Source organism: Flavobacterium sp. TC780, assembly GCF_056783245.1.
In genome coordinates, this window is record NZ_JBXBAV010000160.1 from 1 (window position 1) to 42,210 (window position 42,210).

Below are 42,210 nucleotides of genomic sequence, written 5' to 3' on the forward strand. Positions count from 1 at the left end.
TCACGTATTGCTAAGGTTAATACATGCTCCTGTTGTTAGGGAGGCAGCACCTGTTGAAGAATTACCATATCCTGTAAACAGTGATGGATTTTCATCTGGACATCCTGCTTTAAGTCCAGATGATAAAGAATTATATTTTGTATCAGACAGGAATAACGAAATGGGCAATTCAGATTTATATGTAGGGAGCATAACAGAAGCGGATGGTGTAAGTGATATAAGATCATTAGGTAATGAAATTAATACATTAGGAAGGGAAACATATCCTTTTATAGATGCTTCAGGGATATTATACTTTTCATCAGATGGACATCCAGGATTAGGAGGACTAGATGTTTTTGCCGCAGTAAAAGATGAGGCAGGTATTTATAAAGTTGTTAATTTGGGAGACGGAGTAAACTCAGCTTATGATGATTTTGCATACGGAATAGACAAGGAAACCAAAAAAGGATATTTTTCGTCAAATCGTGAAGGAAATGATAACTTATACGGTTTTACAGAAAACCGACCAGTAGATTTTTCATTTAATATAAAACCAACTATTTCAGGTACAATAAAAGATAGTATTACTAAAGCACCTATTGCAAATGTTACTATCGAAGTTTATGATGCTGATTTTAACAAAACAGCAACCTATTATACTGATACTGAAGGAAAATATTCTATTTTGCTTGAGCCATTTCAAAATCATACATTAGTATATAAGAAAGTAGGACTAATAGAAGAAACAGTGTCAATCCCTATGTTACAACAGTTAGAAAAAAGAGTGATATCTCCAGATTTGTATAATGATATGGAAGTTATTGTCGCTAATAAGAGAGTGATACTGAAAGAAGGAGACGATCTAACCAAAAAGTTAGAGCTTAATCCTATTTATTTTGACTATGAAGGTTTCCAAATAAGAGAATCGTCTAAAGCAGAGTTGGATAAAATAGTAGCGCTATTATTAGCCAGACCAAATATTTCATTACGAATAAATTCACATACAGATAGTAGGGGTAGAGATGAATTTAATCTGCGTTTATCAAAACAGAGAGCAACTGCTACAGTAGAGTATATTGTAAAAGCAGGTGTAGCAAAAGAAAGAGTTACGGGTGAAGGTTATGGAGAAACCAAATTGATTAATAAGTGTACTAATGGAGTGAAGTGTTCAGAAAAAGAGCATGAATTAAACAGACGCTCTGAATTTATTATAGTATTAAATAAATAGAATAGTTTTTTATATTTTTTGGTTTGTAGTAGAGGCTGTAAACGGACAAGCAAAATGTTCGTTTATGGCTACTGCTGTTTTTTTAGTATTATGGACCGGATTAAGATGTGTAAAAAACTATTAAAACAGATAGCTAAACTTTGCGTCTTAGTGAAAGATGTATTCGGTATAGAGTTATAAGTTTTTGATAATAAAGGAATTACGTTTGCGTGTGCATGAGAATTAAATAATTTCACTCAAAGCTGTGAAGTTGTAAAAAGTATGTCAAAACTTTGCGATTCTGCGCCTTAGCGAGAGATGTCTTACGTACGAGTTAGTAAAAAAAAATGGGATTTAAATATTATATTTATATGATAATATAATATTGTAAGTAATCAGTATATCAGAGTGTTGAAGTGATGGTTTGTTGACGTTAATTGAAAATAAAAATAATATATATGAAAGAAAGGTTGCAAAATAGAAAATCAGATAATTCAAATTTTATAGTACTATTGTTTATTATTGGTTATTTATTAATGGATTATTTACCTTCATTTGAAACAATTGAAAGATATAGTCCGCAATATTTATATCTGGCACTAGTAAATATAGCTATTGGTGTTTATTGTTATTTCAACCCAAAATTAGTATCTAAAAATCTGATTTCGATATATAGAAACAGTATCGTATTAAAAATATACGGTACGTTCTTATTACTTTGTGGAGTATCAATATTTACAGCCATCAATGTTTCGTTGGCAGTAGTTGCTTTTAGCAAGTTGCTAATTATTTTTTGTGTGTTTCTAAATTTAACGGTACTACTTTACAATCGACTTGATTTACTTTTTAAAATTGCTTTTATTGTTGGAATCAGTATGTTTATACAATCGTCTTTAATCTTCTTTGATTTTTCAAAAACATTAGATTTATCTACAATTAAAGGTAATTCGGGAAATGTCAATATACTTGCAGCCAGTTTTAATATAAAGATTCCTTTTTTAATTTTAGGAATTATACATTTTTCGAATTGGAAAAGAGCAATGTTAGTCTTAACATTATTACTGAGTATTACGATAATATTCTTAACGGGTTCACGAGCTACTTTTTTGGGTTTAGCCTTGCAGCTTGTTGTTTTTTTAGTTTTTTATTGCAAAATAAACACGATAAAAAAGGGCGAGCTTATAAAAATAGCTTGTATTATTTTACCTGCAATTATATCGTTTGTTATTTCGAATCTAATTTTTGCGAAAGTTGGAGATTCAGAGCGCTATAAGTCAGTAGGAAGTAGAATAGGACAAATAGAACTAACCAATAATCCAACAGACTTGTCGGCTAAATTGCGATTAGATTTTTGGAAAAATGCAGGCGAAATCATTTCAGAAAACCCGCTGTTGGGAGTGGGTATAGGAAATTGGAAAATTAAAAGCTTACCTTATGAAAAGACACTTGTAGATGATTCAAATGTTTCTAGTAATGCACACAATGATTTTCTAGAATTAACGGTAGAAACAGGAATCGTTAACGGACTAGTATATTTATCTCTATTTGTTTTTATTTTATGGATTTCAGTAAAGAAAATTTTGCAAGCTAAAGAAAGTGAAGTACAGCTGGTGGCCATATTTTCTTTAATGCTGCTTTCTGCTTATGGACTTGATGCATTATTGAATTTCCCGTTATATATACCAGCAGTGCAATTAGGATTTTGCTTTTTATTGGCATTAACATTGGTAAATGGAAAAGAAGTGCCGACAGTTTCAGAGTCAGAAATTAAACTTGCACCAATAGCAATTACTATTATCAGTCTTGGATGTCTTTATTTTGCGTTTTCACAATTTAAAGCATCGCAATTAGAATATAAATTTAAAGTTTATCAGACAGCTTACAGAGTAAATGATATGTTGTCAGAAACGGGACGTTTATTAGAATCTAATGATATTATTGCCAACCTGCCAACGTATCCATCGTTGAGTTTCTACTCTGAGCCTTTTGTAGAGTACGCGGGAGTATCTTTGTTTTATGAAAAGAAATATGACGAAGCATTACATTATTTTGAATTAGCACAAAAACTGAATCCATATTTAGGTAATTCAGATTGGTATATTCAAAAGATTGCTTTTAATAACGGAGATATTGATAAAGCCTTTAAATATGCCAAAATTGCTTTTTATAAAAGACCAAGAAATAAAGATTTTTATCTGTCAGCTCTTTTTATAGCCAATGAAAAAAAAGATACTTTGGAGATGCTAAAAATTCACAATCAATTTTCTAAATATCGCAAAATGCCTGAGAATTGGGTTAATACATCAAAAGCATTACAATTGTCAGGATTTAGTCATCAAAAATTACTTTCTTTTTTAGATGAAGGATTGACAGCCTTTCCAAAAGATAGCCTTTTATTAGAAAGGAAATCAAATGTATTATATGCTTTAAGAGATGATTATTTAGTTAAAGCACTGCAATTTGGAAAAGAGCAAAAATTTGATTTAGCAATCACATACTACCAAAAAGCATTAAATGAAGATCCTAAAAATGAGTCAATAATACAGAATATAGGTATTTGTTATTTTAAATTAAATGAATACAAGAAAGCCATAGAGTATTTACTAAAAATTAAAAATATAGATACTTTGAAAGATGGAAAAACAGAATATGTTTTAGGAACTTGCTACATAGCAATTCAAGATAAAGCAAAAGGATGCAAGTATTTGGGAATGTCAAAAAACAAAAATTTCCCAGCAGCTGAACAATTACTGGAACGATTTTGTAAGTAGCAGATTTAGAATAAGTTGTTGTTTCATTTTTAGTTGTAGTATTAAGTATATCAGAAAGAAAGTTGGTGTGAATTTTGTGGCTTAGCATCTTAATAAGCGTTTTATTCGAGGATAAGATTTTGGTTAAAGCCAATCAATAATTCCTCTTTTATCTTTAATTAAAGTAAAAGCCAATTCAATCTTTTCTAGCTCAGTTTTAAAAAAATACGTATTTTGCGAAAATCATTGCAAACTTTACAGTTTTTGCTTTAATTCCGGATCAAAAAACTTTTAATTTTTGTAAATCAGTCCTGATAGCTATCGGTGTAGAATCTTCTTTTTAATACAAATACAAGATATCATTCGCATAGTTGTATCACTATTATCTGTTTTTTGAATATTACAAATTCCCAAGCATTATAAGCACAGAAATGGAAAATTATTATCAAGCCTTTCTTGAGGAAAGTCAATACTAAAATCAATAGGAGATGCTTTACAGGAGTTTTTCAATTAATAATACTTAATAATTATAAACACAAGAATGAGGTTACATACTATTTTTAAACTTAAATGCCCCAAATGCTACAAAGGCAATTTATTTACAAATCAAGGACTTTTTGTAGTGAAAGAGATTCGTAAAATGAATAAAAATTGCACACATTGTAATCAGGATTTTAAAATAGAACCGAACTTTTATTCCGCAGCATCATGGATTAAATATCCAATAATACTAATAATTGTTATTCACTTAATACTTTCAGTCATAGGATTAAATACAGTATATGGATTATCGTTAAAAATTCTGATACCAATATTTATGGTTATTTGCCTTGCAATACAAGTTCCGATAATACGAATTTCCAAAGCAGTATTGATAAATTTAACTCTGAATTTTATAGGAGATAATAAAAAATCTTAATTTTTTTTAAGGTTCTAAGTTACTAAGGTACAAAGGTTCAAAGGCTGTTTAGTCTATGTGTAACTCTTTGCGATAATACTTTCGGAACTTTGTGGTTAATTTTCTAGGTAAAACAATCCCAATCTTGTCACCCTGACGTAGGAAGGACCTCATTAAGCAACTGGAGATAGTTTATAGAGCTACTTGCTCTGGTTTTGGGCGCGGATTGAAAAGATTAAAGGTACTATGTTGCAAAGAGACAAAGTTCTAATAGTTATCCGAAACTTAACATCTTTGTACCTTCTCACTACCAACTTCCTTTAAAGCCTTCTTTCAGTGCGTTATTGTATTCTTCTAAATTAAAACTATATAAGTCAGGAGCTTTATGTGCACCGCCTTTACGAGATTCATCTAATTTGGTTAAAATATCGTAACGTAATATTTTTCTATAAAAGTTACCGCGATTAAGCTTTTTATTCAAAATGATCTCGTATAATTTTTGAAGCTCGGGCATGGTGAATTTTTCAGGAAGAAGATTATAACCAATCGGATGATTGCTTAATTGCTCACGTAGAGTAACAAGAGCTTTATCTAAAATTTCTCTGTGATCCATCATAAATGGAGGTAAATCTTCGATAGATTTCCATTCGCAGGCAGTAGAGATATCATCTATATTTAGATTTACCTTAGAGTGTTCAGCAAGAGCATAATAGCCTATAGAAATAAATCGTTGTTTATTCCATAAATTATCATCGTAATCTTTAAAAACACCCTCAGAACGGTTTAAATTACCAAAGGTGTAAAATTGCTGTAGATAGATATTTTCGGTACCCGTTCTGTTTTTTAGAATTCGAATGGCGGCATCGTCAATATTTTCATCTTTTTGCACATAACCACCAGGAAGACCAAAAGCATCCTGACCTTTCATTTTGATGGTCAGTACCTGAAGAGAAGAATCTTTAAAACTGAAAATAGCACAATCAATAGAGAGTGTAGGAACATATTTTCCCCATGAAATTTCAGAATCTCTTTCTAGTATTTTTTTTAACTCCATAGATTATAATTTACGTCCAAATTTACTCTTTTGATATCTATATGTCAACTTTTAAAAAGTTTTTTGGATTATTTCTTTTTAATTAAAAAAAAAATTAAGCTCTTAAAACTTGTTATCTAACTCAGAATTCAACATTGATAAAAATTGCTACTTGAAGATTTTTCTCATTGTTTACGGGGCTTTGCGCAAACGTGATAGTTCTTTTTTTGTCTAATTTTAAAATGTAGTAATTCAACTTTTTTGTTACTTATATATGATTTATATATGCTTAAAAATCCGATTTATATAATTTTTCTTTTAATTATTTGCTAATATTAAAAAATCTAATTAATATTGCTTCTTAATGAAGCAATGAAATTTAATCCTTTATTCAATTAACTAAATAACTTATGAAAAGAATAATTATTTCAGCGATTTGTATGACAATTTTTCCAGCTTTTGAAGGATTTTCACAAGAGGAAAAAAAGATGCGAAAAGCTACAGATACCACAAAAACAAAAATTGTAGAAACCGACACTAAAGAAGAAAAAAACAGGAATGTGATGTTAAATGCGGCAAATAATACAGGGCCGCGTGATGTTAATATAGGATTACCAACAACAGTAGGAGGAATCACTATTCAGGAAAATGATTTACCAGTAGTTTATTATTTCTGGCCAGAGTTACCAAACAGAACATGGAGACAAAGCAATAGTTTAGGACGAACAGGTTTGCTAAAAATTGGAGAAGCAGCAATTACAACAGGCGATTTAGGATTTACTGTTAATTCCTATACGAGATTAGGAACAGATAAATTAGAAATAAGCGGTAACTTTTCGGGATCAAGTTTCGGATGGAAGAAAGGAGACTTAAATGTTGCAGGACCATTAAGTAAAGGTTGGTCGTATACAATGGGAGCCTATGCTAATTTTGATCCGAATTCATTTGATTTGAAATTTGCTAACTATTCAGATAGGACTCAAATTTACCGAGCAGGAATAACTAAGAAATTTAACAATGGAAAAGGTGAAATCAGCTTTTTGTATAAATATGCCAACTCAGCATCTTTAAGTAATTATGCTGTTTTTGAATATAAAGAAGGAGGAAAAGTAGAGGAGTATAATGGCTTTAGAATAGGAAGAGATTCCTATATCGTAAACGATGGAACTTTCATGTTTAAAGATATACTTACAGGAGAGTCAAAAAAAGCAGATATGGGAGGAAGTGATGCTGCATCAACCTCACATACATTTGATTTACTAGGGAATTATGACTTAGCTAATGATTGGAAGTTTAATTTCTCGACTCGTTTTCGTTATGCAAAAGCATCACAATTAGTAACAATACCATTAAGTATTTTTGAAGCTACAGCAGCAGATAATTTTACCTATCAGGCTACAGGGCAGCCATACGTAGGTAATGTGAACTCAATGCTTGCAATGTACACAGATGGAACACCAACAACTACTTTTTTATCACGATTTGAAATAAAAAAGAATGTTGATAATCACAAATGGAGATTTGGGTTAATGGAATACTATTATAATGTAGATGAGTTTACATCAAGCCGTTCGTTTTTTAATCAGACAGTAAGTGCAAACCCAGATAAATTAGTGCGTAATACTCCAGGAGGAACAGCAAATACAGATGCAAGTGGATTTTACAACTATAATGTAGGAGGAGAGTATCATAATGGTTTTGAGAATAAACTTTCAGCTTATTTTTCAGATAACTGGACAATATCAGATCGTTTAACAGTAGCATATGGTGTAAATTTGAGATATCACAAATTAAAAGGAGATTATTATCAAACACCAAGAACACCAAATCTTGTATTTGATCCAAGTCAGAAAACATATTTTGATAATAACTGGTTTCATTTAGGAGGATCGATAAATACAGTTTATAAAGTAATAAAAAGTGCTGGAATCTTAGCTGATTTTACTTATACCGAAAACAATGGACAATTAGAAAGTTATTCAGGAGCGGCAGAGCCTAATTTGGCAAAAACCAAAAGTCCATTAGGAGCATTTGGAGTATATTTTAATCAGGATAAGTTTAGTATTGTTTCACAGGCAACTTATCTAACAAGGAATAATTATCAAGCAAGACTAAATTTAGTAAATCCAACAAACTCAAGCCAGTCAGAAGTGGCAACAGTTTTTTATGACATACAAACCTTGGGTTGGACTACAGATATTGTGGCAACACCATTTGAAGGATTTAATCTTCATTAACTTGATCACGTTCCAGGATTCAGTTTATAAAAATTATAATTTTTCAGCTTTTGGAAACAACTATTGATATAATGACAAAAATGTATTAGAAATATCAAAAGTATTGATGGAAATTGATCCAAGTTATACGTATAAAGATTTTAAAGTATGGGCAAGCTTCCGTTATTTCAGCAAGCAATATGCAAATCAAACAAATGCATTATACTTTGCACCAAGATGGGAAACATTTGGAGGAGAAACTATAAAATCAATAACCATTTCGATATCGGACTTACGGCAGTAAACTTCTTAAATCAAACGGGAGCGAAAGGAACAATAAACGGAGCTGAATTAATTACAGATGCTTCACCATATTACGACAAATTATTGGTAGGATCATACATTCGACCATTTACATTAGAAGCGTCATTAAATTTCAGATTTTAAAAAGTATAGTAAATAAAAAAACAGTCATAACGATAAGTTTAGCTTTCTTTTTAAGCGTAACGATACATGCTCAGCAGGAAAATTTCACAATTGTTAAAAATAATAAAGGAGGGAGATTTAGGATATTCTCCTGAATCTGGAATAAAAATTTTAACAATAAATGGAAAAAAATTCAAGGATTTAAATAAAAACGGAAAATTAGATAAATACGAAGATTGGCGACTTTCGGCAGATGAGCGTGCCAAAGATTTAGCATCTAAAATGACCGTAGAACAAATTGCAGGACTGATGTTGTATAGCCGTCATCAATCATTGCCAGCAGGAGTTTCGGGATATAATTTAGGTACTTATAACGGAAAAATTTTTCCAGAAAGTAATGCCAAAGCTTATGATTTGACAGACCAGCAAAAAGCATTTTTACAAGAAGATAATCTGCGACATGTTTTAATTACCAATGTAGAAAGCCCAGAAGTAGCTGCTTTATGGAACAATAAGATGCAGGCATTTGTAGAAGGAATAGGATTAGGAATTCCGAGTAATACCAGTACCGATCCGCGACATTTAGCAACTGTAACTTCAGAGTTTAATGCAGGAGCAGGTGGAACAATCTCGATATGGCCAGATGGTTTAGGAATGGCAGCAACCTTTGATCCAAAAATTGTAGAACAGTTTGGTCAAATAGCAGCCAAAGAATATCGTGCATTAGGAATTGCAACAGCCTTGTCTCCACAAATAGATTTAGGAACAGAACCAAGGTGGTATAGAATTTCAATGACATTTGGCGAAAGCCCATCATTAACAAGAGATATGGGGCGAGCCTATATTGATGGATTTCAAACATCTTATGGGAAAGATGAAATAAAAGATGGTTGGGGATATAAGAGTGTGAATGCCATGGTAAAACACTGGCCGAGCGGTGGAGCCGAAGAAGGTGGACGTGATGGCCACTGGGCTTATGGGAAATTTGCAGTATATCCAGGGAATAATTTGCAACAACACATAGATCCTTTTGTAAATGGAGCATTTAAATTAAAAGGGAAAACCAGCAAAGCATCAGCTGTAATGCCATATTACACTATTACTTTTGATCAGGATAAAAAATACAACGAAAATGTAGCCAATGGATATAGCAAATATATCATTACCGATTTATTAAGAGATAAATACGGTTACGATGGAGTAGTTTGTACTGATTGGTTAATTACTGGAGATGAAGGAAAAACACCAAATGTTTTTGCAGGAAAACCTTGGGGAGTAGAAAATCTTTCGATTGTAGACAGACATTACAAAGCGATCATAGCAGGTGTAGATCAATTTGGAGGGAATAATGACAAAAAACCTGTCATAGCAGCTTATGAAATAGGAATCAAAGAATATGGAGAACCATTTATGAGAGCCCGTTTTGAAAGATCAGCAGTTCGATTATTAAAGAATATTTTTAGAGTAGGACTTTTTGAAAATCCATATTTGAATATAGCCGAAACAAAAGAAGTTGTTGGAAATTCAAAGTTTATGGAAGCAGGATATGATGCACAATTAAAATCGATTGTATTATTGAAAAATAAGTCATCAATTCTTCCATTAAAAGTAAAGAAAACAGTTTTTATTCCTAAAATCTATACCGCTTCTAAGAAAGACTGGTGGGGAGTAGGAAGCATGCCAAAATTAGAATACCCAGTAAATTTAGAATTAGTAAAAAAATACTATAATGTTACAGACGAACCTTCAAAAGCAGATTTCGCAATTGTTTTTGTAACAAGTCCACAAAGTTTAGAAGATGGGTATGATTTAAATGACAGAATTAATGGAAGCAATGGTTATGTTCCAATTTCTTTGCAATACGGAACGTATACTGCAACAACAGCAAGAGCTAAAAGTATAGCAGCAGGAGATCAGGTTATTGATCCAACTATTACAGATAGAACTTATAAAAATAAAACGGTTACTGTAGCCAATACAATGGATTTGAGAACCATCTTGGATACAAAAGATATGATGGGGGGTAAACCTGTTATAGTTTCAGTAACAGCTTCTAAACCGATGATTTTTAATGAGTTTGAAAATCAAGTTGACGGAATTGTTTTGAATTTTGGAGTATCAGCACAAGCTGTTTTAGATATAATATCTGGAAAAACAGAGCCATCAGGTTTATTGCCAGTTCAGATGCCAGCTAATATGGAAACTGTTGAAAAACAATTTGAAGATGTCCCATTTGATATGGTTTCGCATAAAGACAGTGAAGGAAATGTTTATGATTTTGCTTATGGGTTAAACTGGAGAGGAGTTATAAAAGACGCTAGAACCAGCACATATAAGAAAGAGTAGCATGTATTAAAATAGCTTATATTAAGAGCATAAAGTAAAGTTAGTTGTAAAAAAACCAGTGAAGTTAAGTTCACTGGTTTTTTTATGCATTATAAAAAATGCAATTCAATTTTAAAATGATTCATTATTTGATTCTAATTCAAATAATTGCACTTGATTTTTAAGCCTTTCAATTACCAAATTCATCATTCTTTTATTCAGGCTGGAAGAATTTAGAATATAAGATTGATATTCATCCAATGTAAAAAGAGCGATTACCATACCTTTTAATGAATTTCGGAATTTAATGTCTTTTTGAATGGCATTTTCAATTACCGAAAGTTTCTTTTCAACGGTATAAGAATAAAAATCAGTTTTGTTTTTATTGACATAATTTATAAAAACGGCAACTAATAAATCATTTTGGAGTTTTAAAATCGGCCGAAGTACTTCATTTTGAAATAATTCATCTGCAGAAGATTGAGCGTTTACAGTGCCTAAAGTTGGTCCTCGGAATTCTTGTAAAAAAGTATCTCGCTGGCTCATGTTTTTATTCTAAAATTAAAAAAAATAATGATACTAAAATGTTATTTTTGTTACTAATAAATTAACAATTATGAGATTTCATACTCGAAAATGGGTTAAACCCGAAGATCTAAATCCAAACGGAACGTTATTTGGAGGGCAATTACTGGCATGGATAGATGAAGAGTTGGCTTTATATACAATTATTCAGTTAGAAAATTATAGAGTAGTAACCAAACATATGTCGGAAATTAATTTTAAAAGTTCGGCTAGACAAGGGGATATCGTAGAAATTGGAATAGATGTAGTTAAATTTGGACATACTTCGTTAGTATTGAAAAGTGAAGTAAGAAACATGATGACTAGAGAAACTATTATTACAATAGATACTATTACAATGGTTAATTTAGGAGAAGATGGGAAACCGAAGGCACACGGAAAAACGAAGATAGAATATGTAAAAGACCGTTTGTAGCTATTAAATTAAATAAAGAAGAACCATATAAGTTATGTAAGTTCATTTAAGCAAGGCTTATTTTTCTTATATAACTTATATGGTTTAAGAATTGCATTTTGAGTATTTACTCTAAATGACCAATCTTTGATGGTAATTCGAATATTTCAAGATCAAAATAGGCTACAGAAGCTATAACATGATCAAAGATATCGGCCATTATGTATTCGTAATTTGCCCAACGTTTATCACTCGAAAAAGTATAAATTTCTAAAGGAACTCCATGAGCAGTCGATTGTAATTGGCGGCACATCATATGCATATCTTTATTTAATCCAGGATGGTTTATCATATATTGGATGATATATTTTCTGAACAAACCAAGATTAGTCATATTGCGACCATTTAAAGCCAAAAATTTATCTACGCCATGTATTGCGTTAAACTTATCTATTTCTGCCTGACGAGATTCAATGTAAGGAGTAATGAGTTGAATTTTTTTCATCAGAGCCAAATCTTCATCAGTTAAAAAACGGATTGTACTCGTTTTAATTAAAATATGTCGTTTGATACGGCGTCCATTTGATTTTTGCATACCTCGCCAGTTTTGGAACGAGTCTGAACTCAATGCATAAGTTGGAATGGTAGTAATCGTATTGTCAAAATTTCTAACTTTTACAGTAGTAAGATTAATTTCGATAACATCACCGTCAGCACCAAATTTCTCCATTGTAATCCAGTCGCCAATACGAACCATATCGTTTATAGCAACCTGAACACTAGATACGAAACCAAGGATAGTATCTCTGAAAATTAAAATAATAATTGCCGAAAGAGTTCCTAAAATGGTTAATAATTCACCTTGCTTGATTCCGAACAATTTAGAAATAATAATAACTACTCCAAATATCCAGAGAACCATCATAACAACCTGGATAAAACTATCGATAGGCTTATCGCTGTATTCAGGTTTTTGTTTTAAGTAATCTTTAAGTGAATTAAAAACAGTTCGGATAATCCATAACAATAATAAAACGATATAAACACCAACAATTTTACCGAAAATCAATTCCCAATATTCGTATTTATCCAAAATTATCGGAACAGCTTTATAGATAAAGAAAAACGGAATTAAATAAGCAGTATATTTAGTAGTTTTATTATTGATTAAAAAATCATCAAACTTGGTTTTTGTCTTTTGAGCAAAAATTGCAGTAAGAGTAACTAAAACAAATTTAGCTATATAATATACAGCATAAGCCATTATAATTAATATAGCAATATTTAAAATAAGACTGAGATAAGCAGCAATATTGCGGCTCATGCCCCAGTCTCTAAAAAGAGGGTATAAGAAGTTAAATATTTTCTCCAAAAACTTAAGCATTTTTTAGGTATTTATACTCAACGTAAAAAGTACCAAACGGAATTACAGAAGCAATTAAGATTAACATGAAAGTTTTAAAATCCCATTTTTGAGCACTTTTTAATAAAATAGCTAATAAAACATATGCCACAAATAGTAAACCATGACTCATTCCGATAGGGAATAATAAAGTTTTATATAAAGGAAAGTTTGTAGGCTTAATAAAAAGCATGTTAGAGAATAAAACCAAGTATGAAATTCCTTCTAAAATCGCGGTAATCTTAAAAATCTTGAGCATTTAATTATTTTTTTAAATTATTAACGGTAAAATTAATGATTCTGCTTGATTTTTAGGGTATCGAAAGAGAAAGTAATTTACTTTTACAATCTTAAACTTTGATAATGAGTAAACGCGATTTAAAAAAATATTTAAACGATCTTACTAATGAACAATTAGAAGAGCAGTTAATCGAATTGTACGAGAAATTTGCCCCAGTAAAAGTCTATTACGATTTTGTGTTCAATCCAAAAGAAGAGACACTGTTGCAGGAATGCAAATTAAAAATTTCGAATGAATATTTTCCAATTAAAGCAAAAGCATCAAGACGACGTACAAAACCAAAAATGCGCCGCTCAGTAGCTCAAAAATATATCAAGCATTTTATACTTCTAGGTGTTGACCCGTTTGTTATTGCCGATGTTATGCTTTATAATATCGAAATCGCGCAAACCTACTCATCAGAAAACCCCATAAAGCAAGAACTTTTTTACAAAAGCATGTTTAATTCATTTGAACAAGCAGTAAATTTTATAATTTCTAACGGAATTTTAGCGGATTTTAAATCTAGAATAAATCAAATTTATGAGGAAACTATTACCCAAAAATGGAAAAATGAGCCTGATTTTGAAGTAATTTTGAATAAAATGACTTTTTAGAACCCACCCCATAATTAAATAATCGAGAACTTTTCCTTTTATTTTAAGATAAAAAAGACAATATAACTGTTTTTTAGGTGTATTTTTGCAAAAACCAATAAAATACAATGTCTCAAAACACTTTAGAAATAGAAAGAGAAGAAAAAAAAGAACTTTATGCATATCAAAAAGGCGATATTGATGCCATTTTTGATCGTTTAGATAATGGTTCAGCACAACATCATTTGTTGTATCAACTGCCTACTGGTGGGGGGAAAACAGTGGTTTTCTCTGAAATCGTACGCCGTTACTTATCGCAACATGAGAAAAAAGTAGTAGTCTTAACACACAGAATTGAACTTTGTAAGCAAACTTCAAAAATGTTAAAAGGTTTTGGTGTTAAAAATAAGATTATCAATAGTAAGGTAAAAGAATTATTGGATCAGAACGAGTATTCTTGTTTTGTAGCCATGGTTGAAACATTAAAAAACCGTATTAATGACGAAAAATTACATTTAGATAATATTGGTTTAGTAATTATCGATGAAGCACATTACAATTCATTTCGAAAATTATTAAGCTCGTTCAAAAATGCATTTATATTAGGAGTAACAGCAACACCGTTAAGTTCGAATATTAAATTGCCAATGCATGAAAGTTATGATGAATTAATTGTAGGAGACACAATTGGTTCATTAATCGAAAAAGGCTTTTTGGCAAGAGCAACAACTTATAGTTATGATGTAGGTTTAACATCATTAAAAGTAGGTATCAATGGAGATTACACTGTAAAATCTTCAGATGATTTATATACAAATACAATCATGCAAGAAAAATTATTGCATGCCTATACCGAAAGATCACTCGGTAAGAAAACCCTAATTTTCAATAATGGTATTCATACATCATTATATGTATACGAAACATTTAGAGAAGCAGGATATGATATTCGCCACCTAGATAATACAAGTAGTAACGAAGAACGAAAAGATATCTTACAATGGTTCAAGAAAACCCCAGATGCTATTTTAACATCAGTAGGTATCTTAACTACAGGTTTTGATGAGCCTACGGTAGAAACTATTATATTAAACAGAGCGACAAAATCATTGACATTATATTACCAAATGATTGGTCGTGGTTCAAGAAAATTACCTAATAAAGACGAATTTACAGTTATTGATCTAGGAAATAATGCAGCTCGTTTTGGATTATGGAGTGAGCCAGTAAACTGGCAGCATATTTTTAAATCACCAGAATTTTATTTAGAGAATTTACGTGATGATACTGAAATCGAATTGTATTTTAAATACAGTATGCCACCTGAGTTGCGTGCGAAATTCAGTAAAACAGCCGATGTAACTTTTGATGTTGATGAAGAACATAAGCTTGTTATTGCCCAAAATTTACGTTCAAAAGTAGTTTTGGATAAATCATTAGAGCAACATGCAGCAATGTGTGTAGATAATTCAGAAACACTACAAGAAGCTAAAGCATTAGGAAAAGAACTAGAAGATGATATTGATTGTCGTATTAAACGATATTCAAAATGTTTAAGTCAATGTAGCAAGAATTACCGCGAATGGCTTATAGACGATTATAAATTGAAGCTGGTGTTATTAACAGGTAAAAAATACCGTGAAAAAATAATGAACGAACCAGATTGATATTCTTTTGAGTCTTAAAGCCGAAAGTCTTAAACTCAAAAGTATCACTTTGAATAAAAGTTATAATAGTTTGTCACTCTGAGCGGAGTCGAAGAGTAAGGAGCTATCCCGATAGCTATCGGGACCTGCTGTACACTATATCTTTTATTTTTTTAAAGAAAAAAAATAAAAGGATGCCGTTACCATCAGGGCTAGGAGTTTCGTAGTTATAAAAAAAATAAACCATTAAGAGATTAAGAAAAATTAAGCCAAGTCTAAATGAAACTTAATCCCTTAATGGTAAAATAAAAAATTCAGTGCAAACTGATTCAACGCCAGATTTGAGAAAAGAATCCTTTTAATCTGTGGCAAGAAAACAAAAGAATAAACTATATAAGAGATAAAGCTTAATTTTTCTTAATCTCTTAATGGTAAATTAAAGTATAGTTAGAAATTTTTAAATCTTTAAATTTTTCAATTTTAAATAAATTAAGACAATGTCAAAACAATTTTCAGATTTAGGAATTTCAGCACCAATACTAAAAGCGCTAAGCGAATTAAATATTAGTACTCCAACCGAAATTCAGCAGAAAGCTATTCCGCTAATTTTAGCTAATAATACTGATGTAGTAGGTTTGGCCAAAACAGGAACAGGAAAAACAGCAGCCTTTGGATTACCATTGCTACAGTTAATAAATCCTGAAATACCTACAGTTCAAGCAGTGATTTTAGTTCCAACAAGAGAATTAGGACATCAGATATTTAAAAATTTAGAAGATTTTTCAAAATACCTGCCACAAGTTTCTATAGCAGCAACTTGCGGAGGAATTCCAATAAAACCACAAATAGAGCGCCTTACACAACCTACACATATAGTAGTTGCAACACCAGGACGTTTAATCGATTTAATTCAGCGTAAAGCAATCAATCTAAAAGAGACACAGTATCTTATATTGGATGAAGCCGACGAAATGGTTTCAATCTTAAAAGAAAGTCTAGATGAAATTGTAGCCGAATTACCAAAAAAACATACAACACTTTTATTCTCAGCAACATTACCAGGAACAATCAAGCAATTGATTCAGAATTACTTATCTAAAAATGTAATTCAGGTAAGTGCCGACATGGAAACAGTAGGGAATCAAGGAATTGACCATGAATATATAGTCGTTGACCCGATTGAAAAACTAGATGTTTTAATGCATTTTTTGAATTCAAGAGATGGAGAACGCGGAATCATTTTTTGTAAAACAAAAGCCGCTGTAAACAAGCTAGCCAAAAATTTAGCGATTAATCGTTTTTCGTCAGGAGCATTGCACGGTAGCTTGTCGCAAGGAATCCGTGATAGAATCATGGAGCAATTTCGTGAAGGACATATAAATATCTTAGTTGCTACAGATTTGGCAGCTAGAGGAATAGATGTTAAAGAAATTTCATATGTAGTAAATTATCATTTGCCAGATGCTTACGAAGCTTATGTACACCGTAGCGGAAGAACAGCCAGAGCAGGAGCAAAGGGATTGTCACTTACTGTTTTACAACCAGAAGAAGTAGTTGAAATAGCTGATTTCGAAAAAGAATTAGGAATTAAATTCACAGAGTTTAAAAAACCATCAGTTGCAAGCTTAGAAGAGAATAATACACTTTTGTGGGCAAAACAAATTTTTAAAACTAAACCTAATCATGACGTTTCAACAGATTTAAAAACAAAAGTAAAGACAGTTTTTCATCATTTAACGAAAGATGAACTGATCGAAAAGTTGTTGGCCAATTATATCTTGCAAAACAAACCAGAGGCAGTTGAAAAACCTGTTAAAAAATTCAAAAAGTAACTATTGATGAGTGTGTAACTGTTAATATATGTTGTACTTTTATATGGTATTTTTTATAAAACCTATTTAATAGACAGCATATATGAAGATAGTAATCATAGGAGGCGGTTTTGCAGGAATAAATCTAGCGAAAGAGCTTGTAAATCAGCCACAAATACAAGTAACACTTGTAGATAAAAATAACTATAACTTTTTCCCACCACTTATATATCAGGTAGCGACTGCTTTTCTAGAACCATCAAGTATTAGCTATCCATTTAGGAAATTTTTTGCAGGCAAAAAAAACCTGCAATTTAGATTGGGAGAGCTGCAACAAGTAGTTCCATCCGAAAATAAAGTAATCCTTAATAACGGAGAATTGCCATACGATTATTTGGTGTTTGCAACAGGTGCTGAAACCAGTTATTTTGGAATGGAGAATGTAATGAAAAACGCCATTCCGATGAAAACGCTAAACGACGCCATCGTAATGCGTAACACGTTGCTTAAGAATCTTGAGAAAGCTACTATTACCAAAGATATTCGTAAACGTCGTAAACTATTAACGATTGTTGTAGCCGGAGGTGGGCCAACAGGAGTAGAAGTTTCGGGAATGTTTGCCGAAATGCGTAAAAACATTTTATTAAAAGAATATCCAGAATTAGATACTTCAGCAAGTAATGTTTACTTAGTTGATGGGGGAGATGCGTTATTGGCACCAATGAGCAAAGCTTCACAGGAAGATACACTCAAAGCACTTACTGATTTAGGAGTAGTAGTAAAGCTAAATAATCGCGTTACCGATTATGTAGATGATATAGTACATTTTTCAAACGGAGAAACCATTCATACCAAAAACCTAATTTGGGCAGCGGGAGTTTCGGCAAAAGCTTTTGATGGTATTCCGATGGAAAGTTATGGACGTGGCAAACGTATGGCGACCGATGCTTATAATAAAGTAAATGGTATGCAGAATATTTATGCTATCGGCGATACATCTATCATGGATACCGATCCTGCTTTTCCAAATGGACACCCACAAGTAGCACAAGTAGCAATTCAGCAGGGAGTAAACTTAGCTAAAAACTTTAAAGCAATTGTTCAAAATAAACCGATTAAGCCTTTTATATATCTAGACAAAGGATCTATGGCAATTATTGGTAAAAATAAGGCAGTCGTAGATTTGCCAAAACCAAAATGGCATTTTAATGGATTCTTAGCTTGGGCAATTTGGTTATTTATACATCTTGTTTCTTTAATAACCTATCGCAATCGCTTAAGTACATTTTATAACTGGATGGTAGCCTATTTTGCAAAAGATCAATCACTGCGCATGATTATCAGACCAGATAAAAAACAGGCAATAAATTAAATTGCGCTTTCAATAAAGATTACGATTAAGTAGTTTATACATAAAAAGGTTTTTCTTAGAGTGATCTATAGAAAAACCTTTTATTTTTTTAGCTTTTTACAAGTCATACATAATACAACAGTTTTGAATATCTAATAAAACCTCAGAATATTTGGTTTTATTACCTCAGAGTATCAGCTCCTCAAGAAAGCTAAGTATAACCTTAGTAACTTAGAACTTCAAAAAGAACTAATGAATCATTCCAGCTTCGTCATTGTTAGAAATAGTAACTTTTTCTTTTATAAAGCGCTTACCAATATTTAAAATAATAAAAGCAGTAATTGTAGTAGTTGTCATAATAGCCACCATCGGAATGATAGAATTTTTCACAAAAACACCAACGGCAAAAGAGGCTATTGCACCTAAACCAAGCTGAATTGCACCCATTAATGCTGATGCGCTTCCTGCATTTTTGGCAAAAGGAGCCATAGTAAGGCCAGCAGTATTAGGGTTTGAAATTCCTAGGCAAGCCAAATAAATAAACAACATACCAATTGTTTCATACAAACCAAGAAGGTTGTTTATTGCCAGAATCAAAAAAACAATACTAATTACAGATTGAGTAATCAAAGCACCAAAAATCATTTGTTCACTAGAAAATTTTCTTAATAAAAAAGAATTCAGTTGACTAGCACCAATAAAACTCAAAGACATAAAGGCAAAAATCCAACCATATATTTTAGCATCAACTTCAAAAATATCCATAAAAACGATAGGAGAGGAGGCAACATAAGTAAATAAACCAGAAAAAGAGACAGCACCAGTAAAGGCATAAGTAAAAAACTGAGGTTCTTTTACAACTTTAAGGAAGTTTGTAATGATAGGTTTAGGTTTTAACGAAATAGATGTATCAGGTTTATGTGTGTTGGGTAAACCAATTTGTGAAGCTATTAAAATCACGATTCCCATGCACATTAATATAAAGAAAACAGTATGCCAGCCGTAATCAGAAGTTACGTAGCCACCAATAGTTGGAGCAAGCATTGGCGAAAGACCAACAACAAGCATAAGCATAGAAAAGACTTTAGGAATATCTTTTACAGGAAAAAGATCACGAACCATTGCAACAGAAGCAACAGTTGCTGCACAGCTACCAACGGCTTGTAAAAAACGCAAACCAATAAAAGCATCAATATCAGTAACAAAAACACAACCTAAAGAAGCTAAAATGTAAACCATTAGACCTACAAACAAAGGCTTTTTTCTTCCAAATCGATCTAGTAAAGGCCCGTAAAGCAATTGTCCAGCCGAAATACCTATAAAATAACTAGATAAACTCATCGAAACTTTTGCAACAGTAGTATTTAAATCTCTAGCAATTCCAGAGAAGCCAGGTAGGTACATATCGATAGAAAAAGGACCAAGAGCAGTTAAAGAGCCTAAAATAAGGATTAATTTGATATATTTTTTTGTAGTCATTTATTTAAAAAATATTATTTTTATTTCAATGCAAAGATAAATATTTCGTACCTTGTTAATTCATTAAAGAAATTTTTAGTGAAAAATCTAATTTTTTAACAAGTTAGCTTTGTAAAGGGCTATAATTACTAATTTAAAATTATTCAATTATGAAAAGATGTGCCTTATTATTACTTTTAGTTACTACAGTTTCTTTTTCTCAAACAGTTACTTCCAAGATTGAGCCGGTAAGTATTGAACAGTATGAATTTATTAAAAAAGTTAACGAATTTTATCCTGACATTCCACTTACTAAACAAATTACTAATTTTTACAGCGATGATAAAATCATTGACTCAAGACAAGAATTTGATTTAAGAGGAACACCATTCTCAGCATATAGCTTAGCAGTTGGTCCTTATAACAAAACAATCAAGTTTGATTACACTACAAAAACTGATGGAAGAACTCATGGTGGTATTTCTCTTTTTAAAGGAGATGTCATAAAAACAGTATATTACGAGGACAAAAATCAATACGAAGTTTTTATAAATGGTAAATCAGTTTACTTAAAGAAATATTAATGCTACAAGCGAGTATATTTAAAGCCATCTTAGAAATAGGATGGCTTTTTTTGTTTTGTAGAGTTTATAATTATTAAATATAGTGCGAATAATTTTACTTTGTCTATTGCCATAAAAGAATAAATAATTGTACCTTAAAATTTTGCTTTGCTTATTTCAGTAAATTTGATACTTAGAAAATCTATAACGATGGAAAGATCAAACAATGCTCAAATCTCTTTATATAAAGAATTTGAGGAACTTATGCAAATTGCAAAATTTATTACTGGATATGATTGTGAAATAGGGAATTCAAATAGGGATTTATCTATTGAAGAATTTATTGAAAGAGAAAATTTGCAGAAAGATAAAGTTTTTTACTTTATAAGGATTGATACTTATAATATTACTGATAGTAAAGAAGAGAAGAGTTTAGATGCATTTAATGAGTTTTTTAAACGAAATTATAGTTTGTTCAGTGACAGGTTATACTTTGAAAGTCCTTATGATGCACTAGAAAAGCTTAAAATAGCATGGGATAATTGGAACAACCATTATTCAACTGACCTTAAAAATAAATTATTAGAAGAATATAAGATATATTAAAAAAAAATAAGCCTTTGTAAATCAATACAAAGGCTTATCTATTATATAGTCATTAAAATATTGTTGAAAAATATGAATTCTTAAGATTTTATTTGTTTTCAATCAATTTTTCTAGTTGTCAACATCATTTCATCTTTTTCTTTAAGCATACGCTCATAAAGGACGATTTTTTCGTCGTAAGCTGAATAATTTTATCAATGGGATTGAATGCACAATCTACATAATTTGCATTGTTGTTTAAAGTTCCATTACCATGTTAGCGCCTTCATAATTGTTTTGCAATATTTACAATAGCTTGCTCCTCATCAAAGTTTTCGATAGCTTCTACAGGAATTCTCGAGTAATTGCGATACTTGTTCTAGAAATATTGATTTCTATAGTTTCCTTTTGTTCTAGTAGTGATATTTTTTGTTGGTTCCAGTCGTCTCCAAGTTCAAATGCAAGTGCTTCTTGCTTTATGCCTAGCATTTCACGGAAACGTTTTAGATTGCGACCTTGATGTTTTTTGCGGTTTGGAGTTGTAGTATCTGTCATGTGGCGAATATAATTCTTTTTAGGAAGGTAAATTACGGAAATTTCTGTTATTAACAGATAAGTTGATATAATAAGTTGTGTATAATACATTTTTGAGTGTAGGTTACAATTTATCGATGAAGGTACTTTGTTCAAAATAAACATATTATGAGCACTAAAAAAGTCCTTTTAAAAAGACAAATGACCTTTTGCAGTAAGACTTTCTATCGTGAAAATGGCAAAATAGTACGGTTTCCAACCTTAACATTAACGGGTAAATGGCTGAAAGAAAGCGGTTTTACGATCGGTCAAGTTGTTGATATTCAATATGAAAAAACGCAACTCATAATTACAGTAGCCGAAAACCAGAGATTCGAGCTAAAAGATTAATATATTATGTCAAATAGAAATATAGTAAAATGATATTATGATTGAAAAAATAAAAAATATAAACTTAATTTAAACGGCTGATTTCTTTGTGGTTTTGCGCTTAGCAAGACTAATTAGATGTAGAAAATTTACTCAAAAATATTCCATTAAGACTATATAGTTTTAAGGGAATTTCAAGAGATTTAATTTTTCATTAAATGAAATTACAAGTTTAGTTTTTCTGTATAATCAAGTATTCGCTAATTATAATTTGTTTATTGAAAGCTTATGAATCAATTTTTATAAACGCCAGCCAATTATTTTTTGAGATGTTTTAATTCATCTTTTTGGTTTCTTTTACAAAGATTCTAATTGCACGAGGTTTAATTATATCAAACTTTTTTAAATAAGATTTAGAATATCGTAAATACGGACAGCTTACAGCTGTATTTTGTATTATATTATTTTGACCTATAATTTATACTATGAAACGCAGAACGTCCAAGAAGATGTTAACAACTTTATTAACAACACATTTAACCCCTATTTTGTAGAAATCGAAAGATACAAAAAAAATAAGGACATAAAAAAACCCCGTTTTATTGGGGCTTATTTATTGATTTCCTTTAAATCTATTCAACCGAAGCTACTGAATAAGTAAGTATCTGAGAAAGAGCTAATGAATAAGCTGACAATATAGGAGCATCCCAAACCGACAATTGTTCTTTATATTTTTTCTCTAAATCACCATTTCCAATTGGCATACACAAATAATATTTATTGCCCCAAACACGAGAGTGAGCAATAACCATTATACAAGATGTTTTTTTAGTTTTATCATTAGTTAGAGACTGAAAAAGAAAATCATAATTAGTATCTGTATAATGGTAAACCTCGTTTAAAGAATAACCCTTTTTAAAATCCAATCCCTTAGCAATTGTTTCCGCATAACCTTTAGTAACATAATTATATTCCTCTAAAGTAGTTTGAGAATACGAGAAAGAAAAAGTTAAAAGCAATAATAAAGTAATTTTTTTCATTTAGTTTAATTTGTGAGTTTATAGTTATTAAATATTTTCAAATATAATGCCAATAATTTTAATTTCACTTTGTCAATTGCTATAAAAGAATAAATAATTATACCTTAATTTTTTTTTTAAGTATATTCGTTAATAATTAACAAAAAAAAAATATGAAAGAAATTACATTCGGTTCAGTAAGGATTAGAGGAACACAGGAAGAAATAAAAATGACTTTTTTTTTAAACCACGTAACAGCAGTATTACCTGCGGGTAACACTTCAGAAGATACAAGTCATTCTTTAGTTAGATTAAGCTGTGGGTTAGAGATTATCATAGGTGTCAATAACGAGGAAGTACTTAAAGCTTTTGAAAGCGTCTACTAGAGTTAACTAAACAAGCCTTTGTATTAATACAAAGGCTTATCTATTATATAGACATTAGAGTACTGTCTAGCAATATAATTACCTGTTTTTCGATTGTAAATATTAATGTAGTGATAATCAAATCCGACATTTTTACACCAGTTATGCAGATAATATATTGATTTACAAAACTCAACTTTTATAGGTCTTATACTTTTATCTTTATTAAAGATTGTACAGCTGTAAGGCGTTGGTGTAGTATTAGCCATAAATAGTACTGACTTGTATCTCTATTTCATGCATGATATTTTTGATTTTAAAACCTCCATTAACACAAACAAATGTCGAAATGTCAAACTCCGCTTTTTTGATAACACTTGTACTTACATCAATGTAATCAATATAAAGCCAAAATTCATTCGTTCTTATATCTGTAAATATAAAAACATTAAGACCGTAAGGGTAGGAGGTTTTAGTCGTTGTCATTTTTACATAGAAATCTCCAAACTGGACAATATTACCGTTATTCTGAACAGGAAAAGCACTAACTAAATCATAACCATTTCGGATATAATTAGGAGTATCTCCCTGAAATGCAATAGTATCAATATGAGTTGCATTTTTGTACGTATTATGAATAGATGTATAAAACTTATTATCGGATTGAATCGTTGCAAGCTTGAGCATAGAATATACTCTACCATCGTATGCATAACCCGAACCTTGTGTAAATCGACCATCTAATCGAAATTGAGGTAATTTATATTCTTTTAAATAATGTAGTGGTTTTTTCTGAAAATCACTAAAATTTGAAATTTGAATACCAGTACCTTGAGTAAAAGGAATGTCAAGAATTATCTCCGTGTAAGGTGTAGCAAAATAATTTTCAGGAATTACATTTAAATCGACATTGCCTATGTCATTAATAACTGATAACATAGGTAAACTATCGTAGTTTTTTAGCAAAACACCATTTACACGTTTACTTTGAACATACAAGGACAGAACAAAAAAAGGTGTTTCAATGCCGTTTAAAATAAACCCACCTCCTTCACTATCATAATAAACTTCTTTAACCTTGACAGCGTAAGCATCATCAATATATTGTATAAAATTCATATTGTTTTAATTAAATAAAGGAACTTTCTTTAAGTCCGAGGTTGATAAATATTTTTTTAAATCTGCTTTTAAATTGCGCCTTGTAATAACATAATAACAACCAATAACCAAAGGAACAGTAGACGCCTGTTTAACTTTTAACAACTCGTTTATAGTCTCTTTTTCATTTTCGAAATTCGACATAGGTTCAGTAACCCAAGTGTACCAAGGAGCATCTTTTGTTTGTTTATTTGTACCTAACCACACAGCCAAAGACTCTGCTATATTATGAACCTCTTTACGAGGTGTAATCTTGGTTAGCTCAATTTCTTTAGTAACTGGATTAGCCATTGCAATTTTTAAATCATTTTCCGCCATTTCAAGCTGTCTTTCCTGAGCATCCTGTGTAAATTTTTCATACCATTTTTTTAATAATGGATAACACAGAATTATACCAGTTATAATAATCCAGTACTTTTGCAGAAAATCAAAGAGCCAAACTGTATTGGCTTGACTCTTTGTTCTATTTGTTATCTCTCTTTGAGCCATCGCTTATTTTTTCTTGAATAATTTATAAGCTAAAAATCCCGCTAAAGCGACTATTACAACATTTGCAACAGTTTTATTGTTTGCGTAAAAAAGTTTGATTTTATCTAACATCTTGTTTAATTTTTGAATTAATAATTTTTATCTTTTTGAACGTTTGTTTAGACTGTAACGCTGTAAACAGTATAGAAAAAAAGTAGTACAGGAATAATCAAATAATTAAATCTAAATTTTCTTTTAGCTACTACGGTAACACCTGAAAGGTTATAATCCCCCATGATGTCTATAGCGTCTTGGATATCCGAATCAAGAATTAAATTATGATTAGGACTACATTCATGTTTAATAATTGCCCTTGCAATAACTAAGTAAAATTCAGCATCAATAATTTTAATAGTCTGGTCAGGAGCTAATCCGACAGCCTTAGCAACAACATCTATATACTTTTGAGTGTCGTTTTCTGATGGAGGAGCATACGCAGAAATTAACTTTCTGATAGTATTCTTGCCTTTATCAATATCATTTGTCAAATCCCTTAACATAGCACGAATACCATATTTGACCTCAGTAAACTGGTCAAATTCTTTTTTATAATCAGTATTTTGATTAACTGGAATTTTACCCTGCCACGGAATATTGAAATTCCTTAAGTTACCCGGATTATTATTTCGAATACCTCGAGTTAAATCCTTTCTACCTAAAAAGCTACTCATTTTCCTCTGTAATTAATGGCTTAGGCGAGGTTTGAGATTCGTCTTTTCCAAAATCAAGTTTACCCAATTCATCAGATACAACCTGAATACCTTTTAAAATAGCAGTAACAACTGCACCGTATTTTACGATAATTCCAATTATCGAAACAATTCCTTTCAAATTTTTCATAACCTATTTTGTTTTTAATTGTTTTCTTCTTCTAAATACTCTTTAAGTAAATCAACACCCTCATGAAGTATCAGAGGAAGGAATTTTAATAATACCCTAAACATTAGTTCGAGCGTAAAAATGTACCCGCATAACCTCCGTTTTTCGCACGTGGATTAATAACAAATGCCATTCCGTCAACTACTACTTTACCACCGTTTTTTTGCATCATTCCCCAATGAAATGACTGAACACCAGTTTTTGTGTTAGTGAACGTACAAGCAACTGAACCGAACCAACCTTTTTCTGAAAGATTAGATTTAGAAGTTGTTACACATTTAATTGCAATCAATTCTCCTTTAGACAATCTCCAACCAGTTGTTAGATGTTGTTCAACGCCTTGATTAGGACCCGAAACAGGTGTATAGGTTGTACTCTTTGCACCTGAATGCTTTACTTTTTGTTGATTATTGTTGTTATTATTCTGATTATTTGAATTATAACTTTTTTTATTTTGTGCCATTATTTTATAATGTGTTTAATTAATAGTATGATTTCAGCCATCTTTTTTAAGATTATTACAGCCGAATCTATCAAGAATACTACGAGATAGATTCGATAGTAATTTTTTGGCTTATCTTCTTTTTGCAACCCTTTTGCCTGTGTTATTACGGTCACGTCTTATAAACCAAATCAATGCGATAAGACCCGCGACAGCACCAAGCAGAATTTTCCAGTTTCTTTGAAACCACACTTTAATGGTAGATGTCAAAACAGTAGCACCAACTTGACCTGAACCCTGAACAAGACCAGTACTTAAACCATCATTAACACCATTCATAACAGCTTTACCAAAAATATTAGCACCTGAACCAGCGACAGCACCAACAGTATTAGCTGTACTTTGTTTTAAAGCTTCTGTTTGAGCATTCCAATAATCCGCTTCAGCTTGTTTGCCTTGTGCTTCAGCCTCCTTAGCCAATTTTTTTGCTTCAACGGCATCAGTAATTTTTCCTAATGCTGTTTGAGCAATTGCACCAACACAGGAACAAAACCAACGGCAGTTGTAGCAACTTTTACTAAGTTTTTAAACGAAACATTTTTCTTAATAGATTGCCCAATTTTTTTAAAGAATCCCATAGTTATACTGATTTTAGCGTCCTAACGACGAAATTAATAACCGCTCCCTGAGATTTATTAATCTCTAAGCCAACAACAGCCACCAAAGGCAAGGTCAATCTATCAGTTAAGCCTTGTACGACTTTACCATCTGAGAGAATCGCCTGAATTGGGTCAATATCTCTACTTAAAGTTTGTAATTCAAAAGGCAAGTATTTAACAACCTGACCATTTTGGAACTGATAAGATAAATCACTTACAGAAGCATCAACAGTCATAATCGCCAAGTCAAAGCCTTGAACATCAATTTTTTTGTTAAACTCTTCAGAAGCAACTGTTTTTTGCTCGAAAAAATACAAGTTGTTTGTAGAAACTGGCTCTTCGATTCCGTGTAAATCATAACGTTTTTCTACAATTAAATCCTCCAAAACGATTTTAATACTTTCTTTATCAGCAAGAAAAACTGAACCTTCTTCAGCAATTTCACATAAAGCTACTAGTGCATTGTTAGCATCAGATTGAGTGTTTTCAGTACCATAAGTACTTGCAAGAATGAAATCTTTAAGCAAAACTTTGTTTGCTAAAATGACATTCGAACCATTTCCACGTTCAATATATACACTGATTTTTTCAGTAGTTAAAGCCGATAAGGCTAAATCACTTGAAACAATCAAAGAACCTATTGATTTAGTTACTGTTAATTCTGGCGATTTTGCCACGCCTGTAATAGTTGCAATTTTCATTTGTTATAAATTTTATTTGTTTAAATTCTTTCACAAAGGTTATTGCAACTATTATTTGACGTTCCCTAAAATTCCCTATTTCTCCCTGTTTTTCCCTAATTTTCCCTATAATATGCCATAGGTAATCAAGTCTTGTACAGTCAAATAGTTTCTTTTTAGGGCTAAAGAATCAATGATTGTTTGATATTCTTTGCAAGCTGTTTTATAGCTTAATTCTAGAATATGCATCAATTGGGTTTTAGTTACTTTTTGGCTTGTTTTTTGTGTTTTCATGGCTTATAAAATAAAAGTTGGTGTTCGTGGAATAATTCAGAATCAAAATCATTTACTATTTTTTCTTTTGTTCTAAATTCATGTAGATAGAAATGTAACTTGTTTTTAAACCACATTAAAAGCGGTTTTTCGGTAATCATGTCTAAATCTTCAAGTAAAAGATTTAGAGCAACGATATAAGAGATATCCTGATTGTTTGCGTAATACTCTCTAAAGAGAGATTTAGCAAGACGTTTTTTAATTGTTGTCGAGGATAAAACAACATTTTTCAAGCGTTTTATTATAGGATTGAACTTTGATATTTGCGATTGCAAAAAATCAAAATCGAACAGAACTATAAGCTTTTCTTTATTAACCTGACTTTTGCCAGTATTCTCACGAAGTTCAAAAAATCCTTTGTTTGCAATTTTTAATAATTCATAAAGATTTGCTTTATCAAAAACACCCCAAGTCATTGCCTGACTGATAGTTGGATTTGCTTTTGAATGCTCATTTAGACCTCTAAAAAACGCAGAATTTAACTGATATTCAAAACGCCAAACGTTATCATTTTTTAAACCATTATTTGCATAATAATCATTTATATATGGTTTTTCGGTTAATTGTAAAGACAGCGTTTTGTTATAGCATCTAATTATTTTATCAGATGTTCTTTTCCCAATTTGGAAGCCGTTAAGTATCGATTTTCCTTTATAAGTCTCAAAATAGCTTTGTAAATTTTTCGGACGCCCTGAAATAAGGTAGTTACCTGAAACAACATTACTATATAAATTACGGGTAAGAATTGTTGAGCCAGACTTATCAAGACAGATATCCAGTCTATTAACTGATTTAAATAAATAGTTCGTTTCATCGCAAAATGCGTTTATGACACCTTTTAAGGCATCGTTTGACAAAGTGTAAAATAGATTGTTTTCTAATTGTAATTGTGCAAATTGTTCGCTCATGATAGCTGAACGAGGTTTTGCAGTATAAATACCGATTTTCAAATCTTCATAGTATAAATCGGCTCTAATCTCAAAAATCTTAGTACCATATTCGTATGGCTTCAAGCGAAAATTTGAATTTTCAGGAAACTCTCCGAACGGCTGACCCTCTAGATTAATAATTAAGTAGTCTATATTTATAAGAGTAGTTTTTAAATTATTTTGTTTGATTTTAATTTTGGATTGATGTCTTTCTTTATATGAAATCATTGTTTTTTAGTAGGTTTGAGTGAGTTAGTTGCCGTTATACCCTACGGCAACAATAAAAAAATAGAAAGGGGAGGAGCAAAAAATTAATCTTCTAAATTCTGCCAAAACGAATAATGATTTTTAGGTAAGTCATTAATCGAAAATTCTTTTTTTTTCAACAGCTTCATTTATTTTCTTTTCAGTTTGAATAAATTGATTCTTATAATTTAAATACTCAGAATTTAGACAAGTTGTTATTCGTTGGTCAACACGTTGAATCTCTTTCAGAATAAAAGAATGTCGATATTTAAGACCAATCAAATTGACAGTTTCCACAGGGTTTTTTGAATACTCGCTTAAATCATGATTTAAACTGGCTAATTCCAAGAGTAAATTCTTCGCGTACGATAAAAAAGGAAAATTTGTTTATGCATAAATTAAGCTTTTAAAAGATTGTGTTTTAATAGTTTAGTTAGTAAATGCTTTGAGGAATCACAATAAAAAATAAATTCGTGTAAGGATTGATTTTGACGAACAACGAAACAATCTTTTTGTATATCAATAGAAATACCTAGATTTGAACCACGTACACGTATATACAAAAGTTTAAAGGCATGATGTTCGGTTTTACAAAATGGTCGAATCTGTTTTAAAAAAGTTTTAGGTTTAAACTTTGTGTGTCGCATTTTCTGCAATTCTACAAGCAAAAGCGTGTAATTTTCGAGTGAACTTCGTTTTAGGGACATAAATTATTTGTTAATAAGTGTGTATTACAAATGAACTATAATTTATATTATGTAAAATAGAATGTTTTTAATCCTGAAAACAGCCATATCAAAGCCTATCTTTGCTATTTAATAGTTTTATTGCTTATTTTAGCTTAATATATGGTAAAAAAAATAGATTCAAAATCATTTATGCTTTCATTGTAAGGGTTTATTTTATTATTTTTACAAACGATACTTTCTAAAAATCTATCAAACTTATGAATACAATTGCTGAGCATATTGCAGATTTCTTGAAAGAATATCCGCCATTTGATAATTTAACTTTTCAAGAGTTATCTGAGATTGCAACCAATATTCGTGTTATTAATTTAGAAAAACACGCTGTATTGTTCCAAATTAACGATCCTTTACACGATAGTTTTTATGTGGTTGCTTCAGGTGTTATTAATTTATCGGTAATTGCCGATGCCGAAGAAACCTTATTAAATAAATGTCATGATGGCGATATATTTAGGTTTTTACCACCTTTTTTCGCCAAGAATAACTACATGATGACGGCAAAAGCCAGAGAAGAAACTATTGTATATGCAATACCAATCGCTGTGTTTAGACCTTTTGTTGCAAACAATCCAGATGTTTTAAATTTCTTGTTAGGAGTTTTGTAATAAATACGCGTCATGCCAAAGACAATTCAGATTTTAAAGGAAACCAATATTTCAGATAATATATTTTATTCAGATCAACAATCTGAAATACAATATATACAGTCACTAAGCTACAATACCTCACCATTAACTGCATTAGGAAACAGTATTGTAAAAGATGTTGCTTTGCGTATGACAGATGCTATGGTTGATAATATTGTTGTTTGTGAAAATAACAACCCAATTGGTATTGTTACAGACGCCGATTTGTCTTCTAAAATAGCAACAGGTAGATTTTCAATAGATGAAACTGTAAACAAAATCATGTCCTCGCCTGTTGTAACTGTAATAGAAAATGTTTCATTAGCCGAAGCACAATTATTAATGCTAAAGCATAATGTGAGTCATTTATGTGTTACAAAAGACGGAACAAGTAAATCGGCTGTAAAAGGAGTCATTTCAGAACATGATTTAATTGTTGCACAAGCTAGTAATCCGGGGGTGTTGATAAAAGAAATCAAGCGTTCGCAATTGCCTAAAGATTTAAAACAAATTAGGGATCGTTTATCAGATTTAATTCAAAATTACATACAAAAGAACATTCCGCTTTCACATATAAGTAATATTGCAAATGAGATTAATTTGGCGTTGATAAAACGCTCGGTTGAACTTTCAATTTTAGAAATGGGCTCGCCTCCCGCTCGATTTGCTTGTTAAGTATTGGAAGTCAGGGAAGAAAAGAACAGCTCCTATTAACGGATCAGGATAGTATTTTGATTTTTGAAGATGTAACTGCAGATAAGTATCGTGATGTAAAAGATTACTTTTTACGTTTGGCTAAAAGGACTACAGCAACTTTAGAAAAAATCGGATATGACTATTGCCCTAATGGACATATGGCAAGTAATATGTTATGGTGTAAATCGTTGACTGACTGGACAAAACAGTATAATAGCTGGATGAATACTCCAGGTGAAAACAGCAATGATTTAAGTAGTATATTCTTTGATTATGAGATTGTTTTTGGAGAACCTAAAATCGAAGAAGTAATAGAAAATGTGATATTCAAGAATGCAATAAACAATACATTGTTTTTTGATTTCTTAGGAAATGATGCATTAAGAAAAAATTCACCATTAAGTTTCTTTAAGAAATTTAATGTTGAAGAAGATGGACCGCATAAATTTAAGTTTGATATAAAAACTCGTGCGTTAATGCCATTAATTGATGGAGCACGTTTACTTATATTAAGTTCGAATATAAAAGGAATTAAAAATACCTATTTAAGATTCAAACAATTAGCGATTACTGATTCTAAAAATGCTGATATTTATCTTAGTTGTGCTGAAGCTTTTCTAACCTTATCAAAATTTAGAACGGTCGAAGGCTTAAAAAATGATGATTCAGGACAATATATCAACTTAAGAGAACTATCAAAAAGCGATAAAGAAAAATTAAAAAATGCATTAGCTCCAATGAAAGAGCTAGAAGAGCTTATAAAAAGTAAATTTCAACTGACCCAATTTTCGTAATATGTTAGAATGGCTGAAAAATATCAACAAAGAATACCCTGATTTCTGGAAAGAATACCTTGCCAAATTTGAGGATAAATCAGAGCGTTTTGTTGTATTATCTACCGAAACATCGGGATTAAATCCAGCAAAAGATGTAATCCTGTCTATTGGTTCATTTGCAGTAGTAGATAATAGTATTGTTATTCAGGATAGCTTTGAGGCTGTCTTATTGCAATATAAATTCTTTCACGATAATGGACTCACAAATGAGTTTATTATTGAAAGTAAAATGGAAAAACTTCCTGAGCCAGATGCACTTAAAGCATTAATCGAATATATTGGAAATGGAATTTTAGTTGGGCATCATATTAATTTTGATGTTGAAATGATTAACGCTGCCCTAGAAAAACTAGATTGTGGAAGATTAAAAAATGAAGCATTAGATGTTGATGTTATGTATCGTAAGCTGCATGACATTAATGACAGACAGTTTTCTTTGGATGAATTATGCGAGATATATAAAATCCCAAAAAGCGAAAGAAATTCTTCCTCAGAAGATGCCTATAAAATTGCTTTATTATTTTTAAAACTAAAATCAAGATTAGGCATAAAATAATATTTACAAAAAAAAATAATGAAAAACACGAATTCCACGAATTTTTACTAAACTTATTTATTAGTGTAAATTAGTGGAATTCGTGTTTAATTTGCGCCTTGTTTTTTATTATGCAACCCTTACGGACTGAATAAAACGTCCATGATGGCTCACTGAGACTGGTATTTGAGTTTTTGTATTAGGATCAATTATATAAGGGATACCATGATTTTTATGAATGGTAGTTCCAATATCTAAAATAGAAATTCTATTTAAAACCTCTTTTTGAGTAACAGCAACAGTATTGATATAATCTTTTGTAATTGTTGATTGTGTATAATATAAACGGTTGTTTATAGACACAGTACCAAAATTTGCGCTTTCGTAAAAACAAACTAGTTTGGTTGGAAAATAGCCACTTATTTTGGTTTCGCGATTGTATATTTTATAAGCAGCTTCTTTCCTGCTCCATAAATTCCAAACCATAATTTCGGGTGAATCAGAATTTAGAATGAGCAATTGTTCTTCAGAAGTGAAGATTTTATCCAAAAAACCTTTACGTTTCCAGTTGCTTTCTTGTTGTGCTATTTCTAGGTCGACTATATCATTTCCAATCATTTTTCATTTAGTTTAAATTGGATAATGTTTAGAGCAGCTTTTGCATTAATCATTTTTTCCATAGATTCGTTATCGATAACAATATCAAAAGCTTCCTCGACATCTAAAACAATGTCAACTAAATTGGCAGAATTAATATTTAAATCGGTTATGAAATTTGTGTCTTCAGTAAAATTTTCAAAAGCAGTATCATTCTTTGTATAAGGCTTTACAATTTTCTTTAATTCGGTTAGTAGTTGTTGGTTATCCATACTTTGATAGTTAGTTATAAATGAATGTTAGTTGTGTTTTTTTAAAATCACGCAGCCATTAACATCACCAAAACCAAAACTAGCTTTGGCAATAATATTTAAATTGGAGTTGATTAATTGAGTTGGAATTTTAGATTTGTCTATAATAGATGTGATTTCAGGATTTAAATCTTCACAATTTACATTTGGAAATATGAACCCTTGGTGTAATTGCAAGACCGAAGCCACAAGTTCAATACTTCCTGCTGCTGATAGACAATGTCCTACGGTCGATTTTAATGCATTTACATACGGAAAATGATTACCCTTACGGTTTAATGCAATGCTCCAATTTTCAATTTCCAAAGCATCTTTGGAAGTAGCCGTCAGATGCCCGTTGATCAAATCAATTTCGGAGGTTGAAATTTTAGAATTATCTACAGCATTGCGGATGCATCTTTGTACAGCTGTTGCATTTGGAGCTGTCATGCTTCCTCTGCCACGCTGTCCGCCAGAATTTATATTCCCGCCTAAGACTTCTGCATAAATTCGAGCTCCTCTATTTAGAGCAGTTTCTAAATCTTCTAGTAGTAAAGCTCCTGCTCCACTTCCTGGAACAAAACCCGAAGCACTAGCGCTCATTGGTCTTGAGCCACTTTTGGGAGAGCTATTGTGTTTGAATGTGCAAACTTTCATAGCATCAAATCCTCCCCAAATATAAGGTCCGGAATCACTAGTGCTGCCTGCTAAAATTCGTTTGGCTTGCCCTAATTTGATTCGTTCGTATGCCATTAAAATACTTTCAGTGCCAGTTGTACAAGCTGATGAATTGGTAGTGACTTGATTTCCAAGTCCTAGTTTGCCGCCTAAATAGGCACTTATACCACTAATCATGGTTTGCGCTACAACGGTGCTTCCTAATCGTCTGGTTTGAAAATCATCGATTTTATAGATACTTTCTCTAAATTTTTCTATCCCCGAAGTTCCTGTGCCAAAAATGGTTCCGCTATCCCAATCGGGTTCTTCGTTTTCCAGAATTGCTAATCCTGCATCTTTCCAAGCATCTAAACCAGCAATTACACCATAAAGTATCCCAGAAGCATTAAAATTACGTAATTCAAGTTCTGTGAAATAATTACCAATCAATTCAGTTGATAATTCTGGCTTTCCTGAGATCTGACAGGAAAACTGCAAGCGCTCTAATTCAGGATCGTGTTTAATACCCGACAGACCTTTTTTTATTGCATTTGTAAATGCATCAAGTCCTACCCCATTTGGGGCAACAACTCCAAGACCTGTAATGACAACTCTTTTTTGCATCTTACTTATTTTAAAGATTATTATTTAAACAATCATTCCGGCTATCATTCCAGAACAAACCTCTATTCCGAGTTGGTTTTTCATACTCACTTTGCATTTTAATTTCCCAAATCTAAAATATATTTTTTCTGAAATAACAGTTACTTTTTCATTTTGAAAAACAGGTTTTAAAAAATCTATTTCAGTTGATGTTAAGGAAATTGAAGTATTTTTGTTAAACTCTTTGTTTAATAAGAATATCCCTAAGCATACTAATCCTATCTGAGCCATAACTTCGGTCAGAATTACTCCAGGTGTAACTGGATTAGAGATAAAGTGACCTTTGTAAAAATCTAAATTTTCATCAAAACGGTACGTCCCTTCTACTCCATTTTCGGATATAGAAATAATTTCATCTACAAACAAAAAAGGCTTGCTGTAGGGTAATTTAGATATAATATCCTGATTTGTCATTTTTAGATTTTATGAGAAATTTTTAAAACCATTTAGTTTAAAATTGTAATAAAACACGCTGAGCAGAAAACCCTGGTCCAAAGCTCAACATTAAGCCCTTCTCTCCTTTTTTGGGCTTTTTATCTATAATTTGTTCCAAAACATATAAAACAGTTGCGCTAGACATATTTCCGTATAAACGCAGTACTTCTTTTGTGTCGTCATATTTTTTCCCTAAATCGGTGAATAACTCTTCTACAGTCTGTATAATTTTTTTCCTCCTGGATGAAAAATCAAATGGTCTATATCTTCTATTTTTAAATTGTTTTTGGTTAAAAAAGGATGAATAATATCAGGAAAATGTGATGCTATTGTTTCAGGAACTTCAATATCCAGTACCATTTGCAAGCCTGTATTTACAAGCTTAAATCCCATCATATGAATGTTGTCGTAAAAATGATACATTTCTTCATCAAGAATCTCAGGACCATTATCTGCTTCATGTGAAAAGATAATAATACGCAAGCTGCACCATCTCCAAAAATTGCCGCTGAGACAATATTAGCCATCGTGAAATCATTTAACTGAAAGGTTGCTGTTGGACTTTCAACTGCAATTACCGCAGCTCGTTTTCCGGGATTGGCTTTTAAAAAGCTTTTTGCATAAATAATTCCAGAAATTCCAGCAGCACAGCCCATTTCGGTTACAGGAAGGCGTACGATATCCTGACGCAGTTTGAGTTTGTTTATAAGATAGGCATCCAAAGATGGTATCATGATGCCTGTACAACTTACTGTAATAATGTAGTCAAGACTCTCTGGCTCCCAGTTTGATTTGTCTAATGCTTTTTTTAGGACCTTTTCTCCTAAATCAATAACTTCTCTGACATAAATGTCATTTCGGTCTTCAAAAGAGGTATGAGAGAAAACTTCGATTGGATCCATTATAGAATATCGTTTATCGACAGCAGCACCTTCAAATATTTTTTTTACTTTTCGGATAAAGCGTTCATCTTGCCCAAATAGCCATGAATCTAAAAATGGAATAATTTCTTTCGGTTGTTCTTGAATATTTGGGCAATTGCTTGGCAACGCTGGCTATTTTTACACTCATATTTTTGAAATTATCCATTGATATTCTAAAGCCCATTTCCACTGAATGGTATATTTTTTTAAGTTTAATTGTTTTGAAAAATCAAGTAATTCACTTTTTGTAAATCCTCTCAAAATAGATGTTAAACCATCTTTCTTTGACATTCCGTTTAATTGGGTAACAAAGCACATTGCTTGAAATAAGCGATAGGAAATGATACTCCTGTGTAAATCATTTATTACAACACCACGTCTTGCATTTGTATTAAAAATAGTTGCTAGATTAATTATATCATTGTTTTTAAAATGATGTAAAGTCAATGTACACAGTGCAATGTCATATTCTAATTTACTAAAAGCTTCATTAAATATATCTTCACAGCGGTAACTTATATTTGGGTAATGTATAGATAATTTTCGGGCGTAATTTATTGTAAATGCATTAGCATCGATACCTATTAGTTTAAAATTCCAATCATATTTCAATGCATAATCGGCTAGCTTTCTTAGCATATCTCCATTTCCACAGCCTATGTCGATAATAGTTATTGTTTGCTCTTTGGTAATACCACCTAATAATTTTTTGACTCCTTGTAAAGTTAGGTGGTTTCCTCCTAGGAACTGATTTATTTTAGCAATTTTATCCAATGCATTTTGTAAAACTTCCCCTTTTAAATTGAAATCATCCATAATCTCAGGATCATCCGTTCTATATTTGGTTTTTATAGCCATTCTTAATTTAGAATTATAGATTTACCATGTGTTCTTTTTATAATTTGAGGCAGTAAAAATGGAAATTGAATTAACAGCCACATTACAACAGCCGCCTTTTTCTTATTTTGTAAAAGTGAGGCAAGGAATCGGCCTGTTTCTAATCTTTTCTTGAAATTATAGTTCCATGATTGGATGTATTTTTCTTCAAGCTCTTTTCTTGAAATGGTCTTTTTAGTATAAAAATCTACAATTAATTCAGAAGCAATTTTGGCACTATGAATCGCCATTGCCATGCCATTGCCGCATAAAGGCTGAATTAAGCCAGCGCTGTCTCCAATCATTAGGATATGATTTTCTATTGCTGTTTTTTCTTCAAATGAAATCTGACTTATAGTTAATGGTTTGTCAAATAATGGTGTGCTATTGGTAAAAAACTTTTTTAGATGTGGGTTTTTATAAATAACATTAACTTGAAAATCATCAATGTTTTTATGTTTTTTAAATGTTTCAAAATTAACGAGGTAGCAAATGTTTACTATGTCATTTTCTACTTTTGAAATACCACAATAGCCTCCTTCAAAATTGTATAATCCAACTAAGTCATTTGGATATTCACCTTTGTAATGCCCTTTGACAGCCAGCCAAGGAGCTTTTTTTAGAATAAACTTACGTTGTAGTTTTTGGTCAAAATTCGAACGTTTGCCAAAGGCACCTATAGCTATTTTGGTTGCGAATGTATTTAGCTTCAAGGTTGTAATAGTAAATAATTCCTCTTCAAAATGAATGTTTTCGACAGTATCGTGTAATATCTTACATCCATTTTCGATTGCTTTTTTATACAAATGATAATCTAATGTATAGCGGCTGAGTCCAAATCCTCCAAGCGGAAGAGTGCATCGAATGCGTTTCTTGTTTGGTATTGAGAATTCTAATTGTGTGATTGTTGCAGGGTTTAAGTCCTGAATTTCTAAGTCTAGCCAATCTAGATAAGGTTTGATTTCATTAGAGACGTATTCACCACAAACTTTATGTTTTGGAAACTCGTTTTTTTCAATCAAAACTACTCGTAGTTTCATTTTAGATAAATGAATGCCACAAGTAAGCCCTGCTAGTCCCCCACCAATAATTACTACATCAGCATTTGTTTTCATATGTAGATACTATTCGTTTTTAACAGATGTGATGTCGCTAATCTGGTTTTATAAGATTCTTAAAAACCTAACGATTTAACGCTATTGCTAATTTAAGTAATTTCTTAATAGAAAAATCATTTTAAAATAAAAAAGGAATCTTGATTAGAAAAGGTATTGTTGGGATTATAGTAAATGACCAAAAGCTAAAAACCTGGGTTATACTTTTTAGATTATCTAAAAAAAATAAAGCTCTTATGAAAATAAAATCTTTTTTTGTGGAGTCTAATTGTTTTATCTTTAATTATTTTAACTATAGTAATCATTATGTTTTTAACTTCTTTTTTTAAAAAACCATATATAAGTGAACTTGTAAGAACGGAAAGCGAAGTTCATTTATTTGTAGGATGTAAATCTAAAAAATGTGGAGATATTTTTTTTACATCTCAAAAAATACAAATATTATATTCCTGTGGGATAAATTTTTTCAAAGGATCAAGTTCAATGGATAGTGTAAACATTGATTATAAAAAAGGAAATCTAGAAATAATATACATTTGTACTAATAAAATATTAGTTTCGCTAAAATGTGAAAAGCATATATATGAAGAGATACTTAAATATAAAAAATAGCTTTATCTCATTTTTATGGGTGTACTGGGGACTACTTAAGTTAGGTTCCGATAGAATTAAATTTCCTAACTTTAGAAATGTTATCCTAGATACTAACGGTATTTTTAATAATACAATGGGAATAAAATGTCATTAGGTAAAACAATAAGAGAAAAATCGAATGGGAAGTATTTAACTATTCATGCTAATTATTTTGAAGAGGGTATAGAATATGCTTATCAAATTGGTATTACTCAAATTCAGTTAAGGGGAATACTCGGAAACGAGAATGCAGGTTTTGAAGTTAATTTTAAAGAATTTGAAAAACTACATAAAAACTTAAAAGTAATTTCTTTTGAGGTATTATTGATAATGTTATCCATTTAGAATCTATTTATTCATTAGAAAATATTGAGAAAATATCTTCCAACAGAAGCAGAAATTTACAATAGATATATCAAAGTTTCCAAAAATTGAACACTTAGGAGGTGAATATTGGAAAGGATTGCATAATATAGACAAAGCTTTTCCTTTGAAGAGCATAGTACTTTTAAAAATGCCAGACACTAATTTTCAAAGGTTCTCAGAATTAATCAATTTAAAGATTTTACATATATATAGTTCTAAAGTACAATCAATAGAAGGCATTGAGGGACTTTCTATAGAGGAACTTTCTTTAGTAAGAAATAATTATTTAAAAGATATTAAAATCTTAAAAGAACTAATGTCTTTAAAAGAATTAAATATTGAAAAATGTAAATTATTAACAGACTTTTCTTTTTTAGGGAATACTTTTATAAAGGAGTTATTTATTGATGATCTAGATTCTATCAAGTTTGTTTCCTCTATGTTAAGTTTAGAAAAAATAAATTTCTGGAATTGTAAAGATGGAGACATGACCCCAGTTATTGAGTTAAAGCCTTAAAACAAATAAAGTTTTATCCTAATAAAAAGCATTACTCACACACTATTGAAGAAATAATAGAGTTAACTGGTGCAAAAAGAGGAAGAAATGCTTAAAGGGACAAGAATGAAAATAATTCAGCTTTTATGCATATAATATGTTATTAAATTATGGAAAAAGATTTTGTTTTTATTGATGATGAAACCGATGGAAAAAAAAGGATTTTTTATAGAAATATATTTTATTCTTATATAAAAGATCTTATAACAGATTTTTTAAATTGTAGTTTAGAGTATAATGAAATTCATTTACGATTTATAAGTTTTTTAGAAACACTAGAAGATGCAGGAGATGTTTATTTTTTAATGCACGAAATGCCATATCATTGGGCTTTAAGTATAATACAGAATACGGCAGAGCCTGATGAAAGTATCATGATTAATAATCATAAGCTTAATAAAAGCGAAAAGGATTTTTATCTTAATTTCTTGAAAAAGAATAGTATAGAATCATTTATAGAAGAGATGGAGTAGTTTTATTCTGAGTATCCTTTTTATATCAAATGAGGAATTCAACCAAACTTGAGTCATACTTAAAGGCAATACGGATTCCTAATGCCAAGAAGTATGAAAAGAAATAGTAAGTTAAAAAAAGAAGAATTAAAATTAAGTGATTGCAAATAATGGAAATTATTAATACTGAGGGTGTTGTTTATCAATATTTATCAGTATTATATGGAAAGAAAAAGAATTCATTGATTTAAAAGAAGCTATTTTTAGCTATGATAATGATACAATTTTAATTAAAATTAAAGAAGGTAAGAATATCATTTCTGTTAAATGCAGTAAGAATATATATAATGAAACTACATTCTTTTTAGATAATAGGCTTAAAATTAGAAATACTCCTGATTATGTGTCTAAAAAGAGATTTATTTTTTAAAAATTAAGAAGGTCAAAAAGATGATAAATTGTTTTATTTCTTTTGTAGCTTAGTTTATAAAATAGGGATAAAGTGTAAGTAAAAAAATATGAAACAAGAAGTAATAGATAAAATTAAATTAATACTTTCTGATAATGATTTGTTCGTTTGGTAAATCTGTTAATGAAGAAATAATTAAAAATGCTGAAAAAGAGCTTAATGTGAGTTTTGATAAAGACTATGTTCAATTTTTAAGCCTTTTTGGAGGTAGTTATACAGGTTTTCCGGTTTATGGTTTTAATAATTGTGAGATGTTGTCGGGTGAAACAGTAATAGATTTAACAAAAGGATTTGGGAAAAAATTATTTCAGTTGATAATAGATGTGAATTAATACAATCAAGTTATGTTATTTCTATAACTGGAAATGGAGATCCCGTATTTATTTCTCCTCGATAATAAAGTTTGGATATATTATCATGATGATAATGAAATTGAGGAATTAAATAAGTCTTTTGAAGGACTAATAGAGCAAAACTTGATGGAGTAATTTGTAAATGCACAACGTGAATAAAACAAATTCTTTTGATCTAGTGGGGTTTATTTAGTGAATAGCTCTTTTGAAGACACGGCTAAAAATCTAGAATATTGGAAGTGCCGATGATGCTGAAAAGTATGAAGCTATTTTTATTAACTTGTATGAGAATAAAAAAATTAGTAAAATTCAATTAGACATCTTTTATGATAATTTGAATTTAGGAAGATGGGAATAATATAGTAAAATGGAACAAATTTTAAAAAGATTAAATTCTTTTATTGAAAATAATTTACCTCATATTTTATCGAATTATAATGAAGATGACTTTGATAGAATTTTAGATGAAAGAGACGAAGTTGTTTTTTTCTGAAAAATGGATGGAAACATTTCAGAGCTATTAATAAAAATTTAAAGAAAGAAAAACAGATAAGACTATTAGTGATGAATTAAGAGAAAAAGTTTTTAAACTAGTATATTCAATAACAAATCATTCTGATTTAGCCTCATATATATCTGATGACTATGGATTAATAATACAATCTATAGAAATCAAGCACAAGGTGCTGCCTCCCTAACAACAGGAGCATGTATTAACCTTAGCAATACGTAGT

Annotated in this window: 43 protein-coding genes and 3 pseudogenes; 22 read left to right on the plus strand and 24 right to left on the minus strand. The window is 30.8% G+C overall.

Annotated elements, in window-relative coordinates; genetic code table 11:
• The 3 genes from AC1RYN_RS17555 to AC1RYN_RS17565 form a co-directional block, all read left to right on the plus strand.
• Window positions 1-1,210 (plus strand): OmpA family protein (locus AC1RYN_RS17555; protein ID WP_481807971.1); only part of this gene is annotated, 1,210 nt, incomplete at its 5' end.
• Between the two features lie 437 nt (window positions 1,211-1,647).
• Entirely contained in the window at window positions 1,648-3,960 is a 2,313-nt protein-coding gene (locus AC1RYN_RS17560) for an O-antigen ligase family protein (protein WP_481807972.1), read from the plus strand.
• A 619-nt stretch (window positions 3,961-4,579) separates the two neighbouring features.
• Window positions 4,580-4,858, plus strand: coding sequence for a DUF983 domain-containing protein (locus AC1RYN_RS17565; protein ID WP_481807973.1), 279 nt, complete (start codon window positions 4,580-4,582; stop codon window positions 4,856-4,858).
• 286 nt (window positions 4,859-5,144) lie between these two features.
• On the opposite strand, the gene AC1RYN_RS17570 is transcribed toward AC1RYN_RS17565, so the two are convergent.
• Window positions 5,145-5,891, minus strand: a complete 747-nt coding sequence (locus AC1RYN_RS17570; protein ID WP_481807974.1) for an NUDIX hydrolase — start codon at window positions 5,889-5,891, stop codon at window positions 5,145-5,147.
• Between the two features lie 389 nt (window positions 5,892-6,280).
• On the opposite strand from AC1RYN_RS17570, the gene AC1RYN_RS17575 reads away from it, so the two are divergent.
• The 3 genes from AC1RYN_RS17575 (at window position 6,281) to AC1RYN_RS17585 (ending at window position 10,858) form a co-directional block, all read left to right on the plus strand.
• Window positions 6,281-8,107 (plus strand): TonB-dependent receptor, encoded by a 1,827-nt coding sequence (locus AC1RYN_RS17575; protein ID WP_481807975.1) that lies wholly within the window; start codon window positions 6,281-6,283, stop codon window positions 8,105-8,107.
• Between the two features lie 216 nt (window positions 8,108-8,323).
• Window positions 8,324-8,533: a hypothetical protein gene (locus AC1RYN_RS17580; protein WP_481807976.1), complete on the plus strand. Its 210-nt coding sequence runs from the start codon at window positions 8,324-8,326 to the stop codon at window positions 8,531-8,533.
• 90 nt (window positions 8,534-8,623) lie between these two features.
• Window positions 8,624-10,858: a glycoside hydrolase family 3 protein gene (locus tag AC1RYN_RS17585; RefSeq protein WP_481807977.1), complete on the plus strand. Its 2,235-nt coding sequence runs from the start codon at window positions 8,624-8,626 to the stop codon at window positions 10,856-10,858.
• A gap of 111 nt (window positions 10,859-10,969) precedes the next feature.
• Here AC1RYN_RS17585 and AC1RYN_RS17590 read toward each other — a convergent pair whose 3' ends face one another.
• Window positions 10,970-11,383, minus strand: coding sequence for a glyoxalase (locus AC1RYN_RS17590; RefSeq protein ID WP_481807978.1), 414 nt, complete (start codon window positions 11,381-11,383; stop codon window positions 10,970-10,972).
• Between the two features lie 70 nt (window positions 11,384-11,453).
• Between AC1RYN_RS17590 and AC1RYN_RS17595 the strand changes: the two genes are divergently transcribed.
• Window positions 11,454-11,837 carry an acyl-CoA thioesterase gene (locus AC1RYN_RS17595; protein WP_481807979.1) on the plus strand — a complete coding sequence of 128 codons (384 nt, stop codon included), beginning with the start codon at window positions 11,454-11,456 and terminating at the stop codon, window positions 11,835-11,837.
• Window positions 11,838-11,943: 106 nt separating this feature from the next.
• Here AC1RYN_RS17595 and AC1RYN_RS17600 read toward each other — a convergent pair whose 3' ends face one another.
• Together AC1RYN_RS17600 and AC1RYN_RS17605 are read right to left on the minus strand one after the other, a co-directional pair.
• A complete protein-coding gene (locus tag AC1RYN_RS17600) occupies window positions 11,944-13,200 on the minus strand; it encodes a mechanosensitive ion channel family protein (protein WP_481807980.1) in 1,257 nt (418 codons plus the stop codon).
• Window positions 13,193-13,477 carry a DUF3817 domain-containing protein gene (locus AC1RYN_RS17605; protein WP_481807981.1) on the minus strand — a complete coding sequence of 95 codons (285 nt, stop codon included), beginning with the start codon at window positions 13,475-13,477 and terminating at the stop codon, window positions 13,193-13,195. Before AC1RYN_RS17605 ends, AC1RYN_RS17600 begins: the two co-directional genes overlap by 8 nt.
• Before the next feature lie 104 nt (window positions 13,478-13,581).
• Here AC1RYN_RS17605 and AC1RYN_RS17610 point away from each other — a divergent pair, with 104 nt between their 5' ends.
• From AC1RYN_RS17610 to AC1RYN_RS17625, 4 genes are all read left to right on the plus strand, one after another.
• Window positions 13,582-14,115, plus strand: coding sequence for a DUF6155 family protein (locus tag AC1RYN_RS17610; RefSeq protein WP_481807982.1), 534 nt, complete (start codon window positions 13,582-13,584; stop codon window positions 14,113-14,115).
• A gap of 107 nt (window positions 14,116-14,222) precedes the next feature.
• Window positions 14,223-15,761 (plus strand): DEAD/DEAH box helicase, encoded by a 1,539-nt coding sequence (locus AC1RYN_RS17615; protein WP_481807983.1) that lies wholly within the window; start codon window positions 14,223-14,225, stop codon window positions 15,759-15,761.
• 476 nt (window positions 15,762-16,237) lie between these two features.
• Window positions 16,238-17,572: a DEAD/DEAH box helicase gene (locus AC1RYN_RS17620; protein WP_481807984.1), complete on the plus strand. Its 1,335-nt coding sequence runs from the start codon at window positions 16,238-16,240 to the stop codon at window positions 17,570-17,572.
• An 82-nt stretch (window positions 17,573-17,654) separates the two neighbouring features.
• A complete protein-coding gene (locus AC1RYN_RS17625; protein WP_481807985.1) occupies window positions 17,655-18,923 on the plus strand; it encodes an NAD(P)/FAD-dependent oxidoreductase in 1,269 nt (422 codons plus the stop codon).
• Window positions 18,924-19,151: 228 nt separating this feature from the next.
• On the opposite strand, the gene AC1RYN_RS17630 is transcribed toward AC1RYN_RS17625, so the two are convergent.
• Window positions 19,152-20,381: a multidrug effflux MFS transporter gene (locus AC1RYN_RS17630; protein ID WP_481807986.1), complete on the minus strand. Its 1,230-nt coding sequence runs from the start codon at window positions 20,379-20,381 to the stop codon at window positions 19,152-19,154.
• Between the two features lie 149 nt (window positions 20,382-20,530).
• Between AC1RYN_RS17630 and AC1RYN_RS17635 the strand changes: the two genes are divergently transcribed.
• On the plus strand, window positions 20,531-20,944 hold the full coding sequence (locus tag AC1RYN_RS17635) for a hypothetical protein (RefSeq protein WP_481807987.1): 414 nt from the start codon (window positions 20,531-20,533) through the stop codon (window positions 20,942-20,944).
• Between the two features lie 189 nt (window positions 20,945-21,133).
• Window positions 21,134-21,529, plus strand: coding sequence for a hypothetical protein (locus AC1RYN_RS17640; RefSeq protein ID WP_481807988.1), 396 nt, complete (start codon window positions 21,134-21,136; stop codon window positions 21,527-21,529).
• An 88-nt stretch (window positions 21,530-21,617) separates the two neighbouring features.
• On the opposite strand, the pseudogene AC1RYN_RS17645 reads toward AC1RYN_RS17640, so the two are convergent.
• A pseudogene (locus tag AC1RYN_RS17645) lies at window positions 21,618-22,063 on the minus strand (helix-turn-helix transcriptional regulator).
• Window positions 22,064-22,210: 147 nt separating this feature from the next.
• Between AC1RYN_RS17645 and AC1RYN_RS17650 the strand changes: the two are divergent.
• Complete coding sequence (locus AC1RYN_RS17650; RefSeq protein ID WP_481807989.1) at window positions 22,211-22,432, plus strand: SymE family type I addiction module toxin; 222 nt, start codon at window positions 22,211-22,213, stop codon at window positions 22,430-22,432.
• A 611-nt stretch (window positions 22,433-23,043) separates the two neighbouring features.
• Here AC1RYN_RS17650 and AC1RYN_RS17655 read toward each other — a convergent pair.
• Window positions 23,044-23,451, minus strand: a complete 408-nt coding sequence (locus tag AC1RYN_RS17655; protein WP_481807990.1) for a hypothetical protein — start codon at window positions 23,449-23,451, stop codon at window positions 23,044-23,046.
• A gap of 152 nt (window positions 23,452-23,603) precedes the next feature.
• On the opposite strand from AC1RYN_RS17655, the gene AC1RYN_RS17660 reads away from it, so the two are divergent.
• Complete coding sequence (locus tag AC1RYN_RS17660; protein WP_481807991.1) at window positions 23,604-23,816, plus strand: hypothetical protein; 213 nt, start codon at window positions 23,604-23,606, stop codon at window positions 23,814-23,816.
• 240 nt (window positions 23,817-24,056) lie between these two features.
• On the opposite strand, the gene AC1RYN_RS17665 is transcribed toward AC1RYN_RS17660, so the two are convergent.
• The 10 genes from AC1RYN_RS17665 to AC1RYN_RS17710 form a co-directional block, all read right to left on the minus strand.
• Window positions 24,057-24,914, minus strand: coding sequence for a hypothetical protein (locus AC1RYN_RS17665; RefSeq protein ID WP_481807992.1), 858 nt, complete (start codon window positions 24,912-24,914; stop codon window positions 24,057-24,059).
• Between the two features lie 6 nt (window positions 24,915-24,920).
• Window positions 24,921-25,442 carry a hypothetical protein gene (locus tag AC1RYN_RS17670; RefSeq protein ID WP_481807993.1) on the minus strand — a complete coding sequence of 174 codons (522 nt, stop codon included), beginning with the start codon at window positions 25,440-25,442 and terminating at the stop codon, window positions 24,921-24,923.
• A gap of 158 nt (window positions 25,443-25,600) precedes the next feature.
• On the minus strand, window positions 25,601-26,152 hold the full coding sequence (locus AC1RYN_RS17675; RefSeq protein ID WP_481807994.1) for a hypothetical protein: 552 nt from the start codon (window positions 26,150-26,152) through the stop codon (window positions 25,601-25,603).
• Entirely contained in the window at window positions 26,145-26,321 is a 177-nt protein-coding gene (locus AC1RYN_RS17680) for a hypothetical protein (protein ID WP_481807995.1), read from the minus strand. Before AC1RYN_RS17680 ends, AC1RYN_RS17675 begins: the two co-directional genes overlap by 8 nt.
• A 103-nt stretch (window positions 26,322-26,424) precedes the next feature.
• Window positions 26,425-26,823, minus strand: coding sequence for a hypothetical protein (locus tag AC1RYN_RS17685; protein WP_481807996.1), 399 nt, complete (start codon window positions 26,821-26,823; stop codon window positions 26,425-26,427).
• Between the two features lie 111 nt (window positions 26,824-26,934).
• On the minus strand, window positions 26,935-27,282 hold the full coding sequence (locus AC1RYN_RS17690; protein ID WP_481807997.1) for a hypothetical protein: 348 nt from the start codon (window positions 27,280-27,282) through the stop codon (window positions 26,935-26,937).
• 32 nt (window positions 27,283-27,314) lie between these two features.
• Window positions 27,315-27,440: a hypothetical protein gene (locus AC1RYN_RS17695; RefSeq protein ID WP_481807998.1), complete on the minus strand. Its 126-nt coding sequence runs from the start codon at window positions 27,438-27,440 to the stop codon at window positions 27,315-27,317.
• A 2-nt stretch (window positions 27,441-27,442) separates the two neighbouring features.
• A complete protein-coding gene (locus AC1RYN_RS17700; RefSeq protein ID WP_481807999.1) occupies window positions 27,443-28,162 on the minus strand; it encodes a hypothetical protein in 720 nt (239 codons plus the stop codon).
• 269 nt (window positions 28,163-28,431) lie between these two features.
• Entirely contained in the window at window positions 28,432-29,631 is a 1,200-nt protein-coding gene (locus AC1RYN_RS17705) for a hypothetical protein (protein WP_481808000.1), read from the minus strand.
• A 132-nt stretch (window positions 29,632-29,763) separates the two neighbouring features.
• Entirely contained in the window at window positions 29,764-29,997 is a 234-nt protein-coding gene (locus AC1RYN_RS17710) for a hypothetical protein (protein WP_481808001.1), read from the minus strand.
• A 598-nt stretch (window positions 29,998-30,595) separates the two neighbouring features.
• Here AC1RYN_RS17710 and AC1RYN_RS17715 point away from each other — a divergent pair.
• Both AC1RYN_RS17715 and AC1RYN_RS17720 read left to right on the plus strand, forming a co-directional pair.
• Window positions 30,596-32,514: pseudogene (locus tag AC1RYN_RS17715) on the plus strand (DUF294 nucleotidyltransferase-like domain-containing protein).
• Window position 32,515: 1 nt separating this feature from the next.
• Window positions 32,516-33,112, plus strand: coding sequence for a 3'-5' exonuclease (locus tag AC1RYN_RS17720; protein ID WP_481808002.1), 597 nt, complete (start codon window positions 32,516-32,518; stop codon window positions 33,110-33,112).
• Between the two features lie 108 nt (window positions 33,113-33,220).
• Here AC1RYN_RS17720 and AC1RYN_RS17725 read toward each other — a convergent pair whose 3' ends face one another.
• The 7 genes and pseudogenes from AC1RYN_RS17725 to AC1RYN_RS17755 form a co-directional block, all read right to left on the minus strand.
• Entirely contained in the window at window positions 33,221-33,709 is a 489-nt protein-coding gene (locus AC1RYN_RS17725) for a 4'-phosphopantetheinyl transferase family protein (protein WP_481808003.1), read from the minus strand.
• Window positions 33,706-33,960 carry an acyl carrier protein gene (locus tag AC1RYN_RS17730; RefSeq protein WP_481808004.1) on the minus strand — a complete coding sequence of 85 codons (255 nt, stop codon included), beginning with the start codon at window positions 33,958-33,960 and terminating at the stop codon, window positions 33,706-33,708. Before AC1RYN_RS17730 ends, AC1RYN_RS17725 begins: the two co-directional genes overlap by 4 nt.
• Before the next feature lie 27 nt (window positions 33,961-33,987).
• Window positions 33,988-35,259 carry a beta-ketoacyl-[acyl-carrier-protein] synthase family protein gene (locus tag AC1RYN_RS17735; RefSeq protein WP_481808005.1) on the minus strand — a complete coding sequence of 424 codons (1,272 nt, stop codon included), beginning with the start codon at window positions 35,257-35,259 and terminating at the stop codon, window positions 33,988-33,990.
• 24 nt (window positions 35,260-35,283) lie between these two features.
• Window positions 35,284-35,712 (minus strand): 3-hydroxyacyl-ACP dehydratase FabZ family protein, encoded by a 429-nt coding sequence (locus AC1RYN_RS17740; RefSeq protein WP_481808006.1) that lies wholly within the window; start codon window positions 35,710-35,712, stop codon window positions 35,284-35,286.
• A gap of 37 nt (window positions 35,713-35,749) precedes the next feature.
• A pseudogene (locus AC1RYN_RS17745) lies at window positions 35,750-36,804 on the minus strand (type III polyketide synthase).
• Window positions 36,801-37,514: a methyltransferase domain-containing protein gene (locus tag AC1RYN_RS17750; RefSeq protein WP_481808007.1), complete on the minus strand. Its 714-nt coding sequence runs from the start codon at window positions 37,512-37,514 to the stop codon at window positions 36,801-36,803. The pseudogene AC1RYN_RS17745 and the gene AC1RYN_RS17750 overlap by 4 nt, the downstream one beginning before the upstream one ends.
• A gap of 2 nt (window positions 37,515-37,516) precedes the next feature.
• Window positions 37,517-38,647 (minus strand): NAD(P)/FAD-dependent oxidoreductase, encoded by a 1,131-nt coding sequence (locus AC1RYN_RS17755; protein WP_481808008.1) that lies wholly within the window; start codon window positions 38,645-38,647, stop codon window positions 37,517-37,519.
• Between the two features lie 738 nt (window positions 38,648-39,385).
• Here AC1RYN_RS17755 and AC1RYN_RS17760 point away from each other — a divergent pair.
• The 5 genes from AC1RYN_RS17760 to AC1RYN_RS17780 all read left to right on the plus strand — a co-directional run bounded on the left by AC1RYN_RS17760 (window position 39,386) and on the right by AC1RYN_RS17780 (window position 41,611).
• A complete protein-coding gene (locus AC1RYN_RS17760) occupies window positions 39,386-39,625 on the plus strand; it encodes a hypothetical protein (protein WP_481808009.1) in 240 nt (79 codons plus the stop codon).
• Between the two features lie 169 nt (window positions 39,626-39,794).
• Window positions 39,795-40,163: a leucine-rich repeat domain-containing protein gene (locus AC1RYN_RS17765; RefSeq protein ID WP_481808010.1), complete on the plus strand. Its 369-nt coding sequence runs from the start codon at window positions 39,795-39,797 to the stop codon at window positions 40,161-40,163.
• A 149-nt stretch (window positions 40,164-40,312) separates the two neighbouring features.
• Complete coding sequence (locus AC1RYN_RS17770) at window positions 40,313-40,675, plus strand: hypothetical protein (protein ID WP_481808011.1); 363 nt, start codon at window positions 40,313-40,315, stop codon at window positions 40,673-40,675.
• A 543-nt stretch (window positions 40,676-41,218) separates the two neighbouring features.
• Window positions 41,219-41,455: an SMI1/KNR4 family protein gene (locus tag AC1RYN_RS17775; RefSeq protein WP_481808012.1), complete on the plus strand. Its 237-nt coding sequence runs from the start codon at window positions 41,219-41,221 to the stop codon at window positions 41,453-41,455.
• 33 nt (window positions 41,456-41,488) lie between these two features.
• A complete protein-coding gene (locus AC1RYN_RS17780; protein ID WP_481808013.1) occupies window positions 41,489-41,611 on the plus strand; it encodes a hypothetical protein in 123 nt (40 codons plus the stop codon).
• Window positions 41,612-42,210 lie beyond the last annotated feature (599 nt).

Excerpts from the sequence above, each read along its gene's own strand:
- AC1RYN_RS17575 (WP_481807975.1), top strand. The coding sequence starts at position 6,281 with ATGAAAAGAATAATTATTTCAGCGATTTGTATGACAATTTTTCCAGCT.
- AC1RYN_RS17685 (WP_481807996.1), bottom strand. The coding sequence starts at position 26,823 with ATGGCACAAAATAAAAAAAGTTATAATTCAAATAATCAGAATAATAAC.
- AC1RYN_RS17735 (WP_481808005.1), bottom strand. The coding sequence starts at position 35,259 with ATGCAAAAAAGAGTTGTCATTACAGGTCTTGGAGTTGTTGCCCCAAAT.
- AC1RYN_RS17635 (WP_481807987.1), top strand. The coding sequence starts at position 20,531 with ATGAAAAGATGTGCCTTATTATTACTTTTAGTTACTACAGTTTCTTTT.
- AC1RYN_RS17570 (WP_481807974.1), bottom strand. The coding sequence starts at position 5,891 with ATGGAGTTAAAAAAAATACTAGAAAGAGATTCTGAAATTTCATGGGGA.
- AC1RYN_RS17580 (WP_481807976.1), top strand. The coding sequence starts at position 8,324 with ATGGGAAACATTTGGAGGAGAAACTATAAAATCAATAACCATTTCGAT.
- AC1RYN_RS17660 (WP_481807991.1), top strand. The coding sequence starts at position 23,604 with ATGAAAGAAATTACATTCGGTTCAGTAAGGATTAGAGGAACACAGGAA.
- AC1RYN_RS17670 (WP_481807993.1), bottom strand. The coding sequence starts at position 25,442 with ATGGCTCAAAGAGAGATAACAAATAGAACAAAGAGTCAAGCCAATACA.
- AC1RYN_RS17680 (WP_481807995.1), bottom strand. The coding sequence starts at position 26,321 with ATGAAAAATTTGAAAGGAATTGTTTCGATAATTGGAATTATCGTAAAA.
- AC1RYN_RS17770 (WP_481808011.1), top strand. The coding sequence starts at position 40,313 with ATGGAAAAAGATTTTGTTTTTATTGATGATGAAACCGATGGAAAAAAA.
- AC1RYN_RS17565 (WP_481807973.1), top strand. The coding sequence starts at position 4,580 with ATGAATAAAAATTGCACACATTGTAATCAGGATTTTAAAATAGAACCG.
- AC1RYN_RS17730 (WP_481808004.1), bottom strand. The coding sequence starts at position 33,960 with ATGGATAACCAACAACTACTAACCGAATTAAAGAAAATTGTAAAGCCT.
- AC1RYN_RS17665 (WP_481807992.1), bottom strand. The coding sequence starts at position 24,914 with ATGAATTTTATACAATATATTGATGATGCTTACGCTGTCAAGGTTAAA.
- AC1RYN_RS17740 (WP_481808006.1), bottom strand. The coding sequence starts at position 35,712 with ATGACAAATCAGGATATTATATCTAAATTACCCTACAGCAAGCCTTTT.
- AC1RYN_RS17695 (WP_481807998.1), bottom strand. The coding sequence starts at position 27,440 with ATGGGATTCTTTAAAAAAATTGGGCAATCTATTAAGAAAAATGTTTCG.
- AC1RYN_RS17750 (WP_481808007.1), bottom strand. The coding sequence starts at position 37,514 with ATGGCTATAAAAACCAAATATAGAACGGATGATCCTGAGATTATGGAT.
- AC1RYN_RS17700 (WP_481807999.1), bottom strand. The coding sequence starts at position 28,162 with ATGAAAATTGCAACTATTACAGGCGTGGCAAAATCGCCAGAATTAACA.
- AC1RYN_RS17760 (WP_481808009.1), top strand. The coding sequence starts at position 39,386 with ATGTCATTAGGTAAAACAATAAGAGAAAAATCGAATGGGAAGTATTTA.
- AC1RYN_RS17775 (WP_481808012.1), top strand. The coding sequence starts at position 41,219 with ATGATTTGTTCGTTTGGTAAATCTGTTAATGAAGAAATAATTAAAAAT.
- AC1RYN_RS17720 (WP_481808002.1), top strand. The coding sequence starts at position 32,516 with ATGTTAGAATGGCTGAAAAATATCAACAAAGAATACCCTGATTTCTGG.
- AC1RYN_RS17600 (WP_481807980.1), bottom strand. The coding sequence starts at position 13,200 with ATGCTTAAGTTTTTGGAGAAAATATTTAACTTCTTATACCCTCTTTTT.
- AC1RYN_RS17560 (WP_481807972.1), top strand. The coding sequence starts at position 1,648 with ATGAAAGAAAGGTTGCAAAATAGAAAATCAGATAATTCAAATTTTATA.
- AC1RYN_RS17595 (WP_481807979.1), top strand. The coding sequence starts at position 11,454 with ATGAGATTTCATACTCGAAAATGGGTTAAACCCGAAGATCTAAATCCA.
- AC1RYN_RS17625 (WP_481807985.1), top strand. The coding sequence starts at position 17,655 with ATGAAGATAGTAATCATAGGAGGCGGTTTTGCAGGAATAAATCTAGCG.
- AC1RYN_RS17765 (WP_481808010.1), top strand. The coding sequence starts at position 39,795 with ATGCCAGACACTAATTTTCAAAGGTTCTCAGAATTAATCAATTTAAAG.
- AC1RYN_RS17655 (WP_481807990.1), bottom strand. The coding sequence starts at position 23,451 with ATGAAAAAAATTACTTTATTATTGCTTTTAACTTTTTCTTTCTCGTAT.
- AC1RYN_RS17590 (WP_481807978.1), bottom strand. The coding sequence starts at position 11,383 with ATGAGCCAGCGAGATACTTTTTTACAAGAATTCCGAGGACCAACTTTA.
- AC1RYN_RS17725 (WP_481808003.1), bottom strand. The coding sequence starts at position 33,709 with ATGATTGGAAATGATATAGTCGACCTAGAAATAGCACAACAAGAAAGC.
- AC1RYN_RS17705 (WP_481808000.1), bottom strand. The coding sequence starts at position 29,631 with ATGATTTCATATAAAGAAAGACATCAATCCAAAATTAAAATCAAACAA.
- AC1RYN_RS17650 (WP_481807989.1), top strand. The coding sequence starts at position 22,211 with ATGAGCACTAAAAAAGTCCTTTTAAAAAGACAAATGACCTTTTGCAGT.
- AC1RYN_RS17610 (WP_481807982.1), top strand. The coding sequence starts at position 13,582 with ATGAGTAAACGCGATTTAAAAAAATATTTAAACGATCTTACTAATGAA.
- AC1RYN_RS17630 (WP_481807986.1), bottom strand. The coding sequence starts at position 20,381 with ATGACTACAAAAAAATATATCAAATTAATCCTTATTTTAGGCTCTTTA.
- AC1RYN_RS17605 (WP_481807981.1), bottom strand. The coding sequence starts at position 13,477 with ATGCTCAAGATTTTTAAGATTACCGCGATTTTAGAAGGAATTTCATAC.
- AC1RYN_RS17620 (WP_481807984.1), top strand. The coding sequence starts at position 16,238 with ATGTCAAAACAATTTTCAGATTTAGGAATTTCAGCACCAATACTAAAA.
- AC1RYN_RS17755 (WP_481808008.1), bottom strand. The coding sequence starts at position 38,647 with ATGAAAACAAATGCTGATGTAGTAATTATTGGTGGGGGACTAGCAGGG.
- AC1RYN_RS17640 (WP_481807988.1), top strand. The coding sequence starts at position 21,134 with ATGGAAAGATCAAACAATGCTCAAATCTCTTTATATAAAGAATTTGAG.
- AC1RYN_RS17675 (WP_481807994.1), bottom strand. The coding sequence starts at position 26,152 with ATGAGTAGCTTTTTAGGTAGAAAGGATTTAACTCGAGGTATTCGAAAT.
- AC1RYN_RS17615 (WP_481807983.1), top strand. The coding sequence starts at position 14,223 with ATGTCTCAAAACACTTTAGAAATAGAAAGAGAAGAAAAAAAAGAACTT.
- AC1RYN_RS17780 (WP_481808013.1), top strand. The coding sequence starts at position 41,489 with ATGGAGATCCCGTATTTATTTCTCCTCGATAATAAAGTTTGGATATAT.